This window comes from Aquisalimonas asiatica (assembly GCF_900110585.1).
GTDB classification, from domain to species: domain Bacteria; phylum Pseudomonadota; class Gammaproteobacteria; order Nitrococcales; family Aquisalimonadaceae; genus Aquisalimonas; species Aquisalimonas asiatica.
The window spans coordinates 1-55035 of sequence record NZ_FOEG01000012.1 but is presented as its reverse complement, the minus strand read 5'-3'; the positions used below and the strand labels follow the sequence as shown (position 1 = coordinate 55035).

The window sequence follows — 55035 nt, the reverse complement described above, 5'->3', positions numbered from 1 at the left end:
CGCCGGAGCTTATCTCCATGCTGACCGTACGGGCGCGCATGTGCGAACTGCTGGGAACGCAGTTCCACCATGGCGACGGCGATACCTACTTCACCATCGGGCTGTTCTCCGGGCTCGACGTGGTGCTCGACGCGCCGCTCAAGGACGTGCTGAAGGCGCTCCCGCTCAGCCGTGAAGTGCGCGATGCGCTGTTGCGTCGCAAGGGTAGCGGCGGCAAGGTGCTTGACTGCGTCCTGCACTACGAGGCCGGGGACTGGGACTGGCTGGAACTCAGCGGCTATCCCGCGGCTCAGATCATTCAGGCGTACCTGGATGCCATCGCCTGGTCACGGGACGCCTTTCGGCACCAGTATCCGGGCTGAGTGTCGTCGCACGGGGCATCGATTCTTAAGGACGGAGCAGCATGAGCAGCGATCCATTGCTCGTCGCCACCGCACTGGAGCGGCGTTTCGGTCAGCGCACAGCGGTTGCGGGTGTTGACCTGACCCTGGAGCGGGGCGAGGTGCTTGGCCTTCTGGGGCTGAACGGAGCCGGCAAGTCCACCACCCTGGAGATGATTTGCGGCGTGCTCGCGCCGAGTGCGGGCGGCATCCGCGTCGCGGGTGTCGATCTGCTGGAGTCGCCACGGGCGGCCAAGCGCCACCTGGGCTACCTTCCGGAAGTGCCGCCGCTACAGCCCGATGCCACGGTGCGGGGCTATCTGCGCTGGGCCGCGCGACTGCGGCGCATCCCCACGCGCGCCGCCTGCACCGCGGCGGCCGATTCAGCCCTGGAGCGCTGTGGTCTGGAGGAGGTGGCCGATCGCGTCATCCGCAACCTCTCCAAGGGCTATCAGCAGCGGGTGGGTATCGCTCAGGCCATCGTCCACGACCCGCCGCTGATCGTGCTCGACGAGCCGACCGTTGGCCTGGATCCCCGCCAGGTGCAGGCCATTCGTGCGCTGATCCAGGAGCTGCGGCAGGACCATGGAGTGATCTTCTCCAGTCATATTCTTGCGGAAGTCCAGGCCGTCTCCGACCGCGTGACCATTCTCCACGAAGGGCGCGTCATTCACTCCGGGCCGGCCAGTGGTGATGTGCCGGGGCCGCTGCGGTTCGTGGCGCGGTTCGCGGAGCCACCGGATCTGTCGTTGCTGACGGCGATCAGGGGCGTCAGCAGCGTCGATGTCGCCGGCGACGGCGTGCTGCTGGAGCTCGACGACGCCAGCGCCCTGGACGGGCTTGTGGCTGCGTCCGTGGCGCGCGGGTGGCGATTGCGTGAGCTGCGGCGCGAACAGCGCACGCTGGAGCAGGTGTTCCTGGAGTTGACCCGGGGCGGCGGGGAGGAGGCGGCATGATGGTCCTGCGCATTGCCGTACGCGAGCTGCGGCTGCTGTTCTGCTCGCCGTTGCCGTGGGTTCTGCTGGCCGTCTGCCAGGTGGTCGCGGCCTGGTGGTTTCTGTCGCTGGTGGAGCAGTTCCAGAGCACTTACCAGCCCATGCTGGTGCGCACCAACAGCCCCATGGGCGTCACGGATCTGGTGCTGATGCCGTTCTTCGGCAGTGTGGTCATCCTGGGGCTGCTTCTTCTCGCCGCCGCGCTGCTTGCCATGCGCCTGATTGCGGAGGAGCGCCGGGGGGGCGGCCTGCATCTGCTGTACGCATCGCCTCTCGCCGTGACCGAGCTGGTGCTGGGCAAGTACCTGGCCGCCGTCGCGTTTCTGCTGCTGGTGGTGCTCAGCTGGGTCGCCATGCCGCTCACGCTTCTCGCGGGGACGGAGCTGGATCTCGGTCGCCTTGCCGCGGCCGGCCTCGCCCTGGCGCTGCTCAGCGCCGTGTTTGCCGGTGTTGCCCTGTTTGCCTCCAGTCTCACCGTGCAGCCCGCCGTGGCCGTGGCGCTCACCGCCGGCATGGTCCTGGCGCTGGTGGGGCTGGATGCGGCGCTGGACACGGGCGATGCGGTGACGCGCTACGTGGCGCTGCTGCCGCATTACGAGACGCTCGTGCAGGGGCGGATCGTGTCCACCGACGTGATCTACTTCCTGCTGCTTGTCACCGGCTTTCTCGGTTTCACCATCAAACGCCTGGATGGCCTGCGGCTGCATGCGGGCTGATCCCGTCGCCGTGATGGAACATGAACAGGGACTGACACATGCGGATTGATCGTCGAACGCGGCGCTGGTTGCGCCTCAACAGCGTCGTCATGGGCATCGGCTTTCTCGCCGTGCTTGCCCTCGCAGCCTGGCTGAGCACGCGCTACACCGTCGCCGTGGAGTGGTCCACCACCGGCAGTGGCGAGTTGTCGGACAGCAGCGTGGAGTTGCTGGAGGGGCTGGATGAACCGCTCGAGGTGGTTGCCTTCGTGCGCCCGGACGACTTCCTGGCCGGTCACATCGAACGCCTGGTCGAGCGCTATCAGCGCCACCATCCGGAGCTGCGGTTCCGGGCCATCAACCCCGATGCGAGGCCGCAGTTGGTGCGCCAGTTCGGTGTCGAAGGACAGGGCGAGATGGTGGTCGAGTACCAGGGGCGCCAGGAGCAGGTTGCCGCGCCCAGTGAGCAGCGGTTGAGCGCGGCCATTGGCCGCCTCGCCCATGCGCACGGGCGGCCCGTGGTCTATCCGTCAGGGCACGGCGAGCGCGACCTTGCCGGCGACGCCAATCACGACCTGGGCAGTTTCGGCGGTTACCTGGACGAGCGCGGCCACGACCTGGCGCCGCTCGAAGCCGGTGACGACGTACCGGACGATGCCTCGCTGCTGGTGGTGGCGGGGCCCCGCAGTGACTGGGCACCACCCCTGCGCGACGCGGTGACGGACTGGGTGGACGCCGGCGGCAACCTGCTGTGGCTGGTGGACGAAGACGACCGCGAGCGGCTGGACTTCCTCGCGGACGCCCTCGGCATCGCAATCCTGCCCGGGGTTATCATCGAGCCCCAGGCCGAGGCCCTGCTGGGTGTGGACGACCCGCGGCTGCTGCTGCTCGCCGATTATCCCCGGCACCCGGCGCTCGACCGCCTGGACGGCATGGCGCTGTTCGTGGGCGCCCGCGCCCTGGAGCTGGACGACACCGCCCACGAGCGCTGGCAGGTCGGTCAGTTGCTGCGCAGCGAGGAGCGGCACTGGATCGAGCTCCAGGATCCGGACAATCCGTCATTCGACGCCGCGGCCGGCGAGCGGCGCGGGCCCTTGAATGTGGCGCTGACCCTGAGCCGGACCGGCCCTGATGATGCGGAACAGCGCGTAGCCGTGGTAGGCGACGCGGATTTCCTCTCCAACGCCTACGTGGGCAATGGCGACAATCTGCAGCTCGGCATGCAGCTGGTGGACTGGCTCACCGACGGCAGTGGCGCCGGTGCGATGCCCGGGCGGGCCGCGCCCGACCAGACCCTGGAGCTGACCCGCACGCAAACCATCGCCATCGGTATCGGCCTGCTGCTGGTGCTGCCGGGGCTCTGGCTGGTCGGTGCCGGCTGGGCCTGGTGGCGCCGGGTGCGGGGCTAGGCGGAGCGCGGTGATGCGGCGGCGTCTGCTGATCAATCTCGCAGTGGTGGCCCTGGCCGGGCTGCTGGCTGCGGTCGCCTGGCTGGACCTCGAGCGCGGCGACGAGACCCCGCGACTCACCGGGGTGACGCCCGGGGAGGTTCGCGTGGTCCGCATTCAGGACGCCGACGGCGAGACCCTGAGCATGGAACGCAGCGACGGGCGCTGGATGATCACGGAGCCGGTCGAGGCCCCGGCCAGCGAATTCCACGTCAAGCAGCTGCTGGAGCTGAGCCGCGCGCCCAGTGAGCGCCGTTACGGTCTGGATGATGTGGATGCCCGTGAGCTCGGGCTCATTCCGCCGCAGATCAAGATTGCATTCAATGGCACAGGCATTGGTCTCGGCGACACCGAACCGATGGATGACCTGCGGTACGCCCTGGTTGAGGACCAGGTGCACCTGATCCCGGACGGGCTTATGCCGCTGCTGGACGGGCCGTGGTGGAATTTCCTCGACCGTCACCTGCTGCCACGCGACGCCACCGTCACCGCGCTGGCAACGGATGCACTGGCGGGGCATCTCACTGACGACGGCTGGGAGGTGGAGCGCGGCGAGCTGGACGTCGACGCGTTTGCCGAACTGGCCGCCGCCTGGAGCGAGGCTGAAGCCCTGGTGGCGCGGCCACTGGACGACCCGCCGGACGCCGATGCCCCGGACGTGCGCCTGCGCCTCGACCAGGGCGGAGAGCGGCGGTTCGTCGCCACGGAAGAGTCGGGCGAGATCCGCCTGGTGGACATGGATTCCCGTGTCGCCTACGTGCTGCCGGAGCATGTGCGCGGCTTCCTCCTGGACGGTCAGGAGTAGGCCGATGCCGGAACTGCCCGAGGTTGAAACCACCCGCCGCGGCGTCGAGCCGCACGTGGCCGGCCATACCATCACTGATGTGATCGTGCGTGACGCCCGGCTGCGCTGGCCGGTGGCCGCCGATCTGCCGGAGCGCCTGCGGGGGCGGCGGGTCGGCGGTGTCGATCGCCGCGCGAAGTATCTGCTCTTTCGCACGCAGCCGGATACGTTGATTCTGCATCTGGGCATGTCCGGAAGCCTGCGGGTCGTGGAGGCGGGCACCCCGCCCGAGGCGCACGCCCACGTGGACGTGCTGCTGGAGTCCGGCCAGGTCCTGCGCTATGTGGATCCGCGCCGGTTCGGCAGCCTGCATCTGGCGCCGGGGGACGGCGAGGCCCACCCGCTGCTTGCCCGGCTCGGGCCGGAGCCGCTTGGTGATGCCTTCACGGGAGCCTGGCTGCACGCCCGCGCCCGGGGGCGTCGGCAGGCGGTGAAAGCGTTCATCATGGATGCGGCAACCGTGGTGGGTGTGGGCAACATCTACGCGGCGGAGGCGCTGTTCCGCGCCGGGATTCACCCTGCGCGGGCCGCTGGGCGCGTCGGGCGGGCCCGGTACGACCGGCTCGCAGAAGCCATTCGCGCCGTGCTTGGCGATGCCATCGAGGCCGGTGGCACCACCCTGCGCGATTTCGTCGGCAGCGGCGGCAGCCCCGGCTACTTCCGGCAGTCGCTGGCGGTCTATGGGCGGGCGGGCGCTTCGTGCCCCGTCTGCGGCACGATGTTACGGTTGATGCGGGTCGGTCAGCGGAGCACCTGTTACTGTCCCGCCTGTCAGCGTTGATGTGGTGATTAGGGGTGCATGTGTCGCAAACCGGGAATGATTGGCCCAGTAACCCGGGCCGCTGTGATCCATGCCACATTCCCGACCGGACGATAAGCGTAGGCTGACGAGTCTGGATAATCGGATGCGATCGTCGACGCGAGCGCTTGAGAACAGCAACGAGTGAGGAGCCATCGCGCCATGGGGCTTTTCGGCAAGAGCGGCAAAGAGACACGACGCCGCGGCGGCGGGACGACAATCATTGCCACCGGGACAACCCTTGTCGGGGAGCTGAAACCGGAAGGCAACCTGCACATTGATGGCCGTATCGAGGGCAATATCCGCTCGGAGCATGATGTCTCCATCGGTGCGGATGGCAGCTTCGAGGGTGACATTCAGGCCCATCGCATGGTGGTCAGCGGGTTCGCCCGTGGCCGTATCGAGTGCGACAGCCTGGAGATTGTCGAGCAGGGCAAGGTGCTGGGCGAGGTCTCAAGCCGTGCCTTCGTTATTGAACCCGGCGGCCAGTTCCTGGGCGAGAGCCGGTCCACGGACGAAGAAGCGGTGGCGGCACTGAGCCACTGGAAGCAGTCCACCGCCAGCGGTGGTGAGCCCACCGAACAGGCCGGCGTGGTGGTTCCGGAGCCGGAGCCGGCAAAGGAAGCGGAGCCCGAGCCGGCCGTGGACATCAAGCCGACGCCCGAGCCCGAGGTTGGCAGTCCGGTTGCGGATGCCGATACGGCGGGCGAGCCGGATATCGGCCCGGCTTTCGAGGACGAGCGGCAGCCGGGCGCCGGTGATGAAGCGGCGGATGCGGGCCGCGCCCAGGATCGGGAGGATCCGCGTCAGGGGCGTGACTGGGTTGCCCAGGGCGAACGGCGGTGGCGATAACGCCAATTGGCGTTTACGATCGGAGAGCCGGGGCCTGTAACGGTTCGTCCAACGCGACAACGTCGCTGAATCGAGCAGCAGGCCAATCGGAAGCAGACAATCGGGGGTGACGCTGTGGAACGTGTAATTGGACTCGATATGGGTTACGGGTTCATCAAGGCCAACGATGGCCGTGATGGAGTCCGTTTCCCCAGTGTGGTTGGCCATGCCGGCGGCGGAGGACCCATGTCTCTGGGCTTCCAGAAACCGGATCCGACCAGCGATCTGCGGATCACCGTGGGTGGCAAGAGTTTCTTTCTTGGGGACCTGGCCATCCGCCATTCACGCATCGCCCACCGCGGCCTCTCCGCGACACGGGCGGAAGGCGATGACCTGCGCATCCTGTTCCTGGGTGCGCTGAGCATGTTCTGCCGGGAGTCCATGAACGACTTCCAAGTGGTCACCGGCCTGCCGCCGGGGCGCATGCACCTGGCCGAGGACCTGGTCTCCCAGCTGCGCGGCGACCATACGGTCACGCGCCACGTCGGCCGTAACCGGCAGGACCTGAGTATCCGCCTCGATCAGGTGGAAGTGGTCCCGCAGCCTCTGGGCACGTTCTGGTCGGAAGTGCTGGACAGCCGCGGACAGCTGCGCGGCGACTCCAATCTTCTGCGCGGCCGTGTCGGTATCATCGACGTGGGCTTCCGCACCACGGACTTTGCCACCATCGTGGAAGGCGAGTATGCGCCGGCGTGGAGCCGCACCGTACCGCTCGGTATCTCCACGGGCTACGACACGCTCGCCGCCTCCCTGGCCACGCAGTACGGCCTGGAACGCGAGCCGTACACCCTGGACCAGGCCGTGATCGACGGCGAAGTGAACGTCTCCGGTCGCCGGGTGGACATCACCGATCTGCGTGACCAGATCCTCGGTGAAGTGGCCACCAAGCTGATGGTGGAGCTGCAGTCCCTGTGGCAGCTCACCGAGTACGACGCCGTGCTGCTCACCGGTGGTGGTGCCCACGTGCTGGAGCGTTACCTGCGCCCGCAGGTTCCCCAGAGCGTGATGGTCAGCGATCCGGTGACCGCCAACGCACGTGGTTACATGGCCTGGGGGACGTACCAGAACCAGGACGTGCAGCCGGAAGCGCAGACCACCAGCGGTGGCGGCGGGTTCAGCACGGACGCGGCGAACCAGCCGGCGTCCAGCAACTACGAGCCGTCGCGCTTCCAGCCCGAAGAGCGGGCATCGGGCGACTTCCGCCGCGAGTAAGCGCACTGCCTCCAGGGCCCGGGCCGTATCGTGGCCCGGGCCTGGTCATTGCGAATACTGCACGTCGATAATGACGTAATGCGCTTCGCCGCCCGGCAACGGGACGGTGACCTCGTCGTCGACGGTCTTCCCCAGTACCGCGCGTGCCACCGGCGCGTCAACGCTGATGTAGCCTGCCTCGGCATTGAATTCATCCGGGCCGACAATGCGGTAGCGGATGCGCTCGCCGTCGTCATTCTCAAGAGTGATCCACGCGCCGAAGTGCACCCGTGACGGGTCGGCTGGCGTCGCCTGCACCACCTGGAGCTCGTCCAGGCGTTTGCTGAGATAGCGTACGCGGCGGTCGATCTCGCGGAGCTGCTTCTTGCCGTAGATGTACTCGGCGTTCTCCGAGCGGTCGCCCATGGCCGCGGCTTCCTGCACAGCCTGGGTCACTTCCGGGCGCCGCACCCGCCAGAGCCAGTTGAGTTCCCGTTCCAGAGCGCGCCAGCCCTCCCGGGTGATGTAGGGGGACTTGCGTTTCTGTGGCGGACGGTAGCGGCCCATGTCCTCACTTGGTGGTTGGGGGGATTCGGCACGGGGTGCCGCCAGGGGCGGCACCCCGCGTCACAATGGCGTGATCAGTCCATGACCCGTACGCCGATGCCGTGGAAATCGCTGGACTCGTCACCCTCGGCGGGCTGGATGATGTCGACGATCTCGAGCGTCTCCACGTCCAGGATGGAGAACCCCGGTGTCGAGCCCTCGGCGATGTGCGGCATGGACACCGGATTGGGACCACGCAGGGTGATGAATGCGTAACGGGAGTCGGGGGAGAAGTCCAGGATGTCCGGGGTCTCACCCGTATCCGGAATGGTGTCGCGGATCTCCAGCGTCTCCGCATCGATCACGACGCCGTCGGAACTGGCCCGGTTGACCATCCAGATGGCGTCTCCGTTGGGGACGTTGCGCACGCCGTGGGCGTCGATCCCCTGGCTCACGTTCGAGGTGGCCACCTCCAGCGTGTCCACATCCAGTGCATACCAGAGCCCGGTGGCCTCGCCGCCACCGTTGACGATCATGTGCTGTTCGTCCGGCGTGAGCATGGTGCCGCAGTTGACCTGCAGCTCGTTCGGCGAGAAGACGGCGTCCAGGGTCATGCTCTCCGTGTCCATCACCACCAGGCCGCCGTTGTCCAGGTCCGGCCCCAGGGTGATGAACGCCCGTGAGCCGTCGGCCGTGGTGTCGTGGCAGATGGCGGCGACGTCGTTGAACTCGCCCTCGCGCTCCTGGAAGGCCGGATCATCGGCGATGACCAGCTCCCGCTCGATGGCGAAGGACTCGTTGTCCAGGTCGGAGGACACCTCGACCACCTTGCCGTCCCGTTCCACATCCGGTGAACCGATGACGTCGACGAGGATGGCGCTGTCGTCGGGCAGGAAGCCGGCCATGTGGGTGCGGGGGCCGGTTTCGATAATGTCCACAACGCGGTAGTCTTCAGTTCGGATCACGGCGATGTTGCCGGTGGCCACGTTGGCGACGGCCGCATACCGGTAATCGGAACTGAAATCGATCATGTGCGGCACTTCCATGCCGTGGGCGCCGAAGTTGATGCGCGCCACTTCCTTGAGATCCTGGTCGTAGATGTGCGCCTTGTGGGTGCCCTGATCCAGCGCCCAGATCTCGTAGCGGGCGCTATCGGCGAGCGCGGCCTGGAGGCCGACGCCGCTGACGAGTGCCGCGAGCGCGAGCGTACTCAGTCCACGCTGAGCGAGTCTTGCGGGTGTGTAAGTGTGCATGCCCTCTCCTGTTGTCTCGTCTGGTTCGTTTATCATTGCCGGGCAGACTTCACGGAAACGTATTGTTCCAGCCACCAGAATACACGCCGCAAAGCGCGTAAACTGGTCCTTCAAGTATAGGTTCTGCGTCTGCGGACGATAAAGGGCCAGGGGAGCGCCGGATGCGCCATCGACGCGTGCCAGACACCAGAGAGCGGGATGCATCATGAGAAAGGGGGCAGAGGTAATGGTTGAAGAGGGCAGCGCACCTGAGGACGGCGACCGGTTCACGCTCACGCACCAGCCGGACATTGTCGCTGTACTGCGTCAGCTCGCGCGCCGGCCGGAACTCATCACGGCCTATTTCAATCAGGGGCGGGAGAGCATCAATACGGCGGTGGTCCGCGTGGATCCGGACCGGGGCGAACTGGACCTGGATCCGGGCCCGGAGCCCGACGTGAACCGGCGCGCCCTGGCGGCCGGCTCACTGGTCTGCATGGCGCGTGAGAACAACGTCAGCGTGCGGTTCCGGGTCAACACGGTGCGGGAGAAGGAAAGCAAGGACGGCACCGTCTTCCGGGCGCCGCTGCCGGACAGCCTCTACCGCCTCCAGCGCCGGGAGTACTTCCGCGTGCCTACCGCAGTGGCCAAGCCGGTGACCTGCCGGATTCCGACGGATGATGGCGAGACGTATACGTTCCGCGCCATGGACCTCAGCCTTGGCGGGATTGGCATCATTGATGCTTCAATGGATCTGTCGCTGAGTCTGCGCGACGTCTTCAGTAACTGCGAAGTGGAGATCCCCGGGAGCAGCCCGCTGGTCATGGACCTGGAAGTGCGCAACATCTCGCGGCACATGTTCCGCGACGGCACGGTGGGGCGGCGCGTCGGGCTGGCTTTCCGCAACCTCTCGACCAATGGCAGCACACTGCTGCAGCGGTATCTGCAACGCCTCCAGATCGCTCAGCGCAGCACGCAGCCCGATTTCGACTGAGCACGGTGGCAGGTTGTCTGTCAGTCGAGTCGACATGTCTCCAAACAGAGACAGAAAAATAAACAATAAAAACAAACTCTTACCGATACGGCCCGGAAATGTGTTGCCAATTCTTGACACCCCGGGCCGCGCTCTTCCAGCTCCCTTCTTGTAAGTGGTTGTTTTCAGGGCCTTTCACGATCTGGCACGGGATGTGCTAACCATATTGATGCCATCGCCTGGTCGTCGTGGCCCGCCTCAGTGTATGCCCTGCTACCACGACGACTTTGTGACCTTCGGTGTCCCGCGCACCCATCACCGTTGGTCACCAGGCAGCGCGTCTGCCCACCCTGACGCGTGAACCTTGCCCCCGTCTCACGACGGGGGTTTTTTTTGTCCGTAGTTTGTGGGGGTGGGGTCGGGTGCCGTTCGGTGGTGTATCCGGTTACGGGTCGCAGAACGGGCCGACCTCCCAGAACCGCCGGCACTGGAAGCGCTCTTCGCAGGTCTGCAGCTGCTGGTCGTACTGAATCGCCGTGCGCTCCACGCGATTGGCCGCACGGTCGAGGGTGTTGTTGTGTTCCCAGTTCCGCCGGCGGTAACCGGCATGGCCCTCGTGGTAGGCCAGGTAGAGCTGGCGGGGGTTGTTCTTGCTGATACCGAGCCGGTCGTGGGTGTTCTGGTTGTACCAGCCGACGAAATCGAGGGCGTGTTTCATGTTCGTGCGCCGTGAGAACAGCGTGCCCCGTTCGTCCTGGTACTCGCCCCATACCGGGTTCTGGGCCTGGGCGAAGCCGTAGGCGGTGCTGGGGCGCCGCCAGGGGATGAATCCCAGCAGCCGGGTGCGTGGCGGGCGGGCATCGTGCCGGAACGACGACTCCTGGCGGATGAACGCCATCTGGGTGGCGATGGGCGTTCCCCACTCTTTCTCCGACGCCCTCGCGTGATCGTACCAGCGCGGGTGCTGATCGAAGATATGGCACAGGTTGTCGGTGCGGTCCGGCGGCGTGGTGCCGCACCCCGCGAGCAGAAGGGTGGCGAGGGTCACTGTGACGGCTGCGCGCATGTGTGGTTACCGGCGGCGTTCGTTGCGTTCCTCGAGCCGGGTGATCAGCCCTTCGACACCGTCTCGTCGGATGGCGCTCCCGTACTCCTGTCGGTAATTGGTGACAAAACTGATGTTCTCGATCACCACGTCGTAGGCGAGCCAGCCGCGGGATTCGGTTTCGATCATTCGGTACTGGACCGGCACGGACGTGCCGTCGAAGCGCAGCGTCGTTCGCACGGTGACGCGGCCATGCTGATCCGGATCCGAGACCCGGTCGATGCGCAGGATGTCGTCCGCCCGGCGCCCCTCCACCATGTCCAGAGCCTCGTCGATGTTGTCTGCGAGCATTCGCGAGTAGGTACGGATGACGTTCTCCTGGAAGGCGGCGATGAAACGCTCGCGCTGTTCGTCATCCGCGTCCCGCCAGTGCCGACCAAGGATCAGCCGGCTCATGAGTTCGAAATGGACCCGGGGGGAGAGCACCTCGTCAATGAGGGATTCGCCGATCGACGGGTCCTCGGCAATGGCCTCGTGATTCTCGAGGAGGGTGTTGAGTGACTCCCGGAACGTTTCCTCGATGACGGCCTCCGGCGACTTGGTCACCCCGGCAACGGGCCACAGCACGATCAGCAGCAGGACCAGCGGTTTAAGCAGGGTTCGATGTGGCATCGGTGACTCCATTAGGCAGTGGCCGGAGGCGGGGTGCGCGATTTCGCCCGTCGCCTGCGACGGTCTATACTGGCGGTAATCAAGCGGCCAGGTGCTTCATTATGCTGGATGTTTACGTTTACTACCCGCGTGGGCCGAATCTTTCGCCTCCGCGCCAGGTGGGGCAGGTGCAGCAGCCTGTGCGCTATGCGGATGACGGCGTCGTGCCCCGGGACCGGACTCCGGGCCGTGAGGCCATTGAAGACCGGAACCGCGCTACACGGAAATCGTTGTCACGTGGCGACGTGGTGGATGACGATGCGCCGTCGGATGCACCCGGTGAGGAGGGGGACGGTGACCGTCGTGGCGACGGTCACATCGACACCTTCGCCTGACGCGGCGCCAGATTACTCGTCCGTCACGCGCCCTTCACCGCCGCCGCGCGGGTCGCTGACTGCATCCATGACGCCGTCGCCGCGGTTCCAGAACGCGACCTGCATGTCCCCGTAGCGGCGCAGCATGGGCCTCACGGTGTGGCCCTTGGCGGTCAGCGCGCGGCGGGTCTGCACGGAAATGGCGCCCGGTTCGTGCTCGATCTTGTCGGGCAGGTACTGGTGGTGGAAGCGGGGGCGGGCGACCCACTGCTCCGGCTCCAGGTGGTCGGAGAAGCTGATCACCCCGAGCAGCACCTGGGTGATGATGCGGCTGCCGCCGGGGCTGCCGATGACCGCGACGCGGTCATCCGATTCCACGAAGGTCGGTGTCATGCTCGACAGCGGGCGTTTGCCCGGCTCGATGGCGTTTGCTTCGCCGCCGACGAGGCCGTAGGCGTTGGGTTTGCCGGGCTGGCTGGCGAAATCGTCCATCTCGTTGTTCAGCAGCACGCCCGACCCCGGCGGCATGAAGCCGGACCCGAACGGGTAGTTGATCGACAGGGTGGCACCGACCCGGTTGCCGTCGCGGTCAATGATGGAGAAGTGCGTGGTGTCCTCCCCTTCGCGCTCCGGTTCGGGCAGGTCCTCGCTGGGCGTGGCCCGGTCCAGCTCCACATCGGCACCGATCGCCTCCGCGTGCGCCATGCTGGTCAGCCGTTCAATCGGGATGTCGACGAAATCCGGGTCGCCGAGGAACAGCTGCCGGTCGCGGTAGGCCCGGCGCATCGCTTCGACCTTGAGGTGGATGCGCTCGGCTTCCGGCTTATTGCGCAGCTCGTGCTGGGAGAGGATGTTCAGCATGGTCATGAGGCTGATGCCACCGGCGGACGGGGGCGCGGCCGACGTGATACGCAGCCCCTGGTAGGTGCCCTGCACGGGCTCGCGCTCGACCACGGCGTAGTCCGCCAGGTCGTCCATGCTCCAGATGCCGCCGGCCTCGTTGGTTCCCCGCACCAGGCGTTCCGCCACGTCACCCCGGTAGAAGCCATCCAGGCCGTCGCGGGCAAGCCGCTCCAGCGTCAGCGCCAGGTCGGTCTGGACGATGGTGTGGCCTTCCTCGGGGACCTCGCCGTCATCCAGCAGCACGGCCGCAGCGGCGGGGGAGTCGCGCACGGCGTCCAGGCGGAACCGGATCATGCGCCGGTAGTGCTCACCCACCTCGAAGCCGTCGCGGGCGTAGCGGATGGCGGGTTCAAGGTTGGTGGCCAGGTCCAGCTCGCCGTACTCGTCGGTGATGTGCACCAGCGCAGCCGGCGTGCCCGGGATGCCGGCGGCCAGGGGGCCGTCCAGGGAGTCGCGTCCGCGGACCTCGCCGGATTCGTCCAGGTACATGTCCCGTGTTGCCTGGCCGGGGGCGGTTTCACGCCCGTCCACCATGGTCTGGAAGTCGTCCGCTTCCCGGTGCAGGAGCCAGAAACCGCCGCCGCCGATCCCGGAGCCGTAGGGTTCGACCACGGCCAGTGCCGCGGTGGCGGCGACCGCCGCGTCAAAGGCGTTACCGCCCTGGTCGAGGATCTCCACGGCGGCGTCCGTCGCGAGGGGGTGCGCCGTTGCCACCGCCGCTCCGGGCGGTCCGTCGGCGAATGCCTGTGATGTCGTGAATAGCAGTGCCGCAGCAGCAATGATCCCGGCCAGTCTGGCGCGTACCATGCAGTCGTCTCCTGGTGTGTTCGGTTCAGCGCCGCAGCCGGGCGCTCAGGGCTTCGGCAACTTCGGGGTGCACGAATTTCTCGATATCGCCGCCGAGCGCGGCCACTTCCCGCACCAGGCTGGAGGAGATGTAGGCATACTGCTCGGCGGGGGTCAGAAAGACCGTTTCCACGTCCTGGATCAGCTGGCGGTTCATGCTCGCCAGCTGGAACTCGTACTCGAAGTCCGACACAGCGCGCAGGCCGCGCAGGATGACCTGCGCGTTCTCGGCGGCGACAAAATGTGCAAGCAGCGTGTCGAACGCCTTGACCTCGATGTTCGGGACATGGCCCAGGGCGATCCGCGCCAGATCCAGCCGCTCCTGATTGGAGAATGCGGGTTTCTTGCTGGGGCTGGGAAACGCGGCGACGCCGATGATCAGGCGGTCGAACAGCTTCGCCCCCCGTTCCACCAGGTCGATATGACCGTTGGTGATGGGGTCGAAGGTCCCCGGATAGATGGCTGTAGTGGTCATGCGCTCGCCTTTTGTCCTGGATGCTGGGTCGCCGAAAAACGGCCTCTCATCAAACCATCCGCCGCGCCCGGGATCAATTCCCGGTCGCCTGCAGGAGCAGGAAGTGCACGTCTCCGGCCGTGCGCTCCCGCAGGACCTGCCAATGCGCAGGCAGCGCCGGGGCCTGTTGTCGGGCATGTTCCATGTAGATGCGCGTGTCCCCGTGACACCACCCGCTCTCCGCAAGCGCCTGACACGCGGGCTCCAGAAGAGATTCCCGGAACGGGGGGTCCAGGAAGATGACATCGAAGGGGCGCGGCGCCCCGCCCGCAAGCAGCGTCAGGGCGTCCCCACCATGGACGCTGACCTGATCAGCGGCGGCCAGCAACCGGATATTCTCCCGTAGTGCGGCGAGCGCCCGTCGGTCCCGCTCCACCAGCACCACCTCCGCGGCACCCCGGGATGCCGCCTCGAAACCCAGCGCGCCGCTGCCGGCGAACACGTCCAGGCAGCGGCTGCCGGGCAGCAGGGGCTGCAGCCAGTTGAACAGGGTCTCCCGGTTGCGGTCCGCCGTGGGGCGCAGGCCTGCACCCCCGGCGAAACGCAGCCGCCGGCCGCGCCACTCGCCGCCGATGATGCGGAGTTCATTGCGTGCACGCCTTGCCATGGGCACGCAATGTACCGCCAGCCGGTGACGAATGCCACGCCCCGGTGCCGGCGTCAGTCCTCCTCGGGCTCCTCGCCGTGCTCGTCCTGCGGGCCGACGATCACCGTCGTGAACTGGTCCGGGTCGAGCCGGCGCTGCATCGCGTCGCGCACGTCGTCGGCGGAGACGGCTTCGACGTTGTCCTGGAAGGTGTCCAGGTAATCCAGCGGCAGGTCGTGGAAGCCGATGACGGCGACGTAGCCGAGGATGCCGCGATTGCTGTCGAGCTGCAGGGGGAAGCTGCCGGTGATGTTACGGATGGCCCGTCGCAGCTCGTCTTCCCCGGGGCCGTCGTCACGCAGCGACCGGACCGTGGTGTCGAGCACCTCCAGCGCCTCTTCGGTCCGGTCGGCCCTGATCTGGGTGTTCACGAAGAACGGCCCGGAGCGGGTCATGGGCTGGAACCGGCTGCCGACGCTGTAGGACAGGCCGCGCTCTTCGCGCATCTCCTCCGCCAGCCGGCTTACCAGCCCGCTGCCACCGAGAACGTGATTGCCCACGTACAGCGGGAAGTGGTCGTCATCGCCTCGTGGGTAGCCGATCTGCCCCTGCAGGACGTGGCTCTGATTGGTGCTGAACGGGATGTGGATGGTCTCCCCGGCCTTGTCGGTGGGCTCGGGTTCGGGGATCGGATCCGGGCGCTCGCCTTCCCGGAGGCTGCCACCCAGGTGGTCCGCGATGGCTTCCGCCTCGGCGCGGCTGATATCGCCGACGATCGCCAGGGAGGCGGTCTCCGCGACGTAGTAGCGGTCGAAGAAGTCGCGCACGGCGTCCCGGTCAAGGGCCTCGAGGCTCTCTTCGGTGCCGCCGGGGTTGCTGGCGTAGGGGTGGTCGCCATACAGCGCCTCCCAGAACGCCTCCCGGGCGATGGAACCCGGATCGTTGCGGCTGTTGCGCAGGCTGACCAGCATGCGCCGGCGCTCCCGATCCACGGCGGCCTCGGGGAAGTCCGGCTCGCGGACGACCATGGTGAGCGCCTCGACGGCGGCACTCATGGTGTCGGGTTCGTTGAGCGAGCGCAGGCTGATACTCGCGGAATCGCGCCCGCTGGTGGTGGAGAACCGCGCGCCCTGGTCCTCGAACCGGCGGGCGATCTCGCCGGCATCCAGGCCGCCGGCCCCTTCGCTCAGCAGGTTGCTGGTGAGGCTGGCCAGCCCGGGGTGATCGCCGTCGCGCGCGGAGCCGGCGTCGAAGGTAAGCCGCACGTCCACCATCGGCAGGGTTTCGCTCTGCACGAAGTAGACATCCAGGCCGTCATCGGAGGTCCAGTGCTGGATGTCCAGCGCGGCGTGGGCGGGAGCTGCCAGCGCCAGGGCGCCCAGCGTCATCGCTGTGCCCAGGAGGTTGCGGAAGTGCGTGGAAAGGCTGCGCATGATCGCTCCTCAGTATCCGGTTGTGTCGTCGGAGGGGGCCGCGCCGGGCATGCCGCCCGGCAGCGAGGGTTCATCGCCGTTCTCCGGCTTCAGGTGGCCGACGGTCAGGCGGTCGTCAATCAGGTAGCGCTTGGCCACGTCGTGGACGTCCTCCCTGGTCACCGCGTCCAGCTCCGAATCGAAGTCGCGCATGGCCTCATGCCCGATGCCCGTGGTCTCGAACAGGCCGATCTCCATCGCCTGGCCGGACAGGGAGTCCAGGCGATAGACGTAGTCGGCGCGCAACTGCACCTTTGCCCGCTCCAGCTCTTCTTCGGTGATGCCGTCCTCCCGCACGTCGCGGATCTGCTCGCGCAGTGCGGCCTCCACCTCGTCCAGATCGGTTTCGCCGGTGGGCCGGCCCTGCAGCATGAAATGCGTATCCAGCCGCGCAATGCTGCTGTAGCGGGCGCTGACCCCCGCCGCCACTTCCTCGCCGCGCACCAGGCGGCTGGGCAGGCGTGCGCTCTCCCCGCCGTCGAGCACCTGCGAGAGCACACTGAGGGCGTAGGCGTCGCGGCTGGACTCGGCGGTGGCGAGCGAGGGCACCTGGTAGCCCATCATCAGGTAGGGATTGGCGTTTTCGTGGTGCACGGTCAGGCGGCGCTCACCCATGGGCTCCACCTCTTCGCGCACCTTCTGCTCCGGGGCGTCCCGCGGCTCCATGTGGCCGAAGTGCTCGTCGACCAGATCGCGGACGTCGTCGGGGTCCACGTCGCCGACCACCACCAGAATGGCGTTGTTCACGCCGTACCACTGGTCGTACCAGTCCTCGACGTCCTGCAGTGTGAACTGCTCGATGTCCCGCTCCCAGCCGATGATGGGCTGGCCGTAGGGGCTGCTGTGCCAGGCCACGGCGTTGAAGCGCTCGTGCAGGACGCCGACGGGGTTGTCGTCCACGCGCAGGCGACGCTCCTCCTTGACCACCTCGAGCTCGCGCTCGAACTCGTCCTGATCGAAGATGATGTTCTCCAGGCGGTCGGCGCCCAGCTCCAGGGCGACCTCCAGGCGATCGGCGCCGAGTTCCTCGTAGTACCCGGTGAAATCCCGCCCGGTGAACGCGTTGAGCCGGCCGCCTTCCTCGGAGATGGTGCGGGAGAAGGTGCCGGTTTCCCGGGTCTCCGTGCCCTTGAACATCATGTGCTCGAGCATGTGGGCGATGCCCGTGGTGCCGGGCTGCTCGTGGCTTGAGCCCACCGGGAACCAGAGCTGGTTGATCACCACCGGCGCGCGCTCGTCCGGCTTGACGAGAACCGTCATGCCGTTGTCCAGTTCGAAGCTGTGGATATCCGGAGTGGCGGCGGCTGCCGTGCCGGCCGAGAGGAACAGGCCGGCGAACAGGGCGAGGCATGATCGCATCATGGTAGTTGTCGCTCTCTGGTGCGTGTGTATGTTGTGGCGGCGTTGTTATGGTCCGGCCGTGACCGCGCGTCGCGACCGGATTTCCCCCTGAGCAGGTTGCGCAGACAGTGCTAGGATACGCAAACCGCTCACCAGAGAGTGACCATCAAAGACATGTTCGGGTTCAGAAAAGGGAAGCAGGACGAAACGCCGTCCACCGCCGAAGCGTCGGATGACGGCGCCCAGCGCCCCGGTCTGTTCGGGCGGCTGAAGGAGCGGCTGGGCCGGACCCGTTCGGGGCTCACCGAGGGGCTGGCGACGGCGTTTCTCGGCCGCAAGACCATCGACGATGACCTCCTCGAGGAGCTGGAGACCCGGCTGCTCATGGCCGATGTCGGTGTCGAGGCGACCACGCGGATCATCGAACGCATGACCGAGCGTGTGCGGCGCAAGGAGCTGGGCGACATGGATGCGCTCATGCAGGCCCTGCGCGCCGACATGATCGAGCTGCTCGCACCCTGTGAAGAAGCCCTGGTGCCGGAGAACGCGGGCGGGCCCTTCGTGCTGCTCACCGTCGGCGTCAACGGTGTGGGCAAGACCACCACCATCGGCAAGCTCGCCAGCCGCTATCGCGGCGAGGGCCGGTCGGTACTACTGGCCGCCGGAGACACCTTCCGCGCAGCGGCCGTGGAGCAGCTCCAGCAGTGGGGCGAGCGCACCGGCATTCCCGTGATCGCGCAGCACACGGGGGCCGATTCCGCGTCCGTGATCTACGACGCCCAGCAGGCGGCCAAGGCCCGCGGGGTCGACGTGCTCATCGCCGACACCGCCGGGCGCCTGCACACCCAGGACAACCTCATGGACGAGCTGCGCAAGGTCCGGCGCGTGCTCGGGCGGCTGGACGAAACTGCGCCCCACGAGGTGCTGCTGGTGCTGGACGCCAGTACCGGTCAGAACGCGCTCTCCCAGGCGGAGCAGTTCCACAAGGCCGTGGGCGTCTCCGGGCTGATCCTCACCAAGCTCGACGGCACGGCCAAGGGGGGCGTGATCTTCGCCATTGCCCAGCGCCTGGGCCTGCCCATCCGCTATATCGGCGTGGGCGAGCGCCCCGACGATCTGCGCCCGTTCCACGCCGAAGAGTTCGTGGATGCGCTGCTGGGCGATGCCATGGACGTGCAGTAGCCGCTGACCATGATTTTCTTCGATAGCGTCAGCAAACAGTACCCGGGGGGGCACGAGGCCCTGCGCAGCCTGTCGTTTCAGGTGGACCGGGGGGAGATGGTGTTTCTCACCGGCCACTCAGGCGCCGGCAAGAGCACCCTGCTGAAGCTGATCCCGGTGCTGGAGCGCCCCAGTCGCGGGCAGATCGTGATCAACGGCATCAACCTGAACCGCCTGTCCTCGCGCCGCATTCCCTACCTGCGCCGGCGCGTGGGCATGATCTTCCAGGACCACCGCCTGCTCCACGACCGCACGGTCTACCACAACGTGGCCCTGCCCCTGGTCATCGCCGGCGTGCCCCACCGCGATATCGGCCGGCGCGTGCGCGCCGCCCTGGACAAGGTCAGCCTGCTCCACCGCGAGACCGCCTACCCGGTCACGCTCTCCGGCGGGGAGCAGCAGCGCGTGGGCATCGCCCGGGCGGTGGTGACCCGGCCACCGATTCTGCTCGCCGACGAGCCCACGGGTAACCTGGACCCGGAGCTCTCCGAGGAGATCATGGGCCTGTTCGAGGCCTTCAATCGTGTCGGTGTCACGGTACTCATCGCCAGCCACGATCTCGATCTCATCCGCCGCCTCGGGCACCGCTACCTGAGCCTGGGGGATGGCCAGCTTACCGCCGACAGCGGGCGCGCGGGCCGGGGAGGCTAGGGCGATGGCGGAGCGCAGCGAACAGCGCAGTAACCGCGCCAGCAAGGGCGTCGGCCCCATCGGTCGTCTCCAGGCCTGGGGGGCCGATCACGCCCGTGCCGCCGTGGGCGCGCTGGGGCGGCTGGCGCGGACGCGGCTCGCCAGCGGCATGACCGCCGGCGTCCTCGGCATCGCCCTGGCGCTACCGGCGGCCTTTCTGCTGTTGCTGGACAACGTCGAGCGGCACGCCGGTGACTGGGACGACGGGGCGCAGATCTCGCTGTTTCTGCAGATGGACATCGGCGAATCCGCCCACCGCGAGCTGGCCGATGACCTTGCGGGTCGCCACAGCATCGAGCGCACGGAAGTGGTCACGCCGGACGACGCGCTGACCGAATTCCGGGAGCTCTCCGGCATGGACGCCGCGCTGGCCATGCTCGACGACAACCCGCTGCCGCCGGTGATTGTCATCCATCCCCGGCGCGGCACCGATGCCACCAGCCTTGAGGCGCTGACCAACGAGCTGAGCGACCATGACGCCGTGGATCGGGCCCGCCTCGACCTTGAGTGGGTCCAGCGCCTGCAGGCCATCATGGAGCTGCTGCGCCGCGCCGCCTGGATTGTTGCGGGGCTGCTGGGCCTGGCGGTGATCATGGTGGTCGGCAATACCATCCGCCTCGCCATCGAGAACCGGCGCGAGGAGATCGTGATCACCAAACTCATCGGTGGCACCAATGCGTTCATCCGCCGGCCCTTTCTTTACGAGGGGGCGTGGTACGGCGTCATTGGCGGCCTCCTGGCCACCATACTGGTCGAAGGCGGCCGGCTGATGCTCAGCGGGCCCCTCAACCGGCTGGCGGAGCTCTACCAGACCGGGCCGCTGCTGAGCGGTCTCGGGTTCCAGGGCATTCTCGCGGTCTGGGCCGTGGGTATCGGCCTCGGGCTGGTCGGCTCGTGGATCGCCGTGGGGCGCCACCTGGCCTCCATCGAGCCGCGTTAGGGGCGTTGGTTTGGTGGACCTGAAGGTCCACCCTACGGTGGTCCGGTGGTCCGGTGGTCCGGTGGTCCGGTGGTCCGGTGGTCCGGTGGTCCGGTGGTCCGGTGGTCCGGTGGCCCGGTGGCCCCGGTGGCCCCGGTGGCCCCGGTGGCCCCGGTGGCCCCGGTGGCCCCGGTGGCCCCGGTGGCCCCGGTGGCCCCGGTGCGGTTGGTCGGGGTTGGTCGGGGTTGGTCGGGGTTGGTCGGGGCGTAGGGTGGACGTTTACGTCCACCACTCGCCACATAATCCCCTTGAAATCCCGCGCCGGACCCCCATTACTTTGCCCGGGATTGTGAACTTCTCCGTCGTTTAGCACTCAAAGGTTGTGACTGCTAAAATAGTCACGGAAGCAAGCAAGGGGGAAAGCAATGGGTACTGCCCTGTCCACGGTCACAACCAACCAGCTGCCGCTGCGCGCAGGCAGTGAAGAGGCCTACATTCAGGCGGTCAACCAGATTCCCGTGCTCAGCGCCGAGGAAGAGCATGAGCTCGCGCTGGAGTATCGCGATCAGGAGAACATCGACGCCGCCCGGCAGCTGGTGCTCGCGCACCTGCGTTTCGTGGTGCACATCGCGCGCGGTTACAACGGCTACGGCCTGCCCCTGGCCGACCTGATCCAGGAAGGCAACATCGGCCTGATGAAAGCGGTGAAACGGTTCGACCCGGACGTGAAGGTCCGCCTGGTCTCGTTCGCCGTGCACTGGATCCGTGCCGAGATCCACGAATACATCCTGCGCAACTGGCGCATTGTCAAGGTCGCCACCACCAAGGCGCAGCGCAAGCTGTTCTTCAACCTGCGCAGCTCCAAGAAGCGCCTGGGCTGGCTCACCAACGACGAAGTGAACAACGTCGCCCGCGATCTCGGCGTCAAGCCGGAGACCGTGCTGGAGATGGAATCGCGGCTCAGTGGTCAGGACATGGCGTTCGACCCGCAGCCCGACGCGGACGACGATGACGCCGTGGTGCGGTCACCGGCAGCATATCTGTCGGACAACCGCATGGACCCGGCGTCGCAGATCGAATCCGACGACTGGGACGGGCATCAGATCGATGCCCTGCACTCCGCCGTGGACGAGCTGGATGATCGCAGTCGCGACATCGTGCAGCGCCGGTGGCTGGCCGAGCAGAAGACCACGCTGCAGGAGCTGGCGGACAAGTACGGCGTCTCGGCGGAGCGTGTGCGTCAGCTCGAGAAGAACGCCATGAACAAGCTGAAGGCCGCCATGGCGGCCTGATCCGGGTTATCCTGTGTTCCCCCGTTGATGACTTCGGCCCCGCTCTGCGGGGCCGTTTTTGTGCGGTGTACGGGTGGTGGACCTGAAGGTCCACCCTACGTTTTTACGCCTGCGCCGGAAACCGCAACCGCAACGCCCGCCGGAGACCCGTAGGGTGGACCTTCAGGTCCACCAGATGAGCCGGCGATCCAGCCACATCCACCAGCCCCCATGCGTCGTTGCCCTCAAGCGCCGTAGGGTGGACCTTCAGGTCCACCGGATAAGCCGGCGACGCACCCGTACGCACCATCAATACGACGCCGTCTCCTCCCACGGCACGGAGACCCCAAGCCGCTCCAGCAGCGCCGCCTGATCGAGCGTGTGCAGCTCCCGCTCGCCGTCGAGCCAGGTGTCGGCTGTCATCAGCGCCTTGCGCACACCGCTGCCGTCCTGGGGCATGAACAGGAACACCTGCATGCCGTAGGATTCGCGCCCGACGGTCACGTCCCAGTCGTGCCCCTGTTCATCCGTAATCCTGCGCATGCCGTCTACCCGCGTGGTGGTGGAGATGGTGAGAGTCTGACACAGGCGGGCGGCTACATGAGCCCCCGTTCCGCGAACGACACCGGCTCGCCGTCACCGACGATGAAATGATCCAGCAGGCGGATATCCACCAGGCCCAGGGCGTCCCGCAGCCTGCGGGTGATCTGCTCGTCGGCCCGGCTCGGCTCGGCGACGCCGGAGGGGTGATTATGGGCCGCGATCACCGCGGCGGCATTGTGCGCCAGCGCCCGGCGGACCACCTCGCGCGGATAGACGGCCGCCGCGTCGATGGTGCCTTCGAACAGCTCCTCGAAATGCATCACCCGGTGCCGGTTGTCCAGGAACAGGCAGGCGAACACCTCCCGTTGCCGGTGCCGGAGCCGCGACTGCAGAAACGCGCGTGTGGCCTGGGGTGTCGTCAGGGCGTCGCCGCGCTCCAGGTCCGCGGCCAGGTAGCGCCGCGCCATGGCCAGCACCGCCTGCAGCTGGGTGTACTTGGCGTCGCCCAGGCCGGGGCCGGCACAGAAGCTGGCGCGGTCGGCTTCCAGCAGCCCGCGCAGGCCGTTGTAACGCTGCAGGAGATCCCGCGCAAGGTCGACGGCACTGCGGCCGCGGCTGCCGGTGCGCAGAAAGATGGCAAGGAGCTCGGCGTCGGAGAGCGCGTCGGCACCGTGAGCGAGCAGCCGTTCCCGGGGGCGTTCCGCCTCCGGCCAGTCGGTAATGGCCATTGGTGTTCTCCTTCCGTGGAGTGATCGCGAATGGGTGTGCGTGCCTCGTTTTAGCCATTTGTGCTCGCACTTGCAAGCATGCACAGTACCGACGGATTTCGTACACTTTCCACCGGTCCGCGGCGGAGCCGCGCGCAAGCAGGGGACAGCATGGCCGACCTTACCGGCAAACGCATACTTCTGGGGGTCTCGGGCGGGATCGCCGCCTACAAGAGCGCCGATCTGGTGCGCCGCCTGGGCGATGCCGGCGCCGACGTGCGCGTGGTCATGACCGCCGGTGCCCAGGAGTTCGTGCGGCCGCTCACGTTCCAGGCGGTGTCCGGCAACCCGGTGCATACCAGCCTGCTGGATCCGGACGCCGAGGCCGCCATGGGACACATCGAGCTGGCGCGCTGGGCGGACGCCGTCCTGATCGCGCCCGCCAGCGCCGACGTGATTGCCCGCCTGGCCCACGGTCACGCCGACGATCTGCTCACGACCCTGTGTCTCGCCACCGAAGCGCCCCTGGCCATCGCGCCGGCCATGAACCGGGTGATGTGGGCGCATCCGGCCACTCAGGCCAACGTGGCCCTGCTGGTGGAGCGCAATGCGACGGTGCTGGGGCCGGGAGCCGGTGACCAGGCCTGCGGCGAGGTGGGATCCGGCCGCATGCTGGAGCCACTGGAGCTGGTGGCGGGCCTGACCACGCTCTTCCCTGCGCGGTCGCTGGCCGGTGAACACGTGGTGCTCACCGCCGGGCCCACCCGGGAAGCCATCGATCCCGTGCGCTACATCAGCAACCGCAGCTCCGGCCGCATGGGCTTTGCCCTGGCGGCGGCCGCCGCGCGGGCCGGCGCACGCGTCACCCTGGTCAGCGGGCCGGTGGCCCTGCCCACACCGCCCGGCGTCGAGCGGGTGGACGTGGAGTCGGCAGCGCAGATGCACGATGCCGTCATGGCGCGTATCGCCGACTGCACCATCTTCATCGCCTGCGCGGCGGTGGCGGATTACCGGGTGGCCACGCCGGCGGATGCGAAGATCAAGAAGAACGACGCCGATATGGCGCTGGCGCTGGTGCGCAACCCGGACATTCTTGCCGATGTGGCCGGGGGGGCACAGGCGCCCTTTACCGTGGGGTTCGCCGCGGAGACCAACGACATGCAGGCGAACGCCGAAGGCAAGCGGCGCCGCAAGGGGCTCGACATGATCGCCGCCAACTGGGTTGGACGGCCCGGCAGTGGCTTCGATGCCGAGGACAACGCCCTGGAGGTCAGCTGGGACGGCGGCTCCGTGGCGCTGGGGCCGTCGCCCAAGACCCGCCTCGCGGAGGCGCTGCTGGAAGTCGTGGAGCAGCGCCTCCGCGACAAGCAATCACAGGAGAAGGCATGACGACAGTGGATGTGCGGATGCTCGACGCCCGGCTGAACAACGAATGGGGCCTCCCCGGATACGCCACCGACGGATCGGCGGGCGTGGACCTGCGCGCCTGCCTGGAAGGGGAGACCCTGCTTGCGCCGGATGCGACGCTGCTGATCCCCACCGGGCTTGCCATTCACATGGGCGACCCGACGCTGGCGGCGGTGATTCTGCCGCGCTCGGGCCTGGGCCACAAGCATGGCATCGTGCTGGGTAACCTGGTCGGCCTGATCGATTCCGACTACCAGGGCGAGGTGTTCGTCTCCTGCTGGAACCGCAGCCGGGACACCTACACGGTGCAGCCGGGTGATCGCATTGCGCAGCTTGTCTTCGTGCCGGTGGTGCGCCCGGAGCTGCGCGTGGTGGACAGCTTCGAGGCCAGCGAGCGGGGGGCCGGCGGCTTCGGCCATTCCGGCCGCAGCTGAGCACGCGGGAGGGGCAGCCGTTGAGCGCGCGCGCCGGAGGGCGAACCGGATCCATCTGGGCAACAGCGCTGTTGCTGGTGGTTGCCATTACGGCCGCCGCATTCTGGCTGATCCGCGATGCCGCCCAGGAAGCGCGCCACGCCGAGCAGCAGGCGCGGGCGGGCGAGGTGGCCACCGCACTGGCCGGACAGGTCGGGGAGCACGTGGAGCAGCTCCGGGATCGCATCCGAGTGGCCGCGGCCGAGGACGCTGTGGTCCATGCGGCCGCGGACGGCGATCATGACAGCATGCGCGCGGCCGCCGAGGGCGTCGCGGAGCAGTTCCCCGCCGCGCTGCGGGTGATGCTGCTCCCGCCCGGCCACGACGAGCCGGCGCTGGATGCCGAGCCACCGCTCGGTTATGCGGCGCTGGAGATGCTGCGGCTGAGTGAATCCGGCGCCGCAGTGACCGGCCCGGAGGCCCATCTGCCGGGGCGTGCGGAGGCGCACCTGAATCTGGTGGCGCCCGTCATCCGGGAAGATGCGGTGATCGGGCTGCTGCTGGTGTCGCTGCCGCCGGAGTGGCTGAATGACGCGCTGGCGCTCCCCGGGGCGGCCGATGGCAGGCGCGTCGTTGCCCAGGACGGAGATGCAGTCGTGGCGGCCGGATCGCGGCCGCAGGGCGGGATCGAACGGGCTGCCAGCGTGCCCGGCAGTCAGTGGCAGGTCCGTATTGTCACCGGCGGCGACGGTGGTGTGTACCGGCCGCTGCGTGACCCCTGGTTTTTGACCATTGTCGGGGTCGCGGGCACGCTGATCCTGCTGGTGGTGGTCATGACGCTCCGGGCGTTGCGCAAGCGGGCGGCCGAGCCCCCGGCGGCAACGGCGGAAGACGGCTCCGGCGGGGCAGCCGCCCCCGTGGCCGGCGGGCCGGAACCGGTCCGCGCCGGGGATGGTGGCATGATCGTGGAGGAGCTCGCGGCTGAACCGCAGCCCGGGCAAGATGCGCCGGCGGCGCACGCGGACCTGGAAAAGGAGAACGGTTTGAACGTGGATCCCAGCCTGTTTCGGGCGTACGACATTCGTGGCGTGGTGGGTTCGAGCCTGTCGGCGGACGTGGTGCGGCAGATCGGCCGCAGCATCGGCAGCGAGGCTGCGGCCAGGGGCTGCAACGAGGTGGTCGTGGGGCGTGATGGCCGGTTGTCCAGCCCGGACCTGGCCGCCGCGTTGACCGAGGGGCTCGTGGCCGCCGGTCGGCAGGTGATCGACATCGGCCAGGTGCCGACGCCGGTGATGTACTTCGCCACTCACCACCTCGGCACCGGCACCGGCGTCGAGATCACCGGCAGCCACAACCCCCCGGACTACAACGGCCTGAAGATCATGGTCGGTGGCGAGACGCTGTCCGGCGACGCCATCAAGGACCTCCACCGGCGCATCGTCGAGGACGACCTGGTGGCCGGAGAGGGCGGTGTCCGCCGTCAGGACGTGGCCACCAACTACATCGACGCCATTGCCGGCGACATCACCCTGCATCGGCCCCTGCGGGTGGTGCTGGACGCGGGCAACGGCGTCGGCGGTGGCATCGCCCCGCAGGTGCTGCAGGCCATCGGCTGTGAGGTGGAGCCCCTGTATTGCGAGGTGGACGGCACCTTCCCCAATCACCATCCGGACCCCAGCGACCCGCACAACCTGGAGGCGCTGATCAGCCTGGTGCGCCTGCAGCAGGCGGATGTCGGGCTGGCACTGGACGGCGACGGTGATCGCCTCGGCGTGGTGGATGCCGAGGGCAAGATCATCTGGGCGGACCGGCAGATGATGCTCTACGCGCGGGACGTGCTGAGCCGCAACCCCGGCGCGGACATCGTCTTCGACGTGAAATGCTCCTCGCAGCTCGCCCAGGTGATTACCGAGCACGCCGGCGTGCCGGTGATGTGGCGCACCGGCCACTCCCTGATCAAGGCCAAGCTCAAGCAGAGCGGCGCCCCCCTGGCCGGGGAGATGAGCGGCCACATCTTCTTCAACGACCGCTGGCCGGGCTTCGATGACGGCATCTACACCGCGGCGCGGCTGCTGGAGATCCTGTCCATGGAGGATCGCTCCAGCACCGAGGTGTTCGCGGCGCTGCCCGAGGCCGTGAGCACCCCCGAGATCAAGGTGGACCTCTCCGAAGGGGAGCCGCCCCAGGTGATCGAGCGGCTGGTGGCGGCCGCCGATTTTCCCGAGGCGCGGGTGACCACCATCGACGGCCTGCGGGTGGACTTCCCCGACGGCTGGGGTCTGGTTCGGGCGAGCAATACCACGCCCTGCCTGGTGCTGCGCTTCGAAGGGGACGACGAGACGGCTCTGGAGCGCATCCGTGCGCGCTTCCGGACGCTGCTGGACCAGGCGCGGCCGGGGCTGGACCTGCCGTTCTGAGGCGGCCCGGCGCGTGCGGGTCGATGGTGGACCTGAAGGTCCACCCTACGCCTGAGCGGCGGCGGTGCCGGATCGGAGGCGAACCGGTGGACCTGAAGGTCCACCCTACGCGGGCGCGATACCGCGGCGGTCAGACTTGTGCGTAGGGTAGACCTTCAGCAACCGTAGGGTAGACCTTCAGGTCTACCAGGATGACCGCCACCATCAACCAGACAACCTCATCAACAGGAAAACCATGACCACCACCACCAAGACCCCAGCCGAAGTCGCCGAAGTCCTCACCGAGGCGCTGCCCTACATCCAGCGCTTCCACGGCAAGACCATCGTGGTGAAGTTCGGCGGCAACGCCATGGTCGACGAGGCGCTCAAGCGCTCCTTCGCCCGTGACATCGTTCTCATGAAGCTGGTGGGCTTCAATCCGGTGGTGGTCCACGGCGGCGGCCCCCAGATCGGCGAACTGCTTGACCGCATCGGCAAGGAAACCCGCTTCGTGGACGGCATGCGCGTGACCGACGCCGAAACCATGGACGTGGTGGAGATGGTGCTGGGTGGGCTGGTGAACAAGGAGATCGTCCAGCTTATCAACGCCCAGGGCGGCCGGGCCGTCGGGCTCACGGGCAAGGACGGGGGGCTGATCCGGGCCCGGCAGCTGCGGCTGGACGGCATGGGCGCAGACACCCCCGGGAGTGAACTGCCGGACATCGGCCACGTGGGCGAAGTGGCCAGCATCGACGCCTCGGTGGTGAACATGCTCGACACGGGCGAGTTCATCCCGGTGATTGCGCCCATCGGCGTCGGCGACGACGGGCGCGGCTACAACATCAATGCCGATCTGGTTGCCGGCAAGCTGGCGGAAGTGCTCGGCGCCGAGAAACTGATCCTGCTCACCAACACGGAAGGCCTGCTGGACAAGGACGGCCACCTGCTCACCGGTCTCGACGCCGAGCGGGTGGAAGAGCTGATCCAGGACGGCACCATCCAGGGCGGCATGCTGCCCAAGATCCGCTGTGCGCTGGAGTCGGTACAGAACGGCGTGCGTGCGGCCCACATCATCGACGGCCGGGTCACCCATGCCGTGCTGCTGGAGCTGTTCACCGACCGCGGCGTGGGCACGCTGATCCACGGGCCGTCCTGACCGGTCGCGGGGGTTCGGTCAGTTGTCCCGGGCCTGGAGCTCCTGCAGGCGTTCCAGGTGCCCCTGGAAGGTCTCGCGCACGTCGGCCATCTCCGCTTCCCGGCGCTCGATGAACCGCTCCTGCCGGGCGATCCGTTCGCGCACCTCGTCGATGCGCTCGTAGGCGGGAGCGGGATCGCCGTCGGACTGCCGTTCCAGGCGGGCCGCCTCGTCCTGCAGCCGTTCCAGCTCGTCACGATAGCGCTCGATCCGGCTGCCAGCGAGTGATGCCGTAGCCTCAAGGGTGCGCAGGCGCTCGTCACGGGCTGCCCGCACGTCGTCCGGGTGGGTGTAGGTGTCGCGGAGCATGCGGTCATAGTCCGCCTGCTCTGCCGCCCGCTCCTCGGCCAGCGCCTGCGCTTCGCGCTCCTGGGCCTCCCGTTCGCGCTTCAGTGCCCGCTCCTCCTCGGACAGGGCGGCGTCGATGCGCTCCAGGTGCCGGCCCGAACGGTCGTACACGTCGCGGCCGTCCGGTGCGCGGTCCGCCGGCAGCCGGTCGCTGTAGTGCACGTTGCCGTCGTCGTCCGTCCAGCGGTAGAGCTGACCATCGGCCCCCGCGGGCGCGGCCAGCAGGCTGGCGACGAGCAGCGTGGCCAGGGTGCAGGCGCAGCGGTGTGGCAACAGCGGTTTCATGGGGCGTTCCTGCCTCTCGGTACGATGTCTCGTGCTCAGTGCTGATCCGCCAGACGCAGCACCAGGCGACTGGCCCGCCAGAGCTGCCAGCCGTCGCGCAGCCCCGGCGTGACATCCACGTGGTAGAGGCCGGCGGCGGGATACAGGTGGGCCTGCTCCTCGCCCACGGCAGCCTGCAGGCGTTCACTGTGACCAATCGGGATGACGTTGTCATCCGTGCCGTGGACCAGGACCAGCTCGGCGCGGAGCTGCGACAGGTCCCGTCGCGCCAGGTCAAGGCCGTGGAGCTCGTCCCGCACGGTCGCCGGTAACGCCTCCAGGTATTCGCCGACCCGGTCCGGGTCGGTGTTCGTGATCAGCCCGTAGACGGCGCGCCCGTCCTCGCCCAGCGCGTCCACCTGGCTGTCGACCTGCGCGCCCGGGTCCTCCAGGCGCGCCTCGGCGATCTCCCGCAGCAGCTCCCGGTCGTGCGTGTCCTCGATGCGGTCGAGCTGGCTCAGCAGGACCACCCATTTACCCTCGCGCCGTGGCTGCGGAACGGTATCCCGGCGGCCGGAGAGGGGGTCCACCCCGGTGGTCACGTAGGTGATGGCGTGCTCGATATCGTAGTAGCCGCCTACGGCAACCAGGAATGCCACGTCCTCCGCCACGTCCGGCGACTTGGCGGCGATCACGGCCGGCCCGACTGCGAAACTGAACGCCATCAGACCCATGGGTTCGGTGGCGAAATCGTCCTCGTCTGCGGCGACGTACTCGAGCGTGTCCTGGATGTGCCTGGCGTCGCGCAGCCCCACGGCCATGGTCATGGGGCCCTCCACGTCGGGGGCAACCACGGTGAAGCCGGCGCGCGCCATGCTGGTGGCGAACTCCACCAGCCGCGGGTCGTGGCGGCCGTGTTCGGTGAAACCGTGAATCAGCACCAGCGTCCCCCGCGGTTCGCGGTCGCCGGGCTGATAGATGTCGGCAACGTGTTCCCGATCATCCACCGCGTAGGCTACGGTGGAGCGTTCAGGCTCCTCGGTAATGTTCTTCAGCCGGCTGCTCTCGGCGCCGGACTGGACATCACCCAGGAGGAGCATGCTCTCGTAACCGCGGTGGACGCTGCCGCAGCCGGCCAGTGCGGCTCCAACGAGGATGACAGCCAGTATGAGTACAACGCGCCGGAACAGGGGGTTCATGGGGACTATCACCGTCATTGCGCTTGTGGGCGTCGGGATTTACCTCGGCCTGCTCCTGCTACTGTACGGGATGCAGTCGCGGCTGATCCATCTACCCGGCGTTCCCGGGCGCGAGCTGATCGCCACGCCGGCCGAAATCGGGCTGGACTGGGACGATGTCTCGCTGCAGACGGAGGACGGCGTCCAGCTCCACGGCTGGTATCTGCCGGGGCCGGATAACGCCCGCCACACGGTGCTCTTCTTTCACGGCAACGCCGGCAACATCAGCCACCGGCTGGACAGCCTGGAGATCTTCCACGATCTTGGCGCCGCGGTGCTGATCATCGATTACCGCGGTTACGGGCGCAGCGAGGGGAGCCCGTCGGAGACCGGCCTGTACCGGGATGGCCGGGCGGCCTGGGAGCATCTCGTGGATGAGCGGGATGTGTCGCCGGAGGAGATCATCGCCTTCGGTCGCTCCCTGGGGGCGGCGGTGGCCGCCCGCGTGGCCACGGAACGGGACGTGGGCGGCGTGATCCTGGAGTCGGCGTTCACCTCCGCCCCGGATCGGGCCGCCGAGCTCTACCCCATCTTCCCCGTGCGTCAGCTTGCCCGGATTCAGTATCCGACACGGGAGTTCGTCCAGGATCTGCAGGCGCCGGTGCTGGTGGTGCACAGCCCCGACGACGAGATCATTCCGTTCCACCACGGCGAGGCGATCTACGAGGCTGCCCCGGAGCCGAAGACATTCCTGCGTATCCAGGGCGATCACAACACCGGGTTCATGCGCAGCGGCGAGACCTACACGGACGGGCTGCGGGACTGGCTCCGGACGCTGGAGCGGTAAGCGGTACTGTAACGGCATTCCTGACGCCCGTAGGAGCGGCGCAAGCCGCGATCGCCGGAGGGATTCAGTGCCACTGGAACGGTCGCGGCTTGCGCCGCTCCTACGGGGTGTCGGCGGGGAGCGGGGGCTCAGGCGCCGTACTGTTCCCGGTAGGTGCGGATGGCGGCGAGGTCGGCGTCACGGTCGCCGCGCTGCTCCAGCCAGCGCACCAGGTCGTCCAGGTCGACTATGGGCGCCACCGGGGCGTCGTACTGTTCGCGCACCTGCTGCACCGCCGAGAGTTCGCCGCTGCCGCGCTCCTTGCGGTCCAGCGCGATGGCCACCCCGGCGAACTCCGCCCCGGCGGCGCGGATCATGTCCACCGACTCCTGCACCGAGGTCCCCGCCGAGATCACGTCGTCGATCACCAGGACGCGGCCGGCCAGGGGGGCGCCGACAATGGTGCCCCCCTCGCCATGATCCTTGGCCTCCTTGCGGTTGAAGGCCCAGGGCACGTCCCGGTCGTGGTGGTCGGCCAGGGCCACGGCGGTCGTGCTGGCCAGGGGAATGCCCTTGTAGGCCGGACCGAAGAGCATGTCGAAGCCCACCCCCGATTCCGTGATCGAGTGCGCGTAGTAGCGTCCCAGAGCCGCGAGGCTGCGGCCAGTGTTGAACAGCCCGGCGTTGAAGAAGTAGGGGCTGATGCGCCCCGATTTGAGCTGGAACTCGCCGAAGCGCAGCACGTTCTGTTCCAGGGCGAAGTCGAGGAATTCCCGTTGGTAGTCGTGCATAGCCGTTGCGTTTGTCTCCGATGCTTCGTAGGAGCGGCGCGAGCCGCGATTTCGCAGTGCCAGTGGCACGTCGCTTTCGCGGCTTGCGCCGCTCCTACGGTCTGTTCTATCCCGTGTTACGCATGCCGGCGGCGATGCCGTTGATGCACACCTGCAGCGCCTTGCGCAGGTGCTCCTCGTTACGATGCCGGACCCGGTGCAGCAGCTCCACCTGCAGCCGGTTGAGCGGATCCACGTAGGGGTTGCGCACGTCCACCGAGCGCCGCACCACCGGGAAGTCGGCCAGCGGCCGCTCGTGGCCACTCACGGCCAGCACCGCATCCAGGGTGTGGCGGTACCGCTGCCGCAGGTCGTCGCCCAGGGGCTGCAGCTCGTCCGGCACCAGGCGTCGGTCGTATTGTGCGGCCACGTCCGGGTCGCCCTTGGCCAGCACCATTTCCACCATGTCCAGGAAAGCGTGGAAGAAGGGCCACTGCTCGAACATGGTGCGCAGGCGCTCTTCCTGGCCCTGTTCCAGCGCCTCCCGCAGCGCTTCGCCGACACCCAGCCAGGCCGGCAGGAGCAGGCGGGTCTGGGTCCAGCTGAAGATCCAGGGGATGGCGCGCAGGCTCTCGACACCGCCGCTCTGCCGGCGTTTCGCCGGGCGGGAACCGATAGTGAGCCCGGCGATTTCCTGCTCGGGCGTGGCGGCGCGGAAATACTCCACGAAGTTGTCCGTATGCCGGACCATGCCGCGATAGGTTGTCACGGCGGTGCCGGAGAGGGTGTCCATGAGCTCGCGCCACTCGGGGTCGGGCTCCGGCGGCGGCTGCAGCGTGGCTTCCAGCACGGCCGTGGTGTAGAGCTCCAGGTTGCGCAGGGCGATACCGGGCAGGCCGAACTTGGCCTGGATGACCTCACCCTGTTCCGTGGCGCGCAGGCTGCCGTTCACCGACCCGGGCGGCTGCGACAGGATGGCCGCGTGGGTCGGGCCGCCGCCGCGGCCGATGGAGCCGCCCCGGCCGTGGAACAGGGTCAGCTCCACGCCATTGCGCCGGCAGCAGGCCAGCAGCCGCTCCTGGGTCTGGTACAGCGCCCAGGCGGCGGTGAGGTGGCCCGCGTCCTTGCCCGAGTCGGAGTAGCCGATCATGATCTCCTGCTGGCCCTGGATGCGCTGGTGGTACCAGTCGATCTCCAGCAGCCGGTCGAGACAGGCCTCGGCGCCTTCCAGGTCGTCCAGCGTCTCGAACAGCGGCACCACCCGCAGGTAGTGTTTTACGCCGGCCTCCTTCTGCAGCAGTTCCACCGCCAGGATGTCCGACGGCTTGGACGCCATGGAGATGATGTAGGCGCCGAGGCTGTCCGGCCCCTGTTCCGCGATGACCCGGAAGGTGTCCAGCACTTCCCGGACGTCGTCCTCCGGGGCGAAACCGCGCGGAGTCAGTGGCCGCGGGTTGTCCAGCTCCGCGATCAGGAAGCGCTGGCGCTCCTCTTCGCTCCAGTCGGCGTAGTCGCCCAGACCCAACGCCCGGGTGATGGCGCCGAGGGCTTCGGTGTGCCGGCCGGCCTCCTGGCGGATGTCGATGCGCATCAGGGTCAGGCCGAAACAGCTTACCCGCCGCAGCAGGTCCAGCAGGCGGCCGTCGGCCACCACGCCGGCGCCACAGCGGTGCAGGGAGTGGTAGCAGTCCAGCAGCGGTTGCCGGAAGTCGTCCACGTGCTGGTAGATCTCGCCTTCCGGCAGCTCCCGGCCGGCGAGCCGCGCCTCCAGCCAGCGCAGGGTGAGCCGCATGCGGGCGCGCACGCGCTTGAGCACCACCCGGTAGGGCTCCCAGGCATCGCCCACCTGCTCGCGCAGGTCGGCGTCGCGGCACTGCAGGGACAGCTCGGAGATCAGACGGGTGAGCTCCTTGTCGTAGAGCTCTGCCGCCTGCCAGCGGGCCATGAGACAGACGTTGCGGGTGACGCGGCCGGTGACACGCGGGTTGCCATCCCGGTCACCGCCCATCCATGAGCCGAACTGGATCGGGGCCACGTCCAGCGGCAGGCCGCGGTTGGTGTAGTCCCGCAGCATGCGGTCCAGGCGGCGGGCGTGGCGCGGAATGGCGTCCCAGAGGGTCTGCTCCACCACGGCGTAGCCCCAGCGGGCCTCGTCCTCGGGGGAGGGGCGGCGCTGGCGGATTTCGTCGGTATGCCAGGCGGCGGTGACTTCACGTTTGAGGGCGGCCTGCAGGTCCCCGGTCTCTTCGGGCGTGAGATCCTGGCGGTCCTGGGTCTCCAGCAGGCTGGCGATGCGGTTGTGCTTCTGCAGCAGCGACCGCCGGGTGACCTCGGTGGGGTGGGCCGTGAGTACGAGACCCACCTGCATGCGGCAAACGGCATTGAACAGGTCATCCGGGTCCGTTCCTGCCGCCAGCCGTTTGAATCCCTCCTCCAGCGACCCGCGCAGTGGCGTGGTGTCGGGCGCACGTGCCCACGCACGGCTACGCCGCACGCGGTGATGCTGCTCGGCAATGTTGGCCAGGTTGAGGAAATGGGAGAAGGCGCGGACGACGGGCATGATCATGTTGTCGTCCAGCCCCGTCAGTGCCTCTTCCAGACGGGTCGCGGCGTCGTTGTCGCCGCCACGCGCCTGTTTGGCAAGGCTGCGCACGGTTTCGACGGTCTGGTAGAGGTCCTGACTGCCCTGCTCGCGCAGAATCTGACCGAGCAGGTCGCCCAGTTCCCTGATGTCGTCGCGGAGGGGTTGGTCGGTGGCGGATCGATCAGTCATGGCGACCTCGGTCTGTTCTTGGCCGGTCTGATTGGTGCGGGTGCGGTAACAGACAGACGGGGCTGAAGCCCCTCCCACCGTGGGTGTGGGAGGGGCTTCAGCCCCGATCATGGTGTGACAAGGACACCCGGGTCCGTTCCGGTGTTACTCCGGCAGGCCGAACTGTTCGACGCTGGCGAAGATGTCCGTATCGGAGATGATGCCGATGGGCTCCTGATCCTTGTCGGTGACGGCACACCGGCGGATGTTGCTGCCGCCCATCTTCTCCGCGCACTCCTGCAGGGTCATGTCCACCGGTACGGTCACCAGCGGCTTGGATGCCACTTCGCCGACCTTGACGGTGTTCGGCCGGCGGCTGGGCTGGACGATCCGGGCGAGCACGTCGCGCTGGGTCATGATGCCCCACTGGCCGTCGTCACCCGGGCGGACGATGACACTGCTGATCCGCTTCTCGCGCATCAGGTGCATGGCGTCTTCCACGTTGGTCTCGGCCGGCACGGAGACCGGGTTCGGGTTCATGAGGTCGGCCACGGTGTGGGGGATGCGGCCGGAGGCCACCATCTCTTCCAGCGGCGAGGAGACGCGACGCAGCTCCCGCGCCTTGCGATCCTTCTCGATGGCCTGGTCACGCTCGGAGCGGAACTGGTCCAGGTCCAGGTCGCCCTGCATCTCGGCGATGATGGCGTCGGCGAACTGGCTGGTGCGCACTTCCGCCGCGCCCTCGATCTGGCGGGCGAAGTCGTAGGTGACGATCTTGCTGGTGACCACCTGTTCGTACGCCGCGGTGATGAGGTCCGCCGCTTCGCTCCAGCCGATGTGGTGGAGCATCATCACGCCCGAGAACAGCAGCGAGCCCGGGTTGACCTTGTCCTGGTTGGCGTACTTGGGCGCGGTGCCGTGGGTCGCCTCGAACACGGCGATGTTGTCGCTCATGTTGGCGCCGGGTGCGATGCCCACACCACCCACTTCCGCCGCCACGGCGTCGGAGAGGTAGTCGCCGTTCAGGTTCATGGTGGCGAGCACGTCGAACTCGTTCGGCCGCAGCAGCATCATCTGGAAGATGATGTCGGCGATGCGGTCCTTGATCACCACCTTGCCTTCGGGGCGCTTGCCACCGTAGGTGCTGTAGAGCTCCTCCTCGGTGATGGTGACGTCGCCGAATTCCTCGCGGGCCAGCTCGTAGCCCCAGTGGCGGAAGGCGCCTTCCGTGAACTTCATGATGTTGCCCTTGTGCACAAGGGTCACGCTTTCACGGTTGTTGTCGATGGCGTATTGAATGGCCTTGCGTACCAGGCGCTTGCTGCCGAACTCGGAGATCGGCTTGACGCCCAGGCCGGCGTCTTCGAAGAACCGCTCGCCCATTTCCTTGCGCAGGAAATCAGCGACCTTGCGGTTGTCGTCGGAGCCGGACTGATACTCGATGCCGGCGTAGACGTCTTCGGTGTTCTCGCGGAAGATCACCACGTCCACGTCTTCCGGGTGCCGCAGCGGGGAGGGCACGCCGTCGTAGTGGCGCACGGGCCGGACGCAGGCGTACAGGTCGAGATCCTGGCGCAGTGCCACGTTCAGGGAGCGGAAACCACCGCCGACGGGCGTCGTGAGCGGCCCCTTGATGGACACGAGGAGGTCTTTCAGCGCTTCCTTGGTCTCTTCCGGGAAGTAGTCGCCGTCGTACAGCCCGGCGGCCTTCTCACCCATGTAGAGTTCGGCCCAGTGGATCTTGCGCTTGCCCCCGTATGCCTTTTGCACCGCGGCATCCCAGATGCGCATGGAGGCCTTGGTGATATCGGGGCCGATCCCGTCGCCTTCCACGTAGCCGAGCACCGGCTCGTCGGGTACCTGGATCTTGCCGTCCTTGACGGTAATCTTCTGGCCGCCGCTGGGGTATGAGATGTGTCCGGTCATGCGTCCTCCTCTAGTGGTTCATGCCAGCCCGTGTGGACTTTTGATCCCGACGTCCAGGGTTGGCGGACGCCACGGGTCATGGCCGGGCAGCCTGGTTATCAGGCCTCAGTATAACCCTTGCGCCGGAGGCCGGCGGGGCGGCGGGATGCTCCGCCGCCGGGGAAACAGTCTCGGGCGGTCGATATGCGCAGAGTCCCCGCAGGAAACGCTGAGCCAAGTCCTCGGCGCGCCGTCTCATGGCGCTGCGTGAGGGGGCCGCTCGGTGGTCCGACATTTTGCCCCGGCGCGGGACCGCGTTCAAGGAAGCGCCCAAGGGATTGTTCAGTGTTTCCCTAAGTCGACACCCGCGCGGGCGGGAACTACAATGCCGGTCCAGTATTCCACCGGTGCCGGACCGGGGTGGCGCGCCCGTGCGCCAGACTGCGCCAGGCAAGCCGGATTTCCAGCGAGGAGGCATGACATGACGCGCGAAGTTGTGGTGGTAGGCGGTGCCCGCACGGCGATTGGTACTTACGGTGGCGGGCTGAAGGATGTCTCTCTCGGCGATCTTGCCGCGGACGTGCTGCGCGAATCGGTGCGCCGGTCCGGTGTGGACCCGCAACAGGTGGGGCACGTGGTCTTCGGCAACGTCATTCACACCGAACCGCGGGACATGTATCTGGCCCGGGTGGCCACCATCAACGGTGGTCTGGCCCAGCAGACCCCGGCGCTGACCCTCAACCGCCTGTGCGGCAGTGGCCTGCAGGCGATTCTCACGGCCTCCGACTACATCCGCAATGGCGACGCCGACGCGGTGGTGGGTGGCGGCGCCGATGCCATGTCCCGTGCGCCTTACTGGCTGCCGTCCGGCCGCTGGGGGCAGCGCATGGGTGACGGCGCCATGCTGGACGCCATGGTGGGCGCCCTGACCGATCCCTTCGACAAGTGCCACATGGGCATCACCGCCGAGAACGTGGCCGAGAAGTGGGGCGTGTCCCGGGAGGATCAGGACGCGCTGGCGGCGGAAAGCCATCGGCGGGCGGCCAATGCCATCGACGAAGGCCGCTTCAAGGACCAGATCATGCCGGTGGAGATCAAGTCCCGGAAGGGCACGAAGGTCTTTGACACCGACGAAGGGCCCCGTCGTGACACCGACATGGATGCGCTCTCCGGCATGAAGCCCGTGTTCAAGCGCGACGGCGGCACGGTGACGGCCGGTAACGCGTCGTCCCTGAACGACGGCGCCGCCGCGGTCACCATGATGGAGGCGGGCGCGGCCGGGAAGGCCGGGCTCAAGCCCATGGGGCGCCTCGTGGCTGGCACGGTTGCCGCGGTGGATCCCAAGTACATGGGGATTGGCCCGGTGCCGGCGGTGCAGCAGCTGCTGGAGAAAACAGGCGTCAGCCGTGACCAGGTCGATGTCTGGGAGATCAACGAGGCCTTTGCCGCCCAGGCGCTGGCCGTGTGCCGCGACCTTGAGCTGGACATGGACAAGGTCAACCCCAATGGCAGCGGCATCTCCCTGGGGCACCCGATCGGCGCCACCGGGGCCAATCTGACCGTGAAGGCGCTGTACGAGCTTCAGCGCACGGGCGGCCGCTACGCGGTGGTGACCATGTGCATCGGCGGTGGCCAGGGCATCGCGGCCCTGTTCGAGCGCATGTAACGCGCCTCGACCCACGACCCGCATGCGGGGCGGTCCAACCGGGCCGCCCCGTTTGTTTCCGGTCCGTTATTCCCGGCAAGGCGATTGTTCATGCGCGTTATCAGTCTCAACTGCAACGGCATCCGGGCCGCGGCCCGCAAGGGTTTCTTCGACTGGCTGCCGCAACAGCAGGCCGATGTGGTCTGCCTGCAGGAGCTCAAGGCTCAGCCCGACCAGTTGTCTGCAGACCCGTTTCATCCCGATGGCTACCATGTGGCGCTGCACGCGGCGGAGAAGAAGGGCTACAGTGGCGTCGGCATCTATGCCCGGCGTGAGCCGGACGACGTCATCCGCGGGCTCGGCTGGCCGGAGTTCGACGCCGAGGGCCGCTGGATCGAGGCGCGGTTCGGCGCGCTGTCGGTGGTGTCGCTGTACTTCCCGTCCGGCTCGTCCGGCGATCAGCGCCAGGGCGTCAAGGAAGGCTGGATGGGCGATTTTCTCGACCACCTGCGCACGCTCATGGCCGACGACCGCGAGTACATCATCTGCGGCGACTGGAATATCGCTCACCGTGAACTCGATCTGCGCAACTGGCGCAGCAACCGGAAGAATTCCGGCTTCCTGCCCCACGAGCGGGCGTGGCTGGACCGCGTCTTCGACGAGGTCGGCTGGGTGGATGCCTACCGGGCGCTCTACCCGGAGCGGGAACAGTACACCTGGTGGTCGAATCGCGGTCGGGCCTGGGACAACAACACGGGCTGGCGGATCGACTACCAGGTGATCACGCCTGGCCTGAAACCGGCATTGCGGGATGCGTCCGTCTACACGGACGACCGCTTCTCGGACCATGCGCCGTTAACGGTGGATTACGAGCGGGCGCTGGGCTGAGAAGCCGTCTTCTGGTCCCGACTCGCGTCGCTCCTACGGCCGGCATTACGGAGCCGGGGTGGCCGTAGGAGCGACGTCGGTCGCGACAATCCGATCACTGGATCAGGCGAACCTGTCTTCCAGGTAGCCCATGATTGCGTCCGACTCGTAGAGCCAGTCCAGCGACCCATCATCTTTCTGGATCAGCAGACAGGGCACGGTGCTGCTGCCGCCGCCCTGCAGGAGCTGCTCCCGGTAGGCGGGTACACGGCGGATGTCGCGCAGCTCGATCTTGAGGCGGAGACGTTCAATGGTGCGCAGGACCCGGATGCAGAAGGGGCAGGTGTCGTAGTAGTACAGCGCCAGGTTGTCCGTCTCCCGGTCCACCTGTTCCTGTTCCTGGTCATCGCGCGTTACAACGGCTGGATTCTGGGGGCTCGTCGCCATGGTTCTCTTCTTCAGGGGTTTCCGGTGAATTGCAGGGGCCAGTCACTATAAGACTGAGGGCTTCCCTGCCTTTTCACAACCCCTGTCGGGTCGGTGCCGCGGCCCCGGGGAGAGGCCGCGGCCCGTGGGTTACGTGTGACTGATGCGGTCCAGGTAGCGTTCGGCGTCGAGCGCGGCCATGCAGCCGGTGCCGGCGGAGGTCACTGCCTGGCGGTAGACGTGGTCCATGACATCGCCTGCGGCGAACACGCCCGGCACACTGGTTGCGGTGGCGTCGCCTTCCAGGCCACTTTTCACGCGGATGTAGCCACCCTGCATGTCCAGCTGACCCTGGAAGATGTCCGTGTTCGGCTTGTGGCCGATGGCGATGAACACGCCGGCCACGTCCAGGTCGGTGGTCTCTCCGCTTTCCGTGGACTTGACCCGGGCTCCGGTCACGCCGGTGTCGTCACCGAGGATCTCGTCCAGGGTGTGGTTCCACTGCAGCGTGATCTGGCCGGCCTCGGCCTTGGCGAACAGCTTGTCCTGGAGGATCTTCTCCGCCCGCAGCGAGTCGCGCCGGTGGACCAGCGTGACATGGGAGGCGATGTTGGAGAGATAGAGCGCTTCCTCCACCGCCGTGTTGCCGCCACCGATCACCGCCACCTTCTGGTTGCGGTAGAAGAATCCGTCGCAGGTGGCGCAGGCGGAGACGCCCTTGCCCGCGAACGTGGTCTCCGACTCCAGGCCCAGGTACTGGGCGCTGGCGCCGGTGGCGATGATGAGGGCATCGCAGGTGTAGGCGCCCACATCCCCCTCCAGGCGAAACGGCCGCTGATTCACGTCCACGGTGTGGATGTGATCGAAGATGATCTCGGTGCCGAAGCGCTCGGCGTGGGCTTTCATGCGCTCCATCAGCGCCGGGCCCTGCAGGCCTTCCACGTCGCCGGGCCAGTTGTCCACGTCGGTGGTGGTGGTGAGCTGGCCGCCCATTTCAATGCCGGTAACGAGCACCGGCTCCAGGTTGGCGCGTGCGGCGTAGACCGCCGCGGTGTAGCCAGCGGGTCCTGAACCCAGGATCAGCAGCTTCTGGTGTTTCGCCTCGCTCATGGTCTCTCCTAGCAATTGGCCGCCACCGGCGGCGTCACATCAGGCCGATGATCCCCACCAGGATCAGGTACGCGGCAATGATGTAGTTCAGCAGCTTGGGCACGATGAGGATCGCGACCCCGGCAAGCAGGGAAATCAGCGGCGTCAGCGGCAGTTCGGCACCGGTCATGTCGGTTCCTCCGATCGGTTCTTCCAAAAGAGGTGCATTGTCTACGTTCACGGGACTGAAAACAAAACCGTTTGCCGTCGACGCGTTCCGTGCGGTCGATTGGTGATCGGGGCACCGGCGCCCGAATTCAAGAGTGCCATTGGTTGATCCAGGTCATTGGCGGGCATGGTGCGGTGCGCAATACTAACCGCTGACGGGATACGGATAGAGGCAGGTGTGGAATGGCGGCTGAAGACAATGCACGGAATGGGTGGCATGCCAGCGAATCGGCCGCCGTCCTTGAGCATCTGGAGACGCATGTTGACGGGTTGAGCCGCGATGCGGCGGCCGAACGGCTGGCGCGCCACGGGCCGAACCGCCTGCGACCGCCGCGCCGCCACGGGCCGTTCGTTCGCTTTCTGCTGCAGTTTCACAACGTGCTGATCTACGTCCTGATTGCGGCGGCCGTGGTCACTGCCCTGCTGGGGCACTGGGTTGATACCGGCGTGATTCTTGGCGTGGTCGTGATCAACGCCGTCATCGGCGTGCTCCAGGAGGGCAAGGCCGAGCGGGCGCTGGACGCCATCCGCGACATGCTCTCGCCCCAGGCCACGGCCATACGCGACGGCCGGCGCATCACCGTGCCCGCCGAGGAGCTGGTCCCCGGGGACGTGGTCGTGCTCCAGTCGGGCGACAAGGTGCCGGCCGACCTGCGGCTGCTGCGCGTGCGCGAGCTGCGGGTCGACGAGGCCGTGCTGACCGGGGAGTCCGTTGCCGTGGACAAGCACGCCGACCCGGTCCCGGCGGATGCGGTGCTGGGTGACCGGCTCAACATGGCCTTCTCCGGCACCCTGGTGGCGTATGGACAGGCCACGGGCGTGGTGACCGCCACCGGCGATCACACGGAGATCGGGCGCATCAGCAGCATGCTGGCCGATGTGGAAAAGCTCACCACGCCGCTGCTGCGCGAGATCGCCGTGTTCGGACGCTGGCTGGCCGGAGCCATTCTGGTGGCGGCGGCGCTGACGTTCCTGTTTGGCCTGGCATTCCGCGACTATGCCTGGGGCGAGATCTTTCTCGCCGCCGTGGGGCTTGCCGTGGCGGCCATCCCCGAAGGCCTGCCGGCGATCATGACCATCACCCTGGCCATCGGCGTCCAGCGTATGGCGGGGCGCAACGCCATCATCCGCAAGCTCCCCGCCGTGGAAACCCTCGGATCGGTCACCGTGATCTGCTCCGACAAGACCGGCACGCTCACCCGCAACGAGATGACGGTCCAGGCGGTGGCAACGGCGGAGGCCGACTACGCCGTCAGTGGCGTGGGCTACGCCCCGGAAGGCGCCGTGGAGCGCGACGGTGCGCCGGTGGATCCGGAGGCCGAGGTGGTGCTCGCGGAGCTGCTGCGTGTGGCCCTGCTGTGCAACGACGCGGTCGTGGGGCGCCAGGAGGGTGACTGGCGCATGGAGGGCGACCCCACCGAGGGCGCTCTCATGACCCTTGCCCTCAAGGGCGGGCTGGATGCCGCTGAACTGCATGCCGAACAGCCACGCACCGACGCCATTCCGTTCGAGTCCGAGCACCGGTTCATGGCGACGCTCCATCACGATCACCATGGCGCGGGGGTGATTTATCTCAAGGGCGCGCCGGAGCGCGTGCTGGAGATGTGTTCCCGGCAGCGCACCGCGGATGGCGATGTGGCCATCGACCCCGACCACTGGCGCGGCGTCATGGACGGGTTGGCCGACCGCGGGCAGCGCGTGCTGGCGCTCGCCGCCCGCCCCGCCGACCCCGGCCAGCAGGAGCTGGCGTTCGAACACGTGGATGAGGGCCTGGTCCTGCTCGGGCTCGTGGGCATCATCGATCCGCCGCGGGAGGAGGCCATCGCCGCCGTGCGGCAGTGCCAGGAGGCCGGCATCCGCACCAAGATGATCACCGGGGATCACGCGCTCACTGCCCGCGCGATCGGCCGTGAGCTGGGCATTGGCGACGGCAGCCGCGTGCTGACCGGCGGCGACGTGGAGGCCATGGATGACGCCGCGCTTGAGCGCGCCGTGGCGGAGACCGACGTGTTCGCCCGCGCCAGCCCCGAGCACAAGCTGCGGCTGGTGCAGGCCCTGCAGGCCAGCGGCGAACGCGTCGCCATGACCGGTGACGGCGTCAACGACGCCCCGGCGCTCAAGCGGGCCGACGTGGGGGTGGCCATGGGGTTGAAGGGTACGGAGGTCTCCAAGGAGGCGAGCGACATGGTGCTCGCCGACGACAACTTCGCCTCCATCGCCCGGGCGGTGGAAGAGGGCCGGACGGTCTACGACAACCTCCGCAAGGCCCTGCTGTTCCTGCTGCCCACCAATGGCGGCCAGGCGCTGGTGGTGATCGCCGCCGTGCTGGCCGGCCTGCTGCTGCCCATCTCGCCGGTGCAGATTCTCTGGGTGAACATGGTCACCGCCGTGACACTGGGCCTGGCGCTGGCGTTCGAGCCCACGGAGCCCGGCGTCATGGCAAGGCCGCCACGGGCGCCGACCGAGCCCATCCTGTCCGGCTTTCTGGTCTGGCGGGTGGCGTTTGTCTCGGTGCTGCTGGTGACGGCGACATTCGGGCTGTTCCTCTTTGCCCACACTGATGACGCCGCCATGGAATACGCCCGCACCGTGGCCGTGAACACCCTGGTGGTCTGCCAGATCTTCTACCTGGTGAGTGCGCGGTTCGTCCGCCGGCCGGCGCTGGCGGCAGGGCTCATGCGCGGTAACCCGTGGGTGCCGGGCTCCATTGCCGCGATCGTTGTCCTGCAGCTGCTGTTTACCTATGCGCCGCCACTGCAACTGCTGTTCGGCTCCCAGGCGCTTGCCTTCGCGGACTGGCTGCGCATTCTCGGGGCCGGCCTGGCCGTGTTCCTGCTGGTGGAGCTGGAGAAGTGGCTGCTGACACCGGAGCGTGGCGGGCGCGCGCCCGAGATGGCGAGCACAACACGGTGACAGAGGCGTTTCCCTGAGGCGCGATAACCGCTACAGTCCGGCCATCGCCAACGTCGCGGTCGCACCATGTCCGGATCCGTCTCCAATACAGCCAGTCCGTCCCGGCTGGACGCCCTGCGCGTCTACGCGCACCCGCGCGTGTTCGCCATGCTGTTCCTGGGGTTCGCGGCCGGGCTGCCACTGCTGCTGGTGGGCGGCACGTTCACCGCGTGGTTGCGCGATCTGGGCGTGGAACTGGCCGCCATCGGCTTTCTCAGCTGGGTGGGTCTGGCGCACAGCATCAAGGTGTTGTGGGCGCCGCTGGTCGATCGCCTGACGCTGCCGGTGCTGACGCCGCTGTTCGGCCGGCGGCGCGCCTGGATTCTCACTGCGCAGTGCACCGTGGCGATGGGGCTGCTCGGCATGGCACTGGCCGATCCGGTGGAGGAGCTCTGGCTGGTGGCATTCTGGGCGGTGGTCACCGCCTTCGGGTCGGCAACCCAGGACATCTCCATCGACGCCTACCGGGTCGAGGCGGTGGGGCGGGAGCGCCAGGGGGCCATGGCCGCGACCTACGTGACCGGCTACCGTCTGGCGATTCTCATGGCCGGCGCCGGTGCACTGCATATCGCGGCGGTGGGCAGCTGGAGCGTGGCCTACGGCGTCATGGCCCTGTTGATGGGGGTGGGGCTGGTCACCACGCTGATCGTGCGCGAACCGGAAGTGCAGCAGGTCAGCGATGATACCCGGCGCATGGAGCAGCGGGTGGTGGAGTATCTGGACCGGACCACCCATCAGGGGGCGCTGCGCGACTTCGTGGCCTGGTTCCTGAGCGCAGTGGTCTGCCCCTTCGCCGACTTCTTCAAGCGCTACGGGCTCGCCGCCGTGGCGGTGCTGCTGTTCGTGGGCACGTTCCGCATCAGTGACATCGTCATGGGGGTCATGGCCAACCCCTTCTACCTGGATCTCGGTTTCACCAAGACGGAGATTGCCAACGTGGCCGCCGCCTTCGGGCTTGGCATGACCCTCGGCGGTGCGGCGCTGGGCGGCGTGCTGGTGTTGCGTTTCGGCATCGCGCGGATGCTGATCTTCACCGCGATCATGGCGCCGCTGACCAATCTCACCTTCTCCTGGCTGGCGCTGATCGGCCCGGAGCTCTACGGGCTGGTGTTTGCCATCATCGCCGACAACGTCACCGGTGGCATGGCCATTTCCGTCTTCTTGGCGTACCTGGCCAGCCTGACCAACACGGCCTACACCGCCACCCAGTACGCCCTCTTCAGCTCGTTGATGACCCTGCCGGGGCAGTTCCTCGGTGGCTTCACGGGGTGGCTCGCGGAGCAGGTTGACTGGGTCTGGTTCTTCATCATCGCCGCCGGTGCGGGACTTCCTGCCATTGTCCTGGGGCTCGTGCTCCTGCGCGTGGCCCACCCTGATCGCATGCGGCAGCCGGGCAAGGACGACTGAGCGGCCGTCGCCCGGGTGACACTCCATGACCAGTTATTGACGCAAGATGGCGACGCGATGCGTCAGTGCTGGTTCTGGGGTTGCTATAGGTTGTTGTTCTTTCGCTGTATTTAGAGTTGGCCCGCTTTGTGCTTTTCCTGTCCCCAGAGGTAGCAGGACAACGCTGAGGAAGGCGGGTACAACAATGACCACGAATAACGATATGGCACAGGCAACCTACGCAATCGGTCGCCGATACGAAATGGGTGATGGCGTGCCGATGGACATCGACACGGCGGCGCGGTTCTACCGGCAGGCGGCACTGCGGGGCCTGCCGGACGCTCAGCATGCGCTGGGCTTCCTGCACGCGACGGGGCAGGGGGTGCCGCGGGATAACGAAATGGCGGTGGCGTGGCTGCAGTCCGCTGCGGAAGGGGGGCACGCCGAGGCCCAGCACAACCTGGGTGTGATGTACGCCGAAGGCCGTGGTGTCGCGGTGGACTACGAGGAAGCGGTGCGCTGGTTCTACCGGGCGGCCATCAACGGCTGCAGCCATGCCCAGGAGTGGCTGGAATCCCAGGCCATGGAAGAGGTCATCGCCGGGGACTGAGACGCGTCTACCGCGCGGAGCGCCGGGCAAGGTAGCGCCAGACCAGGCCGTCCCCGCGGCTCTCGCCCGTGAGCATATAACGCAGATTGTTGATGTGGCGAAGCGGCGTGCGCATGGCACCCAGCGCCGTGTTGGTGCCGCAGAACAGGATTCGGTCGCCGGATGCCAGCGTCGTCTCCGGTGACGGCAGCAGCACCGATTCGTCCTCCCGCAGAAGCAGCAGCGGGATGCAGTCCAGGGCGGTGTGCCGGTCGCGCGGGTGGTGGGTGAGGCCGGCAAGGGTGACATCCATTCCCTGCTCCAGCGCCTCGATGACCGCCGGGCAGCGGGCGGCGCTGATGCGGAGGGTCCACGTCTCCGGCACCGTGCCGCCGGCAATGGCCTGGATACGGTCGGCCAGGGCGGCGTGCCACTGCGTGTCCCGGGCGCGGGCCTGTTCCAGGAAATCCTCCAGCAGTGGTGCGTTCAACCGGGACAGGATACGGCTCGCGAGGATATAGCTGGGCTCGACGGTGAGGTCGATGTCCGCCTCACGGAATAGCGGCTTGTTCGACAGGGCGTTCTCGCGGGCGGCGATGTACAGGCTGCTGTTGAGTTGCCGTGCCGTGATCACGATGGAGAGGTTGTCCGCGTCGTCTGCCGTGGCCGCGAGCAGCCCCGCCGCGGACTCGATGCCGGCCCGGCGCAGGGTGTGAGCTTCCGTGCCCTTGCCGCGGATGGCGTCCGGCGGGCAGCCGTTGCTCTTGGGGGCATCATCCACGATCACGGCGCGCACCCCGTGGCGGCGCAGCGCATGGTAGACCGCCCGGCCGAGCCGTCCGAAACCGCAGATGAGCCACGGGCCCTCCGGGGGTTGCGGCCGGTCGGGCAGCTCCGTTGCCGGAATGCCCGTCAGCCAGTCCTGAATCCGGTGCATGTCGGGTGAGCGGATTGCCAGAATCAGCCGCTCGGCAAAGCCGCTGTAGGCATCCACCACCGCGTCCGTGCCGAACGACGCCATGTTCGCCGCGGTCTCGCTGCTGCCGGCCCGGGCAATCACGGTGGTGGAGGGGCTCTGGAGTTTGCTCGCCACCGCGACCTTCAGGTTGGCGTGATCGTCGTCCATCACCGCGACCACACCGGCACACCAGCGGTGATCAAGACCGGCGGTGGTCAGGTTTTCGGGGATCTCGGCGTTCATCCGGAACCCGGGGACGTCCACGCCCAGGTCGCGGAGTTCCAGGCTCTCGATGGCGTCCTGGGCATGGTCCACGACCACCACCCGGCGTCGCCGCTCGGTCAGCGCACGCACCAGCAGCGCGCCGGTGTCACCGTATCCGCAGACCAGATAAAACGGCTCGCTCATCTGCCGCACCGCCCGCCGCAGCCGGCCGCGCTTGACCGCGGAGCGGAATGCCGGGTCCTGGATGAGCGAGATGATCGTCCCCACCGCGTACAGCCAGGCCAGCACCGTGATGTAGATGCTGATGGTCACCCACAGGCGCTGCGCGCCGCTGAATTCGTACGGGATTTCGCCGAAACCGATGGTGGGGGCGGTATAGGTGATGACGTAGAAGGCGTGGAAGAAGTCCATGCGCCAGGGTGCGCCCTGATCGTCCTGCCCCGGCATCAGCGTGAGGCCGACGACGGCGACGGCGTAGGCGGTGATCAGCACCAGCAGCGGTGGCCGCATGCGCCGGAGGATCAGTGGGACGACGGATCTCACCATGTCAGCGCTGCAGGCTCGAGGTCTCGATGACCAGCAGGGTGGCGGAGACCATGTTCGCCAGCAACGCCCCGCCGGACAGGGACACGATGCTGGCCATCACCGCCGGCGTGAGCCCGGTGTCCGTGGCGTGGACGGCAATCCCCCAGACCAGCGCCGCCGCGATGAGCTGCAGGTCCGCCACCAGACTGGCGGCCAGGAGAACCGCGCCGATCTGCGTGCGCTCGCCGAGCTTCAGGACGGTTGCGATGAGGCTGACGACAATGGCGGCGAACAGCTCGTAGACGTTGTGGTGGTCGGGGTTGTCGAACTCACCGAGGAAGAATCCGAAGTTCAGGGTGAGGGCGAGCAGGATGAAAAAACCGAAGACCACTTTCTCCAGATTCATTGGGCGGGGCTCCTGTTCCCGAGGCTCTGCTTGCTGAAACGTCCGTAAACGGTAGCATGGCCGCGCGCCCACGCGGTGATGGCGGTATGTTGTGATGTGTGGCGCACAACGCCGTGGGGTCGTCGTGGGATAGTCTCGGAATCGGCTTGCATCTGTTCATCGTCCCCGGCTGCGGGAACGCAGGGCCGGGCGGAGGGAACGCAATGGCATTGACCAGAGCTCTGGTTGTGGATGATTCACGCCTGGCCCGGGTGGCGCTGAGCAAGCTGCTCGGCCGCCGGGGTATCGAAGTGGACGTGGCCGGCTCCGGCGAGGAAGCGCTGGAGTATCTGCGCACCCAGGCGCCGGATGTGGTGTTTCTCGATTACATGATGCCGGACATGGACGGCATGGAAGCGGCCCGCGCGATCCAGGCGCTCCCCGAGCGCGACCCGCTGCCGCTGGTGATGTATACCTCCCAGGACACCGATGATGACCGGCTGCGCGCCCACGAGCTGGGCGTATGCGGCTTTTTGCCCAAGCCCACCAGCGAGGACGCGCTCGATGCAGTCCTTGCCGACGTGGAAGCCTGGTCGCCGCCGCCCATGGAGGCGTCCGCAGCCGATGCACCAGCGACCGCTGACACATCGGCGGAGCAGGCCTCCGCGCCCGTCCCAGCCCCGTCACCGGTGCCCGAGGCGGAACCGGCCCCGGCCGAGCCCGCCAGAGGCGGGGCGGTGCCGGATGCCGCGGAGCTGGAACAGCGCGCCGGGGAAGTGGCGGCCGCGGTGGCCCGGGAGACCCTGGACACGCAGCTGGACGAAGCGCGGGTGCACTGGCAGCACGAGCTGGATCGGGTCGGTGCGGAGCTGCAGGAAATGCTGCAGGAGAGCATGCAGCAGGCACGTAGAGAGGATGACACCGTGGGGGCCGCCAGGGCGGCGGCGGAGGAATCCGCGCAGGCGGCCGTCAACGAAGTGGCCGACGGGTTGCGGCAGCAGGCCGAGGAGGCGGCCCGTCAGGCGGCGGTGAAGGCCGTGGAGCAGGCGCTCGCGGAGCGCGATGCCCCGCAGCAGGATGCCGCCCTGGAAGAGCGGGTCAACGCCTTGCTGGCCGAGCGGCTCGAGGCGGTGGGCGAGACGGAAGCCTTTCGCGAGCAGCTGGTGACTGCGCTGACCGATCACGGCGTCCCCGTGCTCAAGAATGCGCTGGATCAGTGGGTCCGGGAGCTGGCTGCTCAGGCGGCGCTGGACGCCGTGGAGGATGCGCTGCGCAGCGCCTCGGAAGTGATGTTCAAGGAGGCGGCCGCTGCGGCTGCCGAGGCGGCCGCCGAAGAGGCCAATGCCGCCCATGCCCGCACCCGGCGGTTCATGCTGCTGGCCTGTACGGTGCTGGCCGCCGGGGTGGTGACCGCGCTGATTCTCGCTGTCTGAAGGGAGCTCACCCGCGCCGGGAGGCCGCCCTGTCCGCCGCCCGGATCGGCTCCGGCAGGCGATATCGGCTCAGTGTCGCCATGACCCACGCCACCGCGCCGTCGTGGCTGACCCGGTGCCCCGGCGAGACGAACACCGGCTTCACGCGACTGCGGGTGCGCAGCACCGTGCCGATGCGCGCATCACCGTCCAGCAGTGGCTCCTGATCACCCCGCTGCTCGCCCACCGCTGCGTGGCTCCCGCACAGGCGGCTCTTGCCGACGCCAATGGCCGGGCGGTCCAGCCAAAGCCCCAGGTGAGATGCGATGCCCAGCCGCCGCGGGTGCGCAATCCCCTGGCCGTCGCAGAGCAGCAGATCCGGCAGGTGCTCAAGCTGGGCCATGGCGGCCAGGATTGCCGGCATCTCGCGGAATGACAGAAAACCGGGGATATAGGGGAATGTCACCGGCGCGCGGCCGATCACTGTCTCCAGTGGAGTGAGGTCCGGCCACCGGAACAGGGCAACGCAGGCGCGTGCCGTGCGTCCGCCGGCCTCGAATCCGGTGTCGACGCCCGCCAGGGTACTGACAGCTCCGGTGTCATCCTCCAGCCGCACGCGGCCGGCCAGCGCCTGCTGTATGCCGCGCGCGGTCCGGGCGTCGTCTGGCCAGTCGTGGAGGGCGGCCGCTTCCATGGCGGTCATGTTACCCACCTTCGAGACGGTGGGTCATGCCGTGCCGGGGGCGACGAGTCAGTACTCGAAGTCGAAGCCGTCCAGCGGGTTGCCGCTGAGACGGTAGCGCGGCGGACCATCGTCCAGGTCGACGCCGTAATCCTCCCTGGAGATGTCCAGGGAGCCGGAGTAGTCCTCCGGCGGCTCGATGGCCGTCAGATCCAGTTCCAGCCAGGTCTCCAGATCCAGTTCCTCAATGGCGCCATCGAAATACTGGATCTCCAGCGTGCCTTCTTCAGGGTCCTGGGCCACCACTTCGAACGCTTCGCCCGTGGCGGTCTGGTACCAGTCACCGATGACCGGTTGGTAGTGCATTCCCATGCTTACACTCCTCCTGAGGCGATTGCGCCCCGGTGGACGTCATGTGCCCGTTGCTAACGGTGAAGCGTTTCCTCCTGTATAGAAGTTTCGACCATTCGGGGCAAGCGGCGATGGGATGAACGGTTCCCCGGTGGTGCAATCCGGGGAACCGGGCGCTCTGATGGCGTCTTGCGCCGGGCTACGGGCAGGGGTTGGGCATGCGCGCGTGCACGGCTTCCAGCGCGTCAATGACCGCATCGCCCAGGGTGACGTTGATGCTGTCGATATTGCTGCGCAGCTGCTCCATGGACGTGGCGCCGATGATGTTGCTGGTAAGGAACGGCCGGGTATTCACCCAGGCCAGCGCCATCTGTGCCGGGTCCAGGCCGTGATCGCGGGCGATGGCGACATACTCGGCCGTGGCTGCCTTGCCGGCGTCGTTCAGGTAGCGCTGGAACCGCTCGTAGAGGGTGAGGCGCGCGCCTTCCGGCCACTGGTCATTGAGGTACTTGCCGCTCAGCATGCCGAAGCCCAGCGGCGAGTAGGCGAGCAGGCCGCACTGCTCGCGATGGCTCACCTCGGCCAGCCCCACCTCGTAGCTGCGGTTGAGCAGGCTGTAGGGGTTCTGCACGCTCTGCACCCGCGGCCAGCCCCGGGCCTCGGCAAGCTGCAGGAACTTCATCACGCCCCAGGGCGTTTCATTGGACAGGCCGATCCAGCGGATCTTGCCCTCGCGCACCAGCCCGTCCAGCGCCTCGAGGGTGTCCTCGATCGGCGTCATGATGTCGTTGTCCTTGGGGCGGTAGTCGAGCTTGCCGAAGTAGTTGGCGCTACGCGCCGGCCAGTGCAACTGGTAGAGGTCGATGTAGTCGGTCTGCAGGCGCTTCAGGGAACCGTCCACCGCCTCGCGGAGCTGCTCCGGCGCATGGCGGGAGGCACCGCCGCGGCAGTGATCCAGCCCCGGCCCGGCGATCTTGCTGGCGAGGATGAGTTTGTCCCGGTCCTGCCGCGCCTTGAGCCAGGTGCCGATGTACTGCTCGGTGAGACCGGCGGTGTCTGCCTTCGGCGGCACGGGGTACATCTCGGCGGTGTCGATGAAGTTCACGCCCTGATCCACGGCGTAACTCAACTGCTCGTGGGCTTCCGCTTCGGTGTTCTGTTCGCCCCAGGTCATGGTACCCAGGCAGATGGTGCTCACGTCGACTCCGGTGGTGCCCAGTGGACGGTATTGCATGTTGTCTCTCCCCTTGATGGATTATTCTGCGCCTGGCGTGGCCGCGGCGGGCCGGCGCCGGTAGACGAGATCCCACACGCCGTGCCCCTTGCGGGCACCGCGCTCCTCGAACTTGGTGCGTGGCCGCTCCCCCGGCCCTGGGGCGAAACACCCCGCGCCATGGGCGTTGTCGAATGCCGTGCTGGCCTCCATGACCTCGTGCATGTGGAGGGCGTAGTTCTCCCAGTCCGTGGCCATGTGCAGCCAGCCGCCCGGCTCTAGCCGACTGGCGGCGAGCGCCACCCAGTCCGGCTGTACGATGCGGCGCTTGTGGTGGCGCTTCTTCGGCCACGGGTCCGGGAAATAGAGCTGGATCCCGGCCAGCGACGCCGGCGGGATCTGGTGTTTCATTACCTCGACCCCGTCATGATCGATCACGCGGACGTTTTCGAGCCCCTGCTGTTCCACCAGGTTGAGCAGCCGGCCGATCCCGGGGCGGTGGACTTCCACGCCGATGTAGTCCCGCTCCGGGTGGGCGGCCGCCATGGTTGCCAGGGACTCGCCGTTGCCGAAACCCACCTCCAGGACCACCGGCGCCTCGCGGCCAAAGATCGCGGCGTAGTCCAGAGGCGTCTCCCCGGCGGCGAGCCCGTAGCGGGCGAACAGGGCGTCGAGTGCCCGCTGTTGCGCCTCCGTCATGCGCCCTTCCCGGCGCACGAAACTGCGGACATGGCGGTGGTGTGCGGTGTCTGTATCGGTGGTCATGGGCAACGAGTCAGAAGAACGTGCCGTCCAGGGGCGAGGAGGCGCTGGCATTGCGCTTGCGCGGAATGCGCCCGGCCAGGTAGGCCTCGCGTCCGGCGATGACGGCGTGGCGCATGGCCGTGGCCATGCGCACGGGCTCTCGGGCGCCGGCGATGGCGCTGTTCATCAGCACGCCGTCGCAGCCCAGCTCCATGGCCACGGCGGCGTCCGACGCCGTGCCCACGCCGGCGTCCACCAGAACGGGCACGCCGGCGTTGTCGATGATCTCCAGCAGGTTGTAGCGGTTCTGGATGCCCAGACCCGAGCCGATGGGGGCGGCCAGCGGCATCACCGCCACGCAGCCGATCTCCTCGAGTTGCCGCGCGGCGATGGGGTCGTCGGTCATGTACACCATCACCTCGAACCCGTCGGCCACCAGTGTCTCGGCGGCGCTGAACGTCTCGCGCATCTCCGGGTAGAGGGTCTTCTCGTCGCCGAGCACTTCCAGCTTGACCAGGTTGTGTCCATCCAGCAGCTCCCGTGCCAGGCGGCAGGTCCGGACGGCGTCCTTCGCCGAGTAGCAGCCCGCCGTGTTCGGCAGGATGGTGTAGCGCTCCGGCGGGATGGCGTCCAGCAGATTGGGCTGATCCGGATCCTGGCCGATATTCGAGCGGCGCAGGGCGACGGTGACGATCTCTGCGCCGCTGGCTTCCGTGGCGGCGCCGGTCTCGTCCAGGTCCCTGTACTTGCCCGTGCCCACCAGCAGCCGTGACTGGAACGAACGGTTTGCGATGACGAGAGGGTCGTCGGTCATGAGCAGGCGATTCCTGTTTGGTCAGCCGCCACCGATGGCGTGAATGATCTCCACCCGGTCATCGGGCTGAAGGTGCGTCTGTGCGAACTGGCTGCGCGGCACCACGTCTTCGTTGACCTCCACGGCAATCCGTCGTTCGCCCAGGTCCAGGTGGGCGATCAGGTCGGCCACGGTCAGTGGCTCGGGGACGTTGGTGCGTTCGCCGTTGAGTTCGATGTGCATAGCGCCGGTCCGAGTCGCGTGCGAATTGTTCAGTGTTTCCTTACGACACCAGGAGCCGCATTCTACAACAACAACGCCGCTCACTGTCCGCCCCGGATGGTATCCGGAGGGTTGACTTCCAGTGGCGGCGGCAGGTTTCATTGTCGACGAATCGGAATGGATACCAAGGAGACTCTGCCATGGACTATGGCCCCTCCCGGCAGCCGTCATGGTCGACCGAAGCGGATTCGGCGGTAATGGCGTTTGCCGAAGTTGTAGACGCGTCGGAAAGCGCGGATCCCTGCGCCGAGGTCACGGATTACCTCACCCGGTCACGCCGTCTGTTTCCGCGGGACTGGACCCTTCCTTCGCCTGGCGATGATCCGGTAACCGATGTGGCCGTTGCGCGGAGGAGCGTCGCCGGGGGTGAATGCTCCGTTCGATCAATCCAGCGATGGCTGCGCATTGGCGAGTGCGTTGGTTCAGCAAGGCCCATTGTCAAAGCGCCCTCATCCCGAGGGTTTCTGACAAACATGGCCCAACGTTACGTTCGCGAATGGTTTCTGAACGATTTGCCAGTGACGGTAAAGCCAACTTTCGCCCTCCACGAGGCTGATAGCAGCGCAGTGGACGTGGCTCTTAAGCTCCCCCTCCCCCGTTTCGACTGACGTCATGGCAATGCATTGGAATTTTTTTTCACCGCCAGGCAGATATTGGCCCGAGCGAGCCGCTGGCATTACGGCCCTTTAGTGTGGCCATGGAGCCGCTGGATGAGAAGGAGAAGGTGAAAATAGCCATCACGTTCGGCGTTCGGGAAATTTCGGGAAATCCGGGTGATTCATTTTGTTTTCTTCTTCGTCATTGTCCTCCTCAGAATCCTCGCTCGGAAGAGGACGATTCAGCGTCTTCGGTTGAGTACTGGTGTGCGGAAGTGGCGGTTTGGGGAGATCCAAGACGGGATAACGAGGCAGTGTACATTGGAGATGTGTCGACGATTCGAGATAACGGAAGTCGTGTGGAGACAGGCTGAAAACTGAGGGCTGGAAAAATGTTTGATTTTGGGCAGATCCCAACTTGGTTGAGACGGGCAACATGGGATTGGAAAATCGTAAGGCGTATGCGATCCAAGAAATCGTTGAGTAAGTTGCCTTCCCGGGTTCCTGTGTTGGGCTTGGCTGACTGGTTGAAGGAGTCTCTCGGAGAAGAGGTCGTGCAAGCAGATGATAGGCGATTTGTGTTTCCGTACTCTAATGATGCTGTCTCCAGTGCTTTGTTTGCCTTTTTTATAACGGCATTGTTTTCTCTCGTTTTTTTGTACTTGGTTTTTATTTCTTATGACGGGATTATGTATGATTTAAGTGTAAATGAGGCGAGTTGGCATTCGTTGTCTGTTAGTTTTTTGTTGTTGGCAGTTCAGGTTCTGTGTTTTTTTGTTTTTAGCTATTCTTTTTTGATCGCATTTTCTGCGATTTTTCGTGTTATTCGCAGATTGTTTGGTAATTACCCCCGTCTTTCTTTGGTTTTTGATAGGGAAAGGGGTGTTGTTTTTCTTCCGCCCATAGGCTTGGGAGGTTACGACGAGGTTCCATGGGAAAGCCTTGTTGTCGTCAACTTCCATATGCCGAAAATGTACGGCGGTGCTTTTAAGGTAATAAAGGCCTTCAGGCCAAGTGATCTGCGTTTGATAACGTTGAACGAGGACTTTCCGGATGAGGCGATGGCCTTCTATAGCTGGTACATGGACCGTAGCAAGCCGTTGCCGCCGGATGAGGTGTTCGACCCCTACCGTGAGCGTGACGAAGAGCGGCGGCT

The 55035-nt window shown here is 67.2% G+C and carries 54 protein-coding genes (1 of these 54 only partly in view); 26 read left to right on the top strand and 28 right to left on the bottom strand.

Translation table 11 applies throughout. The annotated features are described in order from the left end of the window. From BMZ02_RS17050 to BMZ02_RS17015, 8 genes are all read left to right on the top strand, one after another. Positions 1–362: the final stretch of an EAL and HDOD domain-containing protein gene (locus BMZ02_RS17050; protein ID WP_091646055.1), read on the top strand. Its footprint begins 853 nt before the window's first position; only the last 362 of its 1215 coding nucleotides appear in the window; its start codon lies off the left edge, out of view; it ends in the stop codon at positions 360–362. A gap of 41 nt (positions 363–403) precedes the next feature. Next, positions 404–1336: an ABC transporter ATP-binding protein gene (locus BMZ02_RS17045; protein WP_091646054.1), complete on the top strand. Its 933-nt coding sequence runs from the start codon at positions 404–406 to the stop codon at positions 1334–1336. Continuing rightward, on the top strand, positions 1333–2091 hold the full coding sequence (locus tag BMZ02_RS17040; RefSeq protein WP_091646052.1) for an ABC transporter permease subunit: 759 nt from the start codon (positions 1333–1335) through the stop codon (positions 2089–2091). The genes BMZ02_RS17045 and BMZ02_RS17040 overlap by 4 nt, the downstream gene beginning before the upstream one ends. Before the next feature lie 38 nt (positions 2092–2129). Then, a complete protein-coding gene (locus tag BMZ02_RS17035; protein ID WP_091646051.1) occupies positions 2130–3479 on the top strand; it encodes a GldG family protein in 1350 nt (449 codons plus the stop codon). A gap of 13 nt (positions 3480–3492) precedes the next feature. Continuing rightward, positions 3493–4323, top strand: coding sequence for a hypothetical protein (locus BMZ02_RS17030; RefSeq protein WP_091646049.1), 831 nt, complete (start codon positions 3493–3495; stop codon positions 4321–4323). 4 nt (positions 4324–4327) lie between these two features. Beyond that, on the top strand, positions 4328–5143 hold the full coding sequence (mutM, locus tag BMZ02_RS17025; RefSeq protein WP_091646048.1) for a bifunctional DNA-formamidopyrimidine glycosylase/DNA-(apurinic or apyrimidinic site) lyase: 816 nt from the start codon (positions 4328–4330) through the stop codon (positions 5141–5143). A 180-nt stretch (positions 5144–5323) separates the two neighbouring features. Then, a complete protein-coding gene (locus BMZ02_RS17020; RefSeq protein WP_091646046.1) occupies positions 5324–6013 on the top strand; it encodes a bactofilin family protein in 690 nt (229 codons plus the stop codon). A gap of 138 nt (positions 6014–6151) precedes the next feature. Beyond that, positions 6152–7264 carry a ParM/StbA family protein gene (locus BMZ02_RS17015; protein WP_091646043.1) on the top strand — a complete coding sequence of 371 codons (1113 nt, stop codon included), beginning with the start codon at positions 6152–6154 and terminating at the stop codon, positions 7262–7264. Positions 7265–7309: 45 nt separating this feature from the next. Here BMZ02_RS17015 and greB read toward each other — a convergent pair whose 3' ends face one another. Further along, the gene (gene greB, locus BMZ02_RS17010; RefSeq protein ID WP_091646042.1) at positions 7310–7810 is read right to left on the bottom strand and encodes a transcription elongation factor GreB; all 501 of its coding nucleotides are present in this window, start codon (positions 7808–7810) and stop codon (positions 7310–7312) included. A 74-nt stretch (positions 7811–7884) separates the two neighbouring features. After that, a complete protein-coding gene (locus tag BMZ02_RS17005; protein ID WP_091646040.1) occupies positions 7885–9042 on the bottom strand; it encodes a YncE family protein in 1158 nt (385 codons plus the stop codon). 205 nt (positions 9043–9247) lie between these two features. Between BMZ02_RS17005 and BMZ02_RS17000 the strand changes: the two genes are divergently transcribed. Further along, positions 9248–10015, top strand: coding sequence for a flagellar brake protein (locus tag BMZ02_RS17000; protein WP_091646039.1), 768 nt, complete (start codon positions 9248–9250; stop codon positions 10013–10015). 424 nt (positions 10016–10439) lie between these two features. Here BMZ02_RS17000 and BMZ02_RS16995 read toward each other — a convergent pair whose 3' ends face one another. Further along, complete coding sequence (locus BMZ02_RS16995; protein ID WP_091646037.1) at positions 10440–11060, bottom strand: transglycosylase SLT domain-containing protein; 621 nt, start codon at positions 11058–11060, stop codon at positions 10440–10442. A gap of 6 nt (positions 11061–11066) precedes the next feature. After that, positions 11067–11711 (bottom strand): MlaC/ttg2D family ABC transporter substrate-binding protein, encoded by a 645-nt coding sequence (locus BMZ02_RS16990; protein ID WP_171909970.1) that lies wholly within the window; start codon positions 11709–11711, stop codon positions 11067–11069. A 167-nt stretch (positions 11712–11878) separates the two neighbouring features. Between BMZ02_RS16990 and BMZ02_RS16985 the strand changes: the two genes are divergently transcribed. Continuing rightward, on the top strand, positions 11879–12085 hold the full coding sequence (locus BMZ02_RS16985; RefSeq protein WP_139209252.1) for a hypothetical protein: 207 nt from the start codon (positions 11879–11881) through the stop codon (positions 12083–12085). Positions 12086–12097: 12 nt separating this feature from the next. On the opposite strand, the gene ggt is transcribed toward BMZ02_RS16985, so the two are convergent. The 5 genes from ggt to BMZ02_RS16960 all read right to left on the bottom strand — a co-directional run bounded on the left by ggt (position 12098) and on the right by BMZ02_RS16960 (position 17747). Next, on the bottom strand, positions 12098–13774 hold the full coding sequence (gene ggt / locus BMZ02_RS16980) for a gamma-glutamyltransferase (RefSeq protein WP_091646033.1): 1677 nt from the start codon (positions 13772–13774) through the stop codon (positions 12098–12100). A gap of 25 nt (positions 13775–13799) precedes the next feature. Beyond that, positions 13800–14288, bottom strand: coding sequence for a pantetheine-phosphate adenylyltransferase (coaD, locus tag BMZ02_RS16975; protein ID WP_091646031.1), 489 nt, complete (start codon positions 14286–14288; stop codon positions 13800–13802). A 73-nt stretch (positions 14289–14361) separates the two neighbouring features. Further along, positions 14362–14934 (bottom strand): 16S rRNA (guanine(966)-N(2))-methyltransferase RsmD, encoded by a 573-nt coding sequence (rsmD, locus tag BMZ02_RS16970; protein ID WP_091646029.1) that lies wholly within the window; start codon positions 14932–14934, stop codon positions 14362–14364. Positions 14935–14987: 53 nt separating this feature from the next. After that, complete coding sequence (locus tag BMZ02_RS16965; protein ID WP_245754064.1) at positions 14988–16346, bottom strand: M16 family metallopeptidase; 1359 nt, start codon at positions 16344–16346, stop codon at positions 14988–14990. Positions 16347–16355: 9 nt separating this feature from the next. Beyond that, positions 16356–17747 carry a M16 family metallopeptidase gene (locus BMZ02_RS16960; protein ID WP_245754063.1) on the bottom strand — a complete coding sequence of 464 codons (1392 nt, stop codon included), beginning with the start codon at positions 17745–17747 and terminating at the stop codon, positions 16356–16358. 153 nt (positions 17748–17900) lie between these two features. On the opposite strand from BMZ02_RS16960, the gene ftsY reads away from it, so the two are divergent. The 4 genes from ftsY to rpoH all read left to right on the top strand — a co-directional run bounded on the left by ftsY (position 17901) and on the right by rpoH (position 21848). Further along, positions 17901–18908: a signal recognition particle-docking protein FtsY gene (ftsY, locus tag BMZ02_RS16955; protein ID WP_091646132.1), complete on the top strand. Its 1008-nt coding sequence runs from the start codon at positions 17901–17903 to the stop codon at positions 18906–18908. A gap of 9 nt (positions 18909–18917) precedes the next feature. Then, positions 18918–19598 (top strand): cell division ATP-binding protein FtsE, encoded by a 681-nt coding sequence (gene ftsE, locus BMZ02_RS16950; protein ID WP_091646027.1) that lies wholly within the window; start codon positions 18918–18920, stop codon positions 19596–19598. A gap of 4 nt (positions 19599–19602) precedes the next feature. Further along, the gene (gene ftsX / locus BMZ02_RS16945; protein WP_091646025.1) at positions 19603–20577 is read left to right on the top strand and encodes a permease-like cell division protein FtsX; all 975 of its coding nucleotides are present in this window, start codon (positions 19603–19605) and stop codon (positions 20575–20577) included. Positions 20578–20981: 404 nt separating this feature from the next. Beyond that, entirely contained in the window at positions 20982–21848 is an 867-nt protein-coding gene (gene rpoH, locus BMZ02_RS16935) for an RNA polymerase sigma factor RpoH (protein ID WP_091646023.1), read from the top strand. A 103-nt stretch (positions 21849–21951) separates the two neighbouring features. Here rpoH and BMZ02_RS16930 read toward each other — a convergent pair whose 3' ends face one another. The 3 genes from BMZ02_RS16930 to radC are packed head-to-tail and all read right to left on the bottom strand — an operon-like array spanning position 21952 to position 23098. Beyond that, complete coding sequence (locus tag BMZ02_RS16930) at positions 21952–22140, bottom strand: hypothetical protein (RefSeq protein ID WP_139209251.1); 189 nt, start codon at positions 22138–22140, stop codon at positions 21952–21954. Then, positions 22137–22370 (bottom strand): hypothetical protein, encoded by a 234-nt coding sequence (locus BMZ02_RS16925; RefSeq protein ID WP_091646019.1) that lies wholly within the window; start codon positions 22368–22370, stop codon positions 22137–22139. The genes BMZ02_RS16930 and BMZ02_RS16925 overlap by 4 nt, the downstream gene beginning before the upstream one ends. A gap of 53 nt (positions 22371–22423) precedes the next feature. Continuing rightward, positions 22424–23098 (bottom strand): RadC family protein, encoded by a 675-nt coding sequence (radC, locus tag BMZ02_RS16920; protein WP_091646018.1) that lies wholly within the window; start codon positions 23096–23098, stop codon positions 22424–22426. A gap of 150 nt (positions 23099–23248) precedes the next feature. On the opposite strand from radC, the gene coaBC reads away from it, so the two are divergent. The 4 genes from coaBC to argB all read left to right on the top strand — a co-directional run bounded on the left by coaBC (position 23249) and on the right by argB (position 28449). Further along, entirely contained in the window at positions 23249–24466 is a 1218-nt protein-coding gene (gene coaBC / locus BMZ02_RS16915) for a bifunctional phosphopantothenoylcysteine decarboxylase/phosphopantothenate--cysteine ligase CoaBC (protein ID WP_091646016.1), read from the top strand. Next, positions 24463–24918 (top strand): dUTP diphosphatase, encoded by a 456-nt coding sequence (gene dut / locus BMZ02_RS16910; RefSeq protein ID WP_091646014.1) that lies wholly within the window; start codon positions 24463–24465, stop codon positions 24916–24918. Before coaBC ends, dut begins: the two co-directional genes overlap by 4 nt. A gap of 20 nt (positions 24919–24938) precedes the next feature. After that, entirely contained in the window at positions 24939–27314 is a 2376-nt protein-coding gene (locus BMZ02_RS19320) for a phosphomannomutase/phosphoglucomutase (RefSeq protein ID WP_281244352.1), read from the top strand. A 235-nt stretch (positions 27315–27549) separates the two neighbouring features. Beyond that, complete coding sequence (gene argB, locus BMZ02_RS16900; protein ID WP_091646013.1) at positions 27550–28449, top strand: acetylglutamate kinase; 900 nt, start codon at positions 27550–27552, stop codon at positions 28447–28449. A gap of 18 nt (positions 28450–28467) precedes the next feature. On the opposite strand, the gene BMZ02_RS16895 is transcribed toward argB, so the two are convergent. Further along, positions 28468–29121 (bottom strand): DUF4124 domain-containing protein, encoded by a 654-nt coding sequence (locus tag BMZ02_RS16895; protein WP_091646011.1) that lies wholly within the window; start codon positions 29119–29121, stop codon positions 28468–28470. 35 nt (positions 29122–29156) lie between these two features. Further along, positions 29157–30299, bottom strand: coding sequence for an alpha/beta fold hydrolase domain-containing protein (locus BMZ02_RS16890; RefSeq protein ID WP_091646009.1), 1143 nt, complete (start codon positions 30297–30299; stop codon positions 29157–29159). Here BMZ02_RS16890 and BMZ02_RS16885 point away from each other — a divergent pair. Then, positions 30298–31125: an alpha/beta hydrolase gene (locus BMZ02_RS16885; protein ID WP_091646008.1), complete on the top strand. Its 828-nt coding sequence runs from the start codon at positions 30298–30300 to the stop codon at positions 31123–31125. The genes BMZ02_RS16890 and BMZ02_RS16885 overlap by 2 nt on opposite strands. Before the next feature lie 128 nt (positions 31126–31253). On the opposite strand, the gene pyrE is transcribed toward BMZ02_RS16885, so the two are convergent. The 3 genes from pyrE to icd form a co-directional block, all read right to left on the bottom strand. Next, complete coding sequence (gene pyrE / locus BMZ02_RS16880; protein ID WP_091646006.1) at positions 31254–31895, bottom strand: orotate phosphoribosyltransferase; 642 nt, start codon at positions 31893–31895, stop codon at positions 31254–31256. 106 nt (positions 31896–32001) lie between these two features. Then, positions 32002–34647: a phosphoenolpyruvate carboxylase gene (gene ppc / locus BMZ02_RS16875; RefSeq protein WP_091646005.1), complete on the bottom strand. Its 2646-nt coding sequence runs from the start codon at positions 34645–34647 to the stop codon at positions 32002–32004. Between the two features lie 144 nt (positions 34648–34791). Then, positions 34792–36552 (bottom strand): NADP-dependent isocitrate dehydrogenase, encoded by a 1761-nt coding sequence (icd, locus tag BMZ02_RS16870; protein ID WP_091646003.1) that lies wholly within the window; start codon positions 36550–36552, stop codon positions 34792–34794. Between the two features lie 460 nt (positions 36553–37012). Here icd and BMZ02_RS16865 point away from each other — a divergent pair, with 460 nt between their 5' ends. Both BMZ02_RS16865 and BMZ02_RS16860 read left to right on the top strand, forming a co-directional pair. Next, the gene (locus BMZ02_RS16865) at positions 37013–38197 is read left to right on the top strand and encodes an acetyl-CoA C-acyltransferase family protein (RefSeq protein ID WP_091646001.1); all 1185 of its coding nucleotides are present in this window, start codon (positions 37013–37015) and stop codon (positions 38195–38197) included. A 90-nt stretch (positions 38198–38287) separates the two neighbouring features. After that, positions 38288–39064, top strand: a complete 777-nt coding sequence (locus tag BMZ02_RS16860; RefSeq protein WP_091645999.1) for an exodeoxyribonuclease III — start codon at positions 38288–38290, stop codon at positions 39062–39064. Positions 39065–39166: 102 nt separating this feature from the next. Here BMZ02_RS16860 and BMZ02_RS16855 read toward each other — a convergent pair whose 3' ends face one another. The 3 genes from BMZ02_RS16855 to BMZ02_RS16845 all read right to left on the bottom strand — a co-directional run bounded on the left by BMZ02_RS16855 (position 39167) and on the right by BMZ02_RS16845 (position 40748). Continuing rightward, positions 39167–39490 (bottom strand): glutaredoxin family protein, encoded by a 324-nt coding sequence (locus tag BMZ02_RS16855; protein ID WP_091645998.1) that lies wholly within the window; start codon positions 39488–39490, stop codon positions 39167–39169. 129 nt (positions 39491–39619) lie between these two features. Next, the gene (trxB, locus tag BMZ02_RS16850) at positions 39620–40579 is read right to left on the bottom strand and encodes a thioredoxin-disulfide reductase (protein ID WP_091645996.1); all 960 of its coding nucleotides are present in this window, start codon (positions 40577–40579) and stop codon (positions 39620–39622) included. A gap of 34 nt (positions 40580–40613) precedes the next feature. Continuing rightward, complete coding sequence (locus BMZ02_RS16845; RefSeq protein WP_091645994.1) at positions 40614–40748, bottom strand: DUF3096 domain-containing protein; 135 nt, start codon at positions 40746–40748, stop codon at positions 40614–40616. 221 nt (positions 40749–40969) lie between these two features. Here BMZ02_RS16845 and BMZ02_RS16840 point away from each other — a divergent pair, with 221 nt between their 5' ends. From BMZ02_RS16840 to BMZ02_RS16830, 3 genes are all read left to right on the top strand, one after another. Then, the gene (locus BMZ02_RS16840) at positions 40970–43699 is read left to right on the top strand and encodes a cation-transporting P-type ATPase (protein ID WP_091645993.1); all 2730 of its coding nucleotides are present in this window, start codon (positions 40970–40972) and stop codon (positions 43697–43699) included. Between the two features lie 66 nt (positions 43700–43765). Continuing rightward, positions 43766–45145, top strand: a complete 1380-nt coding sequence (locus BMZ02_RS16835) for an AmpG family muropeptide MFS transporter (protein ID WP_091645991.1) — start codon at positions 43766–43768, stop codon at positions 45143–45145. 184 nt (positions 45146–45329) lie between these two features. Beyond that, on the top strand, positions 45330–45734 hold the full coding sequence (locus BMZ02_RS16830) for a tetratricopeptide repeat protein (RefSeq protein ID WP_245754062.1): 405 nt from the start codon (positions 45330–45332) through the stop codon (positions 45732–45734). Between the two features lie 7 nt (positions 45735–45741). Here the strand turns inward: BMZ02_RS16830 and BMZ02_RS16825 are convergent, their stop codons facing one another. Together BMZ02_RS16825 and BMZ02_RS16820 are read right to left on the bottom strand one after the other, a co-directional pair. Then, on the bottom strand, positions 45742–47442 hold the full coding sequence (locus BMZ02_RS16825; RefSeq protein WP_091645989.1) for an NAD-binding protein: 1701 nt from the start codon (positions 47440–47442) through the stop codon (positions 45742–45744). A 1-nt stretch (position 47443) separates the two neighbouring features. Beyond that, positions 47444–47827 carry a DUF6394 family protein gene (locus BMZ02_RS16820; RefSeq protein WP_091645987.1) on the bottom strand — a complete coding sequence of 128 codons (384 nt, stop codon included), beginning with the start codon at positions 47825–47827 and terminating at the stop codon, positions 47444–47446. A gap of 203 nt (positions 47828–48030) precedes the next feature. Here BMZ02_RS16820 and BMZ02_RS16815 point away from each other — a divergent pair, with 203 nt between their 5' ends. Further along, on the top strand, positions 48031–49239 hold the full coding sequence (locus BMZ02_RS16815; protein WP_091645985.1) for a response regulator: 1209 nt from the start codon (positions 48031–48033) through the stop codon (positions 49237–49239). A 7-nt stretch (positions 49240–49246) separates the two neighbouring features. On the opposite strand, the gene nfi is transcribed toward BMZ02_RS16815, so the two are convergent. From nfi to thiS, 6 genes are all read right to left on the bottom strand, one after another. Beyond that, positions 49247–49921, bottom strand: a complete 675-nt coding sequence (gene nfi, locus BMZ02_RS16810; RefSeq protein ID WP_342707951.1) for a deoxyribonuclease V — start codon at positions 49919–49921, stop codon at positions 49247–49249. Between the two features lie 48 nt (positions 49922–49969). After that, on the bottom strand, positions 49970–50272 hold the full coding sequence (locus tag BMZ02_RS16805) for a DUF6763 family protein (RefSeq protein WP_216110908.1): 303 nt from the start codon (positions 50270–50272) through the stop codon (positions 49970–49972). 178 nt (positions 50273–50450) lie between these two features. Further along, complete coding sequence (locus BMZ02_RS16800; RefSeq protein ID WP_091645984.1) at positions 50451–51485, bottom strand: NADP(H)-dependent aldo-keto reductase; 1035 nt, start codon at positions 51483–51485, stop codon at positions 50451–50453. A gap of 21 nt (positions 51486–51506) precedes the next feature. Next, the gene (gene trmB / locus BMZ02_RS16795) at positions 51507–52229 is read right to left on the bottom strand and encodes a tRNA (guanosine(46)-N7)-methyltransferase TrmB (protein WP_091645982.1); all 723 of its coding nucleotides are present in this window, start codon (positions 52227–52229) and stop codon (positions 51507–51509) included. 10 nt (positions 52230–52239) lie between these two features. Next, positions 52240–53022 (bottom strand): thiazole synthase, encoded by a 783-nt coding sequence (locus BMZ02_RS16790; RefSeq protein WP_091645980.1) that lies wholly within the window; start codon positions 53020–53022, stop codon positions 52240–52242. A gap of 21 nt (positions 53023–53043) precedes the next feature. Further along, positions 53044–53244, bottom strand: a complete 201-nt coding sequence (gene thiS, locus BMZ02_RS16785; RefSeq protein ID WP_091645979.1) for a sulfur carrier protein ThiS — start codon at positions 53242–53244, stop codon at positions 53044–53046. Positions 53245–54433: 1189 nt separating this feature from the next. On the opposite strand from thiS, the gene BMZ02_RS18900 reads away from it, so the two are divergent. Then, a partial coding sequence (locus BMZ02_RS18900) for a hypothetical protein (RefSeq protein WP_216110906.1) occupies positions 54434–55035 on the top strand: 602 nt, incomplete at its 3' end.

What these genes read in the sequence shown, in the direction of transcription:
- BMZ02_RS17045 (WP_091646054.1), top strand. Translation starts at nt 404, where the DNA reads ATGAGCAGCGATCCATTGCTCGTCGCCACCGCACTGGAGCGGCGTTTC.
- BMZ02_RS17040 (WP_091646052.1), top strand. Translation starts at nt 1,333, where the DNA reads ATGATGGTCCTGCGCATTGCCGTACGCGAGCTGCGGCTGCTGTTCTGC.
- BMZ02_RS17035 (WP_091646051.1), top strand. Translation starts at nt 2,130, where the DNA reads ATGCGGATTGATCGTCGAACGCGGCGCTGGTTGCGCCTCAACAGCGTC.
- BMZ02_RS17030 (WP_091646049.1), top strand. Translation starts at nt 3,493, where the DNA reads ATGCGGCGGCGTCTGCTGATCAATCTCGCAGTGGTGGCCCTGGCCGGG.
- mutM (WP_091646048.1), top strand. Translation starts at nt 4,328, where the DNA reads ATGCCGGAACTGCCCGAGGTTGAAACCACCCGCCGCGGCGTCGAGCCG.
- BMZ02_RS17020 (WP_091646046.1), top strand. Translation starts at nt 5,324, where the DNA reads ATGGGGCTTTTCGGCAAGAGCGGCAAAGAGACACGACGCCGCGGCGGC.
- BMZ02_RS17015 (WP_091646043.1), top strand. Translation starts at nt 6,152, where the DNA reads ATGGGTTACGGGTTCATCAAGGCCAACGATGGCCGTGATGGAGTCCGT.
- greB (WP_091646042.1), bottom strand. Translation starts at nt 7,810, where the DNA reads ATGGGCCGCTACCGTCCGCCACAGAAACGCAAGTCCCCCTACATCACC.
- BMZ02_RS17005 (WP_091646040.1), bottom strand. Translation starts at nt 9,042, where the DNA reads ATGCACACTTACACACCCGCAAGACTCGCTCAGCGTGGACTGAGTACG.
- BMZ02_RS17000 (WP_091646039.1), top strand. Translation starts at nt 9,248, where the DNA reads ATGAGAAAGGGGGCAGAGGTAATGGTTGAAGAGGGCAGCGCACCTGAG.
- BMZ02_RS16995 (WP_091646037.1), bottom strand. Translation starts at nt 11,060, where the DNA reads ATGCGCGCAGCCGTCACAGTGACCCTCGCCACCCTTCTGCTCGCGGGG.
- BMZ02_RS16990 (WP_171909970.1), bottom strand. Translation starts at nt 11,711, where the DNA reads ATGCCACATCGAACCCTGCTTAAACCGCTGGTCCTGCTGCTGATCGTG.
- ggt (WP_091646033.1), bottom strand. Translation starts at nt 13,774, where the DNA reads ATGGTACGCGCCAGACTGGCCGGGATCATTGCTGCTGCGGCACTGCTA.
- coaD (WP_091646031.1), bottom strand. Translation starts at nt 14,288, where the DNA reads ATGACCACTACAGCCATCTATCCGGGGACCTTCGACCCCATCACCAAC.
- rsmD (WP_091646029.1), bottom strand. Translation starts at nt 14,934, where the DNA reads ATGGCAAGGCGTGCACGCAATGAACTCCGCATCATCGGCGGCGAGTGG.
- BMZ02_RS16965 (WP_245754064.1), bottom strand. Translation starts at nt 16,346, where the DNA reads ATGCGCAGCCTTTCCACGCACTTCCGCAACCTCCTGGGCACAGCGATG.
- BMZ02_RS16960 (WP_245754063.1), bottom strand. Translation starts at nt 17,747, where the DNA reads ATGATGCGATCATGCCTCGCCCTGTTCGCCGGCCTGTTCCTCTCGGCC.
- ftsY (WP_091646132.1), top strand. Translation starts at nt 17,901, where the DNA reads ATGTTCGGGTTCAGAAAAGGGAAGCAGGACGAAACGCCGTCCACCGCC.
- ftsE (WP_091646027.1), top strand. Translation starts at nt 18,918, where the DNA reads ATGATTTTCTTCGATAGCGTCAGCAAACAGTACCCGGGGGGGCACGAG.
- ftsX (WP_091646025.1), top strand. Translation starts at nt 19,603, where the DNA reads ATGGCGGAGCGCAGCGAACAGCGCAGTAACCGCGCCAGCAAGGGCGTC.
- rpoH (WP_091646023.1), top strand. Translation starts at nt 20,982, where the DNA reads ATGGGTACTGCCCTGTCCACGGTCACAACCAACCAGCTGCCGCTGCGC.
- BMZ02_RS16925 (WP_091646019.1), bottom strand. Translation starts at nt 22,370, where the DNA reads ATGCGCAGGATTACGGATGAACAGGGGCACGACTGGGACGTGACCGTC.
- radC (WP_091646018.1), bottom strand. Translation starts at nt 23,098, where the DNA reads ATGGCCATTACCGACTGGCCGGAGGCGGAACGCCCCCGGGAACGGCTG.
- coaBC (WP_091646016.1), top strand. Translation starts at nt 23,249, where the DNA reads ATGGCCGACCTTACCGGCAAACGCATACTTCTGGGGGTCTCGGGCGGG.
- dut (WP_091646014.1), top strand. Translation starts at nt 24,463, where the DNA reads ATGACGACAGTGGATGTGCGGATGCTCGACGCCCGGCTGAACAACGAA.
- argB (WP_091646013.1), top strand. Translation starts at nt 27,550, where the DNA reads ATGACCACCACCACCAAGACCCCAGCCGAAGTCGCCGAAGTCCTCACC.
- BMZ02_RS16895 (WP_091646011.1), bottom strand. Translation starts at nt 29,121, where the DNA reads ATGAAACCGCTGTTGCCACACCGCTGCGCCTGCACCCTGGCCACGCTG.
- BMZ02_RS16885 (WP_091646008.1), top strand. Translation starts at nt 30,298, where the DNA reads ATGGGGACTATCACCGTCATTGCGCTTGTGGGCGTCGGGATTTACCTC.
- BMZ02_RS16890 (WP_091646009.1), bottom strand. Translation starts at nt 30,299, where the DNA reads ATGAACCCCCTGTTCCGGCGCGTTGTACTCATACTGGCTGTCATCCTC.
- pyrE (WP_091646006.1), bottom strand. Translation starts at nt 31,895, where the DNA reads ATGCACGACTACCAACGGGAATTCCTCGACTTCGCCCTGGAACAGAAC.
- ppc (WP_091646005.1), bottom strand. Translation starts at nt 34,647, where the DNA reads ATGACTGATCGATCCGCCACCGACCAACCCCTCCGCGACGACATCAGG.
- icd (WP_091646003.1), bottom strand. Translation starts at nt 36,552, where the DNA reads ATGACCGGACACATCTCATACCCCAGCGGCGGCCAGAAGATTACCGTC.
- BMZ02_RS16865 (WP_091646001.1), top strand. Translation starts at nt 37,013, where the DNA reads ATGACGCGCGAAGTTGTGGTGGTAGGCGGTGCCCGCACGGCGATTGGT.
- BMZ02_RS16860 (WP_091645999.1), top strand. Translation starts at nt 38,288, where the DNA reads ATGCGCGTTATCAGTCTCAACTGCAACGGCATCCGGGCCGCGGCCCGC.
- BMZ02_RS16855 (WP_091645998.1), bottom strand. Translation starts at nt 39,490, where the DNA reads ATGGCGACGAGCCCCCAGAATCCAGCCGTTGTAACGCGCGATGACCAG.
- trxB (WP_091645996.1), bottom strand. Translation starts at nt 40,579, where the DNA reads ATGAGCGAGGCGAAACACCAGAAGCTGCTGATCCTGGGTTCAGGACCC.
- BMZ02_RS16845 (WP_091645994.1), bottom strand. Translation starts at nt 40,748, where the DNA reads ATGACCGGTGCCGAACTGCCGCTGACGCCGCTGATTTCCCTGCTTGCC.
- BMZ02_RS16840 (WP_091645993.1), top strand. Translation starts at nt 40,970, where the DNA reads ATGGCGGCTGAAGACAATGCACGGAATGGGTGGCATGCCAGCGAATCG.
- BMZ02_RS16835 (WP_091645991.1), top strand. Translation starts at nt 43,766, where the DNA reads ATGTCCGGATCCGTCTCCAATACAGCCAGTCCGTCCCGGCTGGACGCC.
- BMZ02_RS16830 (WP_245754062.1), top strand. Translation starts at nt 45,330, where the DNA reads ATGACCACGAATAACGATATGGCACAGGCAACCTACGCAATCGGTCGC.
- BMZ02_RS16825 (WP_091645989.1), bottom strand. Translation starts at nt 47,442, where the DNA reads ATGGTGAGATCCGTCGTCCCACTGATCCTCCGGCGCATGCGGCCACCG.
- BMZ02_RS16820 (WP_091645987.1), bottom strand. Translation starts at nt 47,827, where the DNA reads ATGAATCTGGAGAAAGTGGTCTTCGGTTTTTTCATCCTGCTCGCCCTC.
- BMZ02_RS16815 (WP_091645985.1), top strand. Translation starts at nt 48,031, where the DNA reads ATGGCATTGACCAGAGCTCTGGTTGTGGATGATTCACGCCTGGCCCGG.
- nfi (WP_342707951.1), bottom strand. Translation starts at nt 49,921, where the DNA reads ATGACCGCCATGGAAGCGGCCGCCCTCCACGACTGGCCAGACGACGCC.
- BMZ02_RS16805 (WP_216110908.1), bottom strand. Translation starts at nt 50,272, where the DNA reads ATGGGAATGCACTACCAACCGGTCATCGGTGACTGGTACCAGACCGCC.
- BMZ02_RS16800 (WP_091645984.1), bottom strand. Translation starts at nt 51,485, where the DNA reads ATGCAATACCGTCCACTGGGCACCACCGGAGTCGACGTGAGCACCATC.
- trmB (WP_091645982.1), bottom strand. Translation starts at nt 52,229, where the DNA reads ATGACCACCGATACAGACACCGCACACCACCGCCATGTCCGCAGTTTC.
- BMZ02_RS16790 (WP_091645980.1), bottom strand. Translation starts at nt 53,022, where the DNA reads ATGACCGACGACCCTCTCGTCATCGCAAACCGTTCGTTCCAGTCACGG.
- thiS (WP_091645979.1), bottom strand. Translation starts at nt 53,244, where the DNA reads ATGCACATCGAACTCAACGGCGAACGCACCAACGTCCCCGAGCCACTG.